The following is a 57,671-nucleotide window of genomic DNA, read 5'->3' as shown; positions in this document are numbered from 1 at the left end:
CCGACGAGCAAGCCGGCAGCGAGCCCGCACGCCCACCACAGCACAGGTATGAGCACGAATGCTGCAACACCGCAGCCGAGGGCGGTGAGCAACAAGCACAGCACCGCACGTTGCCGGAAGGTGTAACGTGCCACGCGGGCGATGGCGTCGGCTTCGGGGTCGAAGCCGCCGCGGCCCCGCCGTGACGGAACGAATTCCTCCTCCGACAGATAGGGCTCGGTGTCGTCGTCCACCGGCATATGGGCGGGCTTCGTCGAGCGTGCGGGCGGAATCCTGGCCGCGATCGGCTCGAGGGCCGGTGGCCGCGCGTCCTCATCGATGGGCGCCGCGTCGACTTCCGGGCCGGCGCCGGTGATGTCGTCTTCCGACGCGCCTCGCTCCGGTCCTCGATCAGCGATGTCGGACCCCACGTCCGGTGCGGGGGCGGGTCGCTGTTTGCCATCGCTTTCGGTGACGGGTTCGTCGGCCGGTGTTGTCATCCGGTCCTCCGCATCATCGCTGTGGGCATGCTTTCTCGGTACGCGGCGGGGCCGCCAATTCGGATCGGTGTCATGTCCGCCGGCGGGTCCCTTTCGGAGTTGTCGTTTGCCACCGCCACGATGCAAAACCCTGGTTGCCAGAGCGGCGTCGGTGATCCGGCGGATCCTCGGGTGGCGATCGGCCAGGATCGGGAACAAGACAAAGATCCAGAACACGACAAACCCGATCCAAAGGATCGAATTCGGCATCGCGCCAGCACCTCCGTCCCCGCGTGGATTCCGTCCGGCTCGACCCGCGAACGGTGCATTGTACGCTCCGTTCTGAAGCGGCCGTCGTCCGATGCGGGCGCCAGTCACCTCGCGGGCTCTCTACCGATGACGCAAGACGCACCATCGACGTCCGTAGGCTAGTTCCGAGCAGCGGCAAGATCCGGCAGGCGCGCCGTGCACATCCGCCACACCTGTCACAATTCCACCATCGTCACCGCAGGCGGTGTTGTTTCACGACAGGGTCGGATGGCGGCGTTTCACGACGGGGTCGGATGGCGGCGTTTCACGACAGGGTCGGATGGCGGCGTTTCACAACAGGGTGACACGCCCCTCCCGCACGAGCCGGCGCACGACGGTTTCTGCCACGTCCTCGGTGGTCATGCCGACCAAAAGGTGGTCCCGCCAGGCGCCGTCCACATCGAGATAGTTCCGTAGCAGCCCCTCTTCGCGGAAGCCGACATTGTACAATACCGCCCGACTCGCATGATTCTCCGGTCGCACGGTCGCCTCGACCCGGTGCAGGCCCACCGGTCCGAAACAGTGATCGAGGCCGAGCGCCAGCGCCGCGGTCGCGACCCCCTGCCCGCTGAGATCCTTCGCGACCCAATAGCCGATCCACGCCGAACGCAGCGGGCCGCGCACGATATTGCCAATGGTCAATTGCCCGGTGAAAGCACCGTCCACTTCGATCACCAAGGGGATCATCGAGCCGCGTCGTGCCTCCGTCTTCAACCGCGACCACAGCGCCGGCCAATTGGACGCGTGATTGCGCGCACCCCAGGATCCACGACCGGTCGGTTCCCACGGTTGGAGATACTCTTTGTCCCGCAACCGAATCCTGCTCCACGCTCCCGCGTCACGCAGCCGAATCGGACGAAGAACCACCCGACCTGCCGGTACCCGGACCGGACCCAGCCGTACCGGCCACCCTGGATGCGGCTCTACCCGCAAGACGCTCATTGCCTCCACGTCTCAGCCGCGCTGCGCAAGGAACGCGACCCGAACCTCATCACCGGTTCGGATGTCGGTGTCATCCGGGTCGATCACGATCAGACTATTGGCCAAGGCGAGCGTCGCGAGCAGATGAGAAGACGAACTCGCGCCGCCGAGCGGCTGAACCAGGTATTCACCGGTCGCCTCGTCCCGCATGAGCTGCGCGCGCAAATACCCTTTGCGACCGGCCATGGAACTGATCGGGGTGATCGTGCGTGCATGAACGATCCGCCGCATGGGATGCCTTCGGCCCAGGGCGATGCGGATCAGCGGACGCACCATCACCTCGAAGACCACCAGCGCACCGACCGGATTGGCTGGCAGAAGAAAAGTCGGCACTTCGTCGCGACCGAGCCTGCCGAAGCCCTGTACCGAGCCGGGATGCATGGCTACCCGACCGATTTCGAGCTCACCGAGTTCTTCGAGAGTTTCCCTGATCTGTTCGGAGGCCCAGCCGCCGACCGCGCCGGCGATGACGACGACTTCCGAACGCACCAACTGTCCTTCGACCACATCCCGCAGTTGGCGGGAATCGGAGCTCACTATTCCCACGCGGTTCACGTCCGCACCTGCGTCCCGTGCAGCCGCCGCCAGTGCGTAGGAGTTCACGTCGTAGACCTGGCCGGGTCCGGGCGTGCGATCGATATCGATCAGCTCGCCCCCCACCGAGATCACCGACAATCGGGGACGCGGGTGCACCAGAACTTTGTCCTGACCAACCGCGGCGAGCAGTCCGACTTGCGCCGCACCGATGATGGTTCCGGCACGGACTGCGACGTCGCCGGGCTGCACGTCGTCGCCGATACGTCGAACGTAGTCTCCCGAACGCACCGGCTCGTACACCTTGATCCTGGCGTGCCCGCCGTCGGTAAAATCCATCGGCAACACAGCATCGGCGAGCGTCGGCATCGGCGCGCCGGTATCCACCCGAACGGTTTGGCGCGGCTGCAACCGAATCGGCTGGCGCGACCCTGCGACCACTTCGCCGACCACAGGAAGAGTCAGATCGACGAGATCGCCGTCCTCGTCGCGGATATCGGCGCCTGCCGAGGCGACGTCCACACTACGCACCGCGTAGCCGTCGATCGCGGCTTGATCGAACCCGGGTAGCGGCCGCTCGGTGACCACGTCCTCGGCACACAGCAGGCCCTGAGCCTCGGAAATCGCGACCCGAACCGGCCGAGGCGCAACCGCCGCAGCGGTTACCTTGATCTGCTGATCCTCAACCGAGCGCATCCAATCCTTCCTGATCTCCTCGCACGTCATCGGATTTCGCCTGCGCGGCACACCGTGGCGGCGCGAGCGCGCTCACACCGCTGCGGGAAACGACCGTACATCCTCCACGGGTTCACTCCAGGTCAACCCGACCGGTCCGGTCAGTCGTCGGTCGCCAGCTGTGGGTTCCAGTCGGGACCGAGACGGTGATGTAGCCACTCACGCAGTGCTGGGCCGTATTCCTGTCGTTCCAACGCGAAATCGACCGCAGCACGAAGATAACCGCCCGGGTTGCCCAAATCGTGGCGCGACCCACGGTGTACCACCACATGCACCGGATGTCCTTCGGCGATCAACAGCGCGATGGCATCGGTGAGTTGCCACTCATCGCCGGCGCCGGGCTCGATCCGGCGTAGGGCGTCGAAGATCGCGCGGTCCAACAGATACCGGCCCGCGGCCGCGAACGTCGACGGCGCATCCGCGAGCCTGGGCTTCTCCACCATTCCGCGCACGCGCAACACGTTGGGGTTCACCGCGTCCGGCACCGGAGCCACGTCGAAGACCCCATATGCGCTGACTTGGTCCTTGGGCACATCGATAGCGCACAACACCGATCCGCCGCGCTTACGGCGCACTCGGCTCATCACGTCGAGCACACCGTAGGGCAACACGAGGTCGTCCGGTAGCAGCACCGCGATCGCGTCTTCGTCGGCATCGAGAACCGGTTCGGCCTGGGCGACGGCGTGACCGAGCCCAAGCGGCTCCTCCTGCACCACCGACGTCACATCGAGCAGCCCCGGCGCCTTGCGCACCTTCTCCAACAACTGGTATTTGCCCCGCTCGGCGAGCGTGCTCTCCAGTACGAGATCTTCGACGAAGTGCGCCACGACTCCGTCTTTTCCCGGCGACGTGACGATCACCAACCGCTCGGCGCCGGAGCCGGCCGCTTCGCTGGCCACCAACTCGATGCCCGGGGTGTCCACGACCGGCAGGAGTTCCTTGGGCACCGTCTTGGTCGCGGGCAGGAACCGGGTTCCGAGCCCAGCTGCGGGCACCACGGCGGTGCGATAGCACGACACCGGCGCGGTGTCGTCGGGTTGCCCGACCTTCGCTGTCATATGTTCACCCTATCCATCCATCACACCGCCGGATCGGCTTCGCGCCAACCCGATACGGGTGAGCTTATGGTGATTACTGTGAAGATGCCCCCCGCACGCGACAAACATGCATGGCGCATCGAACTCCTCGCCCAGCGATCTGTGATGAGCGCCACCGATCACGCGAGCGAGGCGCGCGCACTGGCCGCGGCGGCCGAGGCGCTCGGGGCGGCCGAATGGGTGTGCGCATACGTGCCGATCGACGGCGAGCCGGGGTCGACGGCGATGTTGGACGTGCTGGTGGCTGGCGGAGCACGGGTCCTACTCCCGATCACCGAGGAACCTGGGCCGCTGAGCTGGGCCGAATACACCAGCGCGCACGACTTGCGACGCGCCCGCTACGGGCTGCGAGAGCCCATCGGCCCGGTGCTGCCGCCGAACGCCGTCGGCAGGGCCGAACTGATCCTGATCCCCGCACTGGCAGTGGACCGCCGTGGCGTGCGACTCGGACGAGGAGCCGGCTACTACGACCGCACCCTGGTGGCTGCCGATCGGCAGGCACGCCTGGTCGCCGTGGTCCGCGACGAGGAACTGGTCGATCGCCTACCCGAGCAACCCCACGATATACGCATGGGCTGGGCGCTGACCCCGCACGGCGGACTACGACAACTCGGCAGGGGGCAAGTCCTGGAATGAAACACCGATTGGCGATGTTGGCACTGTCGGCTGTAAAGTGCCAGGTCGACGAATATCGCGGAGGATCCTGTGCCAACTTATTCATACGCGTGCACCCAGTGTGACAACCGCTTCGACATCGTTCAGTCCTTCAGCGACGAGACTCTGAGCGTGTGTTCGGAGTGCTCGGGCAAGCTGCGCAAGCTGTTCAACTCGGTCGGCATCGTCTTCAAGGGCAGCGGCTTCTACCGCACCGACAATCGCGGTGGTTCCTCCTCCGCAACCGAGACCGCGAAGGGCGACAGCGGCTCGAGCACCTCGTCCGAGGCGCCTTCCACGAGCGGGTCGAACTCCACAAGCGGTTCGAACTCCACAAGTGATGCCGGTAAGACCACCAGCACCGCTGTAGCCAGCTGATTCCGGGTTCCACCCGGGTTCTACACAGCCTCTTCCGTATCCACAATCTGCTGCTCGCCGCGGCCGAGTGAGGTGCGCCCGGCCATAGGATCCGGCCATGATGCGCTCATTCGCCGGCCTCGGTCCGAGTAGGTTGAATCCGTCCGGGTGGCACCGTCCCGCCTGGATCGATACCGTGCTCGCCCGGCGGGTGCTCGCGGCCGGACTCACTGTGGTGGCGGCCGTGCTCTTCATCCGGGGCGACCCCGCGACCCATCACACCGTGGTTCTCGTCGCGAGCCGGGACCTGGCGCCAGGACGATCGATCGAAGCAGACGATGTGCGTTCGGTACCTCGCCCGACAAGCACGCTGCCCGTTGGCGCCGTCACCGATTCCGCCACCCTCATCGGCGCCGCGCTCGCCGGCGCCATCCGTCAAGGCGAGATATTCACCGACCTGCGCGTCGTCGGAGCCCGTTTGGCCACGGCGGCGTCCGGCACCTCCGAGGCCAGGATCGTACCCATCCGGCTCGCTGATACCGCGGTCGCCGACATCCTGCGCGCCGGTGATCGGGTCGACGTGATCGCCGCTGACGATGTCCAGGGGCCTCGGCCTGGGCCGGCCCGCGTCTTGGCCACCGACGCCGCAGTCGTCCTCGTCTCCGGTCCGGAGGATGGACACGGCGCCACGGACCGCGTTGTGCTGGTCGCGATGGACACCGATCATGCCACCGCTGTGGCTGCGGCATCGCTGCGCAACGCGCTCACTGTGGTCTTCCATTGATGGCGCCGATGGCGCGTCGACACCGAGGGCACGTGTCGGGCACCACGAGCGGGCTCGTCGTCACGATGAGCCCGCTCAGTGCGTTGGTGGCGCTCAGCCGAGGCTGAACGGCTGACCCCACAACGTCACCCAGGTGCTGACGTTGTCGGTCTCGACCTCGACGCTGACGAAGGACCTCGCCTGCGCATAACCGGCGCACCCCGACAGGCCGATGGTCTCGTCGGCCCAGGTCACCGAACCGCTCGTACCTTCGAAAACATTACGAGGAGCGTGCCACTCGTTGCCATAGTCGTCGGCCAGTTCGAGATCGAGCACATAGAACGACTGAGTCTGCCCCGGGCCCAACGACAGAGTGCCGCCGCTGTTGGCACCCGCCTCGGGCTCCACCTGGTCGCCGCCGCTCCAGTCCACACCGCCCTCGACACCGCCGGTGGCACCACCGCCGGAGATATTGACCTGGCAACCCACGGTGTAGCCGGGGAAGATTCGGCCGCCTGCATCATTCGACAGCTCGACCTGTGCACTACCGGACACCCAAGCATTGCGATGCAACGGCGTTGCACCCATGGACGGGTTGATGTTGGCCGACTCACCGACCATGCGGACCGTCACCACGGTACCGTCCACGAGTGTCTTCGATATCTCCCCGCCCGGCAGCGGGACGAATGTGTCGGCATTCGCGGCGCCGGCGGAGAACAGGCCCATGGCGATGGTGGCAGCGGCGCCCACCCCGGCCGCGCGCGCCATTTTCTTACGGTTGATCATAATTGATGCCCCTCGAGGATTGAGTTCGCTTCAGCAGAAAGTTCGTTGAATTCGACAGACGTCAGCCGATGCTGAACGGCATCCCGTAGAGGGTGGTCTTCGAGTAATGATCACCGATGATTTCGACGACCGTGTACGCGCGCGCCTGGGCATACCCTGCACAGCCCTGCACCTGGATCTCCGCGTCCTGGTATTCGACGGCGTAGACACCTGGCTTCGGAATATCTTTGAGATCGATCATCACGAATGCGACCTCACCGGGGCCGAGATTGATGCCGATCGAGCCGCTGACACCGGCGCCACCGAGATCGATGCCACCGGACATGCCGGCCGAAATCGCATCATCGGCGATACTGACCTGGCAGCCGACGATGTAACCGGTGCTCATCTGCGATGTGCCGTGCGTGGAGGAGTTGTTGGTGCCCGGGGCGCCGGAGGGGCCATTCCACGGTCCCGCCTCGCCTTCCGGGGTAGCGGACACATCGGCGATGGCGGTGCCCGACACCCAGGCAACGCGGCCGGCGCCATTGGCGGCCAACGATGGTGAGATCACCGCGTGCTCTCCCGTGCGGGTGATCGTCACACCAGGCCCCTCCCGCTGGCCGTCCGGCAACGGCACAAAGGTGTCGGCATTGGCGGCACCGGTCGACAGCAAACCCACGGCAACGGCTGCGGCAGCGCCGATACCCGCGACACGGGCACCACGGCGCACACCATTGGTGCGGTTCTCGCTCATATTTCCCCTCATCAGGTTCAAACAGTCAACCTCGACCATCGAGGCTGCAACGTGGTCCTCTCAGGCCCAGCTCAGTTTGTCGTTTCATTGTTGCCTATATGTAACTAGTTGTTATTTCGACGCAACGTACTTTACTGACCGATGAACAGAGAGGGCATCCACGCCAACTCACCTATACCAAAACCCGTCGAGCAATCGTTGTGACTTGAAACAATTACGATGACCCAAAAGAGTCATCACATGTCCATCCGGCGCCGGTAAATCGCCTCGATCGGCGTGAAGCATTTCATAGTTTCAATCACAGCAGACGCTATGACATGTGTTTATGCCGAACAGCTATAGAATGAGAGGTATTTGTGGTTTGACACAAGAAGGTCAGCGCTGAAAAAGGCGCACGCGCTGTACAGGATTTCGCTCGGATTACGGCCGACAGCGACAAATCACAGCGGAAACACTGTTCAGGGCGCAATGACCCCCTTGCACAGACAGACTCGGCCAGACGGACCAGTCGGACGGAGCAGGGAGTGTTTCGAAGTAGTCGATGGGGTGGCACCACTGCGCGGTGCCACCCCATCAACGCGTTCGGTGAAAGCTGCTATCGGCGTTGGCCTATGGGCGAGGTCTCCGGTAGATGGTTCAGCTGTCGAAGAGAACCCTGAGTACCGGAGACCTCGTGGCCAGCGCAGTGGTGGCGGGGTGTGCCCGGCTGGAACCGTTGCTGCCCCAGAACACGAAGGCAGGACGACCGCCGCAGTGGACGAAACGGCAACTCATCGCTATTCCCACCGGATTCCCCTCTCATTACAACCTGTGCGGCTTCTCCGCCACAAAACACCAGCTCAAAGGTTAAAGCTCAAGCTAGACATGATGCGGAGGAACTTGAGCATGCAACCACTCGTCGGTCGACGAGTCGCCGTCTTCGTCACGCTCGTCGCTGGTGACCTCGGGCAGCGCGTCACCGAAAACCTCCGCCAGGCGCGCGAGGTCCCTCGCCCGCTGGGCCGCGGCGCGAGGGACCTCGGAGGGAATGTGCACGTGACTATTCGACAAGTCCGGACAGTTCGCCGACAGCTCGACTGGCCAAGGGGCCGAGCGTGGCCATACCGTCGCGGACCGCTGCCCTGGTACCGGGCAGATTGACCACCAAGGTGCTACCCGAAACGCCGGCCACGCCGCGGGACAAAACCGCATCCAGCGAACCGGCGACTCGACCGGAGGAACGCAATGCTTCGCTGATTCCCGGCAACTCACGGTCGAGTACCTGTGACGTGGCCTCCGGCGTGACATCGCGCGGAGACATCCCCGTGCCGCCGACAGAGATCACCAGATCGACCCCCCCGATCACCGCCGTATTGAGTGCATTGCGGATCTCCACCTCGTCGGCCTGTACCGACACCGACGCATCCACGAGAAAACCCGCCTCGGTGAGCAACTCGGTCACCAGTGGACCGAGCGAGTCAACACCTCCATGCGCCGTTCGATCGTCGACGACCACCACCAGAGCACGCCCCGCCACAGGAGCATCGATTTCCATGGTGCTCACCGTAGTGCCTGCGTCGAGCAAATCAGCGGCCACACCGAGAACGTCGGTGTCGAATCGACCCAGCGGAGACCACCTGCCGGACGTGGTGCGCCTCATCGGCCACCGCCCGCCGCGACGCCGGCGAGGGTTACCTCGACAGTTCTGGCATCGTTGCCGCGCGCATCGGTGTAAGTCACTTTCACCCTGTCTCCTGGCTGGCGGGAGCGCACCGCAGCGACGAGTGCGTTCGCCGAATCGATCGGCCGATCATCGAGCTTGGTCACGATCGCGCCCGGGGGAATACCAGCCCGATCGGCGGGGCCGTCGGCCACAACCTCATGGACCTCCGCGCCGGAAATTCGCTGCGCGGGGTCCGACACGGTGAGACCGATCTGCGCGTAGGTGGCCGTACCGGTCTCGATGAGCTCATCGGCGACGCGGCGAGCTTGATCCACCGGGATCGCGAACCCGAGTCCGATCGAACCCGTCTGACCGCCCACTATTTCGGTCGGTCCGAGAGTCGCGATTGCGGTGTTGATACCGACGAGGCGCCCACTTCCATCCACCAGAGCGCCACCCGAGTTACCCGGGTTGATCGCGGCGTCGGTCTGGATCGCATCGATCACCGGATTGGCCATCGGACCTGCCTCGGCCCCTTCACCAGAGGTCACCACCGGCCGGTTCAACGCCGACACGATGCCCGTCGTCACGGTACCGGCGAGCCCGAGCGGAGAACCGACCGCCACGACCGGCTCTCCGACTTGCAGCGTCGCCGAAGTTCCCAACTCGATCGGAGTCAGTCCGGATTTGCCGGACGCCTGGATGACCGCCAGATCGGACACGGGGTCGGCCCCGACCAACGTGGCGGGGGCGCTGCTGCCATCCGAAAACATGACCTGCAACCTGGCATTCGGTCCGCCACCGGCGGCCACGTGATTGTTGGTCAGAATCAGGCCATCGGAAGACAGGACGACCCCCGAACCCTCCCCCTCGGCTCTGGCACTGGCCACTTTGATCATGACGACGCTGGGCAACACTTTCTGTGCGACCGCCTGGGTGGAACCAGCCGGAGCGTTGGTCGCATTGCTGATGCTCGGCACCGGGGCGTCCAAGGCATTGACCACCGGGGCGCGGCCGTCATCGACCCGGGTGGTCAACGCTCCGACTGCACCGCCGATCCCACCGCTGACCAACGCAAGCGCGACGGCGCCGACCACTAGACCGGTGCGAAACGGACGATCCGCCCGAGCCGGCGGCGCAGAGTCGTCCATCCACCCGGCGGTCAGGGAGGGTCCACCGGTTGGTGTGTCGTGGCCGGCATAGGGTCCTACCTGACCATACGGTGCCGAGTCACCTGCTGTGCCGTATGTCCGAGTTCGAGCATCCGATGTCTCGGAGGCGGCGCTGTTCGCGGACCAACCGGACGCGTGGGCCGGCTGCTCGCCGGAGGTCGGGTCCGGCACAGGCGCGGCCGAGCGGTGCTCCGGTCCCACCCCCGGCTGGGGGTGGCTCTTCGAATCCTCGGTCATGGACTCCTCGTTTCTGCTCACGTGTCGACCAGCGTGGCAACGGCGACTGAGAGCGGACTGAGACCGCGCTATCAGTTGTCCGAGATCCGCGCGGTGACCGATAACGATCGAATCACTGGCACTTCTACGTCCTGAATCTGGGATACGGATTCCCAAATCTGGGATACGAGTGAGCGCCGCGACATTTCGCGCCGCCCAAGGCTATTCCGGACAGGTCCCACCATTGTGGTGGAGACAGCCATACCTCGACCCGATATTGCGTCAATCGGCCACAGGAGACCCGGCTTCGCCGGGGAGCACGATACGGACCACCGTGCCGCCACGTTCGGACGTGTCGATGGCAATCGTGCCCCCGTGCTTGGTCACCACTTGCTTCACGATCGCCAATCCCAGCCCCGAACCCGGCATGGACCGAGACGAGGTGATCCGATAGAAGCGCTCGAACACCCATTCACGCTCGCCAGCGGGAATACCCGGACCCGCGTCATCGATGGACAGCTCGAGCAAGCCCGGGCCGCTGTCACGCATGACGATGCGGACCTGCGCCCCGGACGGGCTCCACTTGGCCGCGTTGTCGAGCACGTTCAGCACCGCTCGCTCCAACCCCGCGTCGTGTCCGTAGACGAACCACGGACGCAGATTCGCGACGAACTCGATACCGGTGCGCCGGCGCCGCACACGCTCGAGCGCACGCTCGACCACCTCGCCGATATCCACCCGCTCATAGACGGTTTCCGGAGCGTCCTCGCGCGCAAGATCGACCAGATCGCCCACCAGAGTCGACAACTCCTCGATCTGAGCCATCACATCGGCTCGCAATCCGGCCATGTCCTCATCGGGGATCCTGGGCGCGCCCGGGAAGCTCGAAGCGATGAGTAGCTCCATGTTGGTCCGCAAGGAGGTCAGCGGCGTGCGCAATTCGTGCCCGGCGTCCGCGACCAGCCTGCGCTGTCGATCACGGGATTCGGCCAAGGCGCGAAGCATCGTGTTGAAGCTCTCTGTGAGTCGCGCCAACTCGTCGTCCCCGGTGACGGGGATCGGCGTCAGATCGTCGGTGCGGGCCACCCGTTCGGTAGCCGCGGTGAGCCTCGCAATCGGTCGTAGACCGGTACGGCCGACCGTCGTGCCCGCCGCGGCTGCCAATACCACGCCACAACCGCCGACCACGAACAACAGCCAGGCAAGCCGATCCAGCACTTCTCTCGTTCGGTCCAATCGCTGCGAGATGACCAGGGTGGTACCCGAGTTCGTGTGGACCGCCAGGACCCGCTGATTCTGGACGGTACGCAGCGAGGAGTTCCGCTCACCGCGCGCAACGTCGAGTTCTTGGGCACCGATCGGCGGATCCGTCGACTGCGGCGGCGGATACATCCGCAGATCGGGGTAGATCAGCGCGATGCCGGTATCGTCGTAGAAGGCGGTAGCGATCATCAGATTCAGGTTGTTGAATCCGTATGGATTGCTGGCGATCACGGCACCGGCTCGGCTGCGCAGCTGCGCGTCCACATCGTCGTACAGCGCGCGTGCGACGAGGGCATAGGCCGCGATCGAGGTCATGGCGACCGCCACAGCGACCACCGACGCCGCCAGCAGTGTCACCCGCCAGCGCAGGGAGACCGAGCGGGTCAGTGGCATCGGCGGGCGTATGTCCATGGCCTCCGACATATACATACCGACAGGTTGGGATGGTTGCTGATCGAGCGCAGCGACCACAGGACGTTTCGGGACTGTCCGTGCCATGATCGTCGGCCTACGGGGGAGTTTCGCGAAGTACGTACCCCACACCCCGCACCGTGTGGATGAGCCGAGGTTCCTGCTCGGCCTCGGTCTTGCGCCGCAGGTAGCCGATGTACACCTCGAGCGCGTTTCCCGAGGTCGGGAAGTCGTAGCCCCAGACCTCCTCCAGGATACGGCTGCGGGTGAGCACGCGGCGCGGGTTGGCCATCAGCATTTCCAGCAAGGAGAACTCGGTCCGGGTGAGACTGATCGGCCGAGCGCCGCGCGATACCTCACGCGTCACCGGATCCAAAGAGAGATCGGCAAAGGCCATCGCCTCCGATGCATGGGCTGTATCGCCGGCGGTGCGCCGAAGCAACGCACGCAACCGCGCCAACAATTCCTCCAGGGCAAAGGGCTTGGGCAGATAGTCGTCGGCCCCGGCATCGAGCCCGGCAACCCGTTCGGATACCGAATCACGTGCTGTGAGAACCAGAATCGGCAAATCGTCGCCCGTGCTCCGCAAGCGTCGGCACACTTCCAGGCCGTCCAACCTGGGCATCATCACATCCAGTACGAGCGCATCCGGTCGCTGGGCGGTTGCTTTCTCCAGCGCGTCCATACCGTCGACCGCGAGATCGACCGAGTAGCCATTGAAGGTGAGCGATCGACGCAGCGATTCCCGAACGGCCCGATCGTCGTCGACTACCAGAATCCGCATGCCACCAGTGTGACCGCACGGACTGAGAGGCGACTGAGAGGACAGTCCCGACACGCCGCAGCGAGTCCGTGCCGGGGCGCCTCCGGCCCACTCGGATGACCAGCGACTTTCACGAACTTCCGACTCGGAGCTGGATATTGCGCACGAAACGTGTTCTCCATGACGGTAATCGGCCATTGTCCACGAAGCCCCCCAAATTGCCGCCGCCCTCGGTGCACGGTATGTTCCGTGCGGGAAAAAATTAAAGACCTCTAGTTGGTTCTTTGCGGGTTGAATCACTATCGGACAGCCATGCGCAACCGAGGTCACTGGTGAAGCGGAGGCGACGGAAGCGGATGGAAGCTGCACCGCGGTCCTGGCAATTCGGCCTGTCGAACTGGTCGGTCACTCGCAAGGTGGGCGTGGTGCTGGTGCTTCCGGTGCTACTGGCTGCGGTATTCGCGGTGCTGCGAATCAACAGCGAGCTGCGCAGCCTGGATCAGCTCGACGGGGCCGCCGAACGCTCCGTCGTCATTCGCGAGATCGTCAAGTTCAGCTCGGCTGTGGAGCGACTCAGCGTCGCTGCGACCATATCCTGGGGCAACGCCGCCGACCCGCGGACCGACGCCGCGCTCACCGTCTTCGACCAATCGGTGGCCGACCTGGAAGCCATACTGCAGTCGACGGACATCGCCGGCGAGGTCCGCACCGAGCTCGCTACGGCCATCGCATCCGGCACGACGCTGCGCAACACCCTGCGCACCAGCTCACCCGACGATGTCGGAGACCGGACCGACGAGATCATGACCCGGGTCAGCAATGCGCTCGCGCAGTCACCCGCGGTGGACGACCTGGTCGTCCAACGACACTTCCTGCAGCTGACATCGGTGCAGAACGCCCGGCAGTTCCTCATGAAGGAAAGCATGCTGATCAGCTCGCCGGGCGCGGACAACAACCCGAACCTTCGGCCGCAAGTCGTGTTCAATGTCGGTGGCGAAATCACAATGATCGCCCAGTACGCGCAGATCTTGCCGGACGACGCCACCGACGCGACGGTGCTGATGGACCTTGCGAGCCAACGTGCGCAGATCTTCGGACAAGACACCGACGGCTCGGCAGCCAGTCCCGAGGCGCTGCAATCACTACAGGCCAGCTTCGACACCTACGAGCAGACCACCGTACGGTTGATCGACACCATCATCGACGAGCTCACCGCGCGCACCACCGATGCGCAGGTCAGCGCACTGCGTGAGACCACGATCGTGATCAGCACCCTACTCGCCGGCCTGGCACTGGCCCTCGCGGTCGCGCGTACCTTGGTCATTCCGGTTCGCCGCTTGCGCCACGACGCGCTCGAGGTCGCCCACAACAAGCTGCCCGGCGAACTCGCCGTGGTACGAGCGGGCGGAACCACGCCGGACATCACGCCTGTCGCGGTGCACAGCACCGAAGAAATCGGCCAGCTGGCGCGCGCCGTCGACGAGATCCACGAACAAGCGCTCAGACTCGCCGCCGACCAGGCCCGCCTGCGCCTGCAGATCGGAAATATGTTCGAAACCCTTTCTCGCCGTAGCCAATCACTGGTCGAGCAACAGCTGGCCCTGATCGAGGATCTCGAACACGACGAGGACGACACCGACCGGCTCCAAACCCTGTTCCGCCTCGACCACCTGGCCACCCGCATGCGACGCAATGGAGACAACCTGCTCGTATTGGCCGGGACCGCTCTACGCCGTGGCCAATTGCATCCGGTGCGACTGTCGGACATGCTGTGGAGCGCGGTTTCGCAGGTCGAGGACTACCAACGAGTCGAGATCGGTACGGTGCCAGACGGCATCGTGGCCGGCGAGCCAGCGGTCGATATCGAACACTTGCTCGCCGAGTTGATCGACAACGCCCTGCGATATTCCCCGCCGACCACTCCGGTCACGGTGATAGTCTCACGAGCAGTGGACGGCGGCTATCTGATCGAGATCACCGACCGCGGCCTGGGCATTTCTGCGGAGGATCTGCAAACGACCAACGACCGACTCGCTTCTGGTGGTGAGGTCACCGTCGAGACCGCGCGCCGGATGGGCCTGTTCGTGGTCGGTCGGTTGGCCAAGCGCCATACGATCACCGTCAGCCTGCGCCGCACGTCGACAATGGCACAGCAGCCGGGCATCACCGCCAGCGTGCATCTGCCCGGAACACTGGTCGCACCACCCATGGACACCACCGACCCGGGCGGTGCGCCATTGGATCTCCGCAACGAACGACCGCAGTTGCCCGCCCCGCAGCCCAATGGCGTTCAGCCGCGAACCCTGGTGCCCGTACCGAGCCCGTCCAACCACGACAGCCCCCCCGTCTTCGGTACCACGAGTTCCGGACTGCCACAGCGCCGTCCGGCCATGCGTGTCGCCGACGCTTCCGAGAAACCACTGGCCTCGCCCAACTTCGGCAGCCAGCCGACGGATCAGCCTTCCACTCAACCGTGGCCGGTAGTCGATCCACGAGTGGAAAGCGAACCCACCGCCGCTGGTCCCTTCGGGACCCCAACACCCGTCCAGAGCGCGGACTCTCGATACGCGGAGCAGAATTCCGCGCCCACGGATCTGTGGACCGAGGTCCAGGACGACGAGCCGATCCCCGCCCCACCCTCGACGCTGGCCGAAACCGTCCAAACCCAGGTGACCCAGCCCCAGATGCCCCCGCCTCAGGGGACCCCGCCCCAGACAACCGCACCCCCGCCGACGAACCCTCGGACCGGTCTTCCGGTCCGGAAGCCCACAACAGCGCCCGCCGATGCTCCGCACGAGGCGGGGGCGGAGGCAAGCGCAGTCAACTCGCCCCGGCTGCAACCGGTCGCGGGCGCTTCACCCACCCCCATCTACCAACGCATGGTCTCGGAGTGGCTGGTCGAGCCATCGACCTCGCAATCGTCGGACGGCGCGTGGTCCTCGCCTGGCGACGCGGGCTGGGTGGCAGCCGAAGATGCCAGCCGTCCGACGACGACCGCACGCACCGTCGGCGGACTGCCGATCCGCAGACCCGGTGCCCAACTGGTGCCCGGTGGCCTGACCCAAGAAGAGGACACCGCAGGTCGTGATCCCGAGGAAATTCGCAGCAACTTGACCAGGCATCTCAGTGGGGTCCGCAGCGGGCGGGCCAATGTGCAGTACAACGACGGAGGGCTTGAATGACCAACGCGAACAACGCCACCACAGACGAGAACCTGAATTGGCTGGTTGCCCGCTTCACTCGGGATGTCCCCGGCGTGTCTCATGCGGTGCTGGTGTCGGCGGATGGCTTGCTGCAAGCCACCAGCCCCCACTTGCCGGGCGAACGCGCCGAACAACTCTCCGCCGTCACCGCAGGACTCGCCAGTTTGTCCATGGGAGCAGCCTCCCTGTTCGACGGCGGCAAGGTGATGCAATCGATCGTGGAGATGCAACGCGGCTACTTATTGGTGATGAGTGTCGGCAACGGCTCACACCTGGCCGTCTTGGCGAACAAGTCGCACGACATCGGTCGCATCGGCTACGAGATGGCGCTATTGGTCGATCGGGTGGGCTCGGTGGTCACCGCCACCGCCCGTACCGCCGTTTGAGTGTGAGATGACCAACCCACACGCCCCTGGACCACGTCCGACAACACGTGTTCGGCCCTATGCCCTCACCTCTGGACGTACCGAGCCCGCGATCGACCTGCCACTCGAGGCGGTCATCGAAACCCTTTCGTACACTGCGCATCTCGACTGGCCAACCGGTGACATCCGAACCGAGATACTGCGGCTCGGCACACACCAACTGTCGGTCGCGGAAATCGCGGCGCATTTGGACAGGCCACTCGGTATGGTCCGGGTAGTGATCGGCGACCTCGTCGTCGACGGCACCGTGCGCGTGCATTCGACTCTGACCGAAAACACCAGCTATGACGAGCGACGTTCGCTGATGGAGAGGACATTGCGTGGACTCCGCGCCCTTTAGGAATCAGGGACCCAGTGGAAATCCGGGGCCGAGTGGGAACGCCGGGGCGGGGAGTGCCCCTGTGCCCGACGGCTCCGAAGCCCGGGTGGCCTCGACGAAGATTGTTGTCGCCGGGGGATTCGGGGCGGGCAAGACCACATTCGTGGGCGCGGTGTCGGAGATCGTTCCGCTGCGCACCGAAGCGATGGTGACCCGTTTCTCCGACGGCATCGATGATCTCGCCGACACCCCTGAAAAGGAAACAACTACGGTTGCGATGGATTTCGGCCGGATCATCCTGCCGGGCAACTTGGTGCTGTATCTGTTCGGTACCCCGGGCCAGCGGCGGTTCTGGTTCATGTGGGACGACCTGATACGCGGCGCAATCGGTGCAGTCGTACTGATCGACACCCGGCGACTGGAAGACAGCTTCGCCGCGGTCGACTTCTTCGAGGCGCGCAAGCTGCCGTTCTTGATCGCGGTGAACCGCTTCCCCGACGCGCCGCGCTTCCCGATCGCCGAACTACGTGAGGCGCTGTCGGTCCGTGAGGGGGTACCGATCGTGGATATCGATGCACGCAATGCGATCGAAGTGCGTCAAGCGCTGGCCGCAGTCACGGAATACGCGATATCCCGACTGAAGGCCAGCGAACTGGAAGGAACGGCCCGACATGCATGAGTTCGCGGTGCTGGCCGCCGGCGAGGACGCCGAGATCTCTGTCGACCAGTTCGCGCTCGGCTATTGGCTGATCCCGCTTTCCTTGGGCATCTCCGTGCTCGGTGCGACAATCGGTCTCGCGTGCATCATGCACAGCATGCGTTCGGTCCAATTCCGGCTGGTATGGCTGGCCTCGGCGGCGCTGTCGCTCGGTGGGGTGGGGGCCTGGCTGTCGACCTCGGTGGCCATGCTCGGGCTGAAGGTATCGGGCAGCTCGCTACGGTACGACTCGACCAAACTGTCCACGGCCTTGGTGGTGGCGATCGCAACGGTGTTCGTAGCAGTGCTGATCATCGGGCGCCGACCGCGACCTCCCTTGCTGGCCGCCGGTGGTCTGGTACTCGGCCTCGGAATCGGCACGATGCACTACTTGGGCGTCGGCTCGATTGCAATCCAGGGGTCGGTCGACGTCACATTCTGGCTCGTGGCCGTTTCCGCAGCCCTCGGCGTGAGTACGGCGACCGGAATACTCTGGTCGTTCCAAGCGATGCGCTTCCCGCTTGCACGCGTCGTGACCGTGGTGCTGTTCGCCGTCGGTATGGCGGCGACGTACTACACCGCACTCGCCGCACTCGACTTCGATGTCGACCCGTCCGCGAGGATGCCCAGCGGTACCAAGTTGTTCGACTTCGTGTTCCCCATGTTCGTCATCGGTCTGCTCGCACTGACCGCACCGATCTCGGCGGTACTGGTCGCTCCGGACCGCCGAGAGGTCGAACCTGTATCGGCAAACCAACCGCACCAACCGAATCTCGAACCCGCCTACTGAGCGGAACCGAATCCGCCGAACGGACCCTCCGCAGCGAATCATGCTGCGGAGGGTCCGTTCGGCCTAGGGGCATGGTGATATCGATGGGCTATTGCTAGCCGATCGCACGATCCCCACCGAATTCCACGATGCCACCACTCGGGTGGACATACAGTGGAAGTCATGCGTTTCTGCCTGATCTACACCTGACGAACAACCAACGGGCACACTATGTCTCGGCTGTAAAAGTGGACGCACTGTTCGTCGGACCCGGCGCCGGACAACGATCGGCAACGTGCGCCGCACAGTGAACCAAGGCCGAGTCGATCGATTTCGGTTAGCGGAATTTCGTCGAACGAGAGGATCCGGGTGTGACGCCGGAACAAGAGACACTGCTGCGCGACATCCAGATTCAGCTGCGTGGACCAGGCCTGTCGGGCTGGCCACAGCTGGGGACCGGCGCGGACGGTCGGCACCGAACACTGGTGGAGGGGTTGGCTGCAGCCCTGGCACGGATCGGTGAACTGGAGCAGCAATCCATGCAGCTGCGAACGCAAGTGAGTGAATTGCGTGTCGAGATCAGCGAATTGGAGGCGACAACGGCGGAACTGGCCGAGTACATCCGACGGATGGACTTCCAGCACTGGCCGTGGCCGCTGTCGCTGCTTGCTGGCCCCATCTCGCTGCTCGGTGCACAACTCTCGCGCTTGGAGGCGCTCTGGTCGGAGTTTCCTGGTTTGCCGAAACCTCCCGGAGACGGCCGATGCGCAACGATCGACAACGATCGAAAGGCGACACCGGAGGTGTTGGACCCTCGGTGACCTCGCGCGACGCACAGCATTCCACGCGAGGCACAGCATTCCAACTGCAGCCGATGCCGACAGGGGAGAAGAAATCAAGAATCGCCACACGCAATACCAGGGTGGCGATGAGCGGGTTCCCCGGGGGGACCAGGAGAACCCGCCCTCACAGCGAGAGTACCGGCATCCAGGTCTGGATGCAGCGGTTTCCGCGGACTTTTCTACCCACCACAAACGAACTCTCAGTGCAAATCTCGCCCTACAGCAATCTACTTGCAACTGAGAAATTCGCAATCATGCGACTTCCCTGCCGAAGTAGAATTAGCTGATACATAGCTATTAGTGTCACATCGACCTGGATAGCCCACTGAACGCCGCGGCGCGATCCGGTACGATTGGGTGGTCGGGGCGTCGCCGGGACAGTTGCGCCGATATCTCAGGAAGTTCGAACCCCGGGCGCATCGTCCGGTGCGTACACGTCGAGTTTTGGTAGGCAACCGTTGATCTCGTGAGAGGGAACCCTGTCACATGGCAGTCAAACGAGCACCGTCGAAGAAGGTGCGTGCCGAGCAGGCCCGCCGTCCCAAAAAGAATCCGCTCATCGCCGCGGGTATCGAGAAAGTCGACTACAAGGACGTCAATCTGCTGCGCACATTCATCTCCGATCGTGGCAAGATTCGCAGCCGCCGCGTCACCGGGCTGACTCCCCAACAACAGCGACAGGTCGCAATCGCGGTGAAGAACGCCCGCGAGATGGCGCTGTTACCGTTCACCAGCCGGTAAACCGATTCCTATGGCCGCCACCGACCATTGGGCGGTGCACTGGAGTTCGTTCGAACGCACGATGTATCAGATACCGAGCCGCCCCACTACAGTGACGATATGCATCGAATCCAGGGTGGGTGCGCCATTGCCGCCATGCTTACCTTCCTCGCTGCTACCGGCTGTAGCCACACGGACGGGAACGAGAACGAGCAGACCTTGCCTACCCCGGCCGCAGAGTCGCAGGCGCCTGTCGAGGATCCCCGCGGAGGTCGAGGGATACGGTTCACCGCCGACTCGACGATAGTCGGAGCTCACCCGATTCCATTCGAGTCCTGGACTCGGCTACCGGACAACAGGATAGCGGTGAATTTTCAAGCGGGCGCACCGGAATGCTACGGAGTGGACGCATCGGTCACCGAGACCACCGATACCGTCACGGTTGCACTGCGCGCAGGCCGACCTTCCGACGCGGTAGGGCGGATGTGCACCATGGTCGCAGTCTTCGGCACCCTGGAAGTGTCGCTGAACAGTCCGCTGGGCGAGCGCACAGTACTCCGGGCGCACTAGCGAATACCGTGCCCAACCAGTTCGGCACGGTATTGCGGGTCCAAGGGTGTATCAGTGCGCGAAGTGGCGGGCGCCGGTGAGATACAGGGTCACGCCTGCCCGACGCGCGAGATCGATCGTTTCCTGATCCCGCACCGAGCCACCGGGCTGGACGATAGCGCGGACACCAGCATGGATCAGAGTCTGTGGCCCGTCCGGGAATGGGAAGTACGCATCGGAAGCTGCTACCGAGCCCTTGGCGCGGTCACCGGCTCGCTGTACCGCAAGACCGACCGCGTCCACCCGATTGACCTGACCCATGCCGACACCGACAGCAGCACCGTCGTGCGCGAGCAGGATCGCGTTCGACTTCACCGCGCGGCAAGCGCGCCACGCAAATGCCAGGTCGGCGAGCGTCGGCGCGTCGGCGGGAGCGCCCGCGGCCAAGGTCCAGTTGTCCGGATCGTCGCCCGCGGCATCGAGCACATCCCGCTGCTGGACCAGCGCGCCACCGCTGATCATGCGCAGTTCCACACCGGTACGACGAGGCGGGCGGGCAATGAGGATGCGCACATTCTTCTTGCGCTGCAACACTTCCACCGCACCGTCGGCGTAGGACGGCGCCACGATCACCTCGGTGAAGATCTCGGCGACTTGCTCGGCCATCTCCAGGGTGACCTCACGGTTCGCGGCAATCACCCCGCCGAATGCGCTGACTGGATCACACGCATGCGCTTTACGATGCGCATCCGCGATGTCGACGCCGAGCGCGATGCCACAGGGGTTCGCGTGCTTGATGATTGCGACGGCCGGCCCCTCGTGGTCGAACGCCGCCCGCCACGCGGCGTCGGCGTCGACATAGTTGTTGTACGACATCTCTTTGCCGTGTAACTGGTGAGCCTGCGCCAGCCCGAGACTGCCGTCGCCATTGGTGTACAGCGCCGCGGTCTGATGCGGATTCTCGCCGTAGCGCAACACAGTCGACCGCTGCCATGTGCCGGCGAGCCACTCGGCGACCGGCATGGTTCGGTCGCCGAGCTCGTCCTCGGCCGCCAGTACGGTGGTCATCCATGTAGCGACCGCGACGTCGTAGCTTGCCGTGTGCTGAAAAGCCTTGGCGGCCAGCGCCACACGGTCGGCCAGCGTGAAGCCGCCGGACTTCACCGCGGCCAGCACGTCGGCATAGTCGCTGGTGTCGACGACCACCGACACCGACGAGTGGTTCTTCGCCGCGGCGCGCACCATCGACGGACCGCCGATATCGATCTGCTCCACGCACTCGTCGGGGCTCGCGCCACTGGCCACCGTCTGGCTGAACGGATAGAGGTTCACCACGACCAGCTGGAACGCCTCGACACCGAGTTCGACCAACTGGTCGACATGCTCCTGCTTGCGTGGATCGGCGAGGATACCCGCGTGCACTCGTGGATGCAGCGTCTTGACTCGACCATCGAGGGCCTCCGGGAAGCCGGTCAGATCCTCCACCTTGGTCACGGGGATGCCCGCGTCGGCGATCTTGCCAGCTGTCGATCCGGTCGAGACCAGTTCGATGCCCGCAGCGTGCAGGCCGGTCGCGAGCTCGATGAGGCCGGTCTTGTCGTAGACGCTCACCAACGCCTTGTTGATCGCTGTGCGTTCACTCACCGAAGCACTCGCTCATCTGGAATAACTGCCTTTCGTCCATCGGAGACAATCCCTCTGGTCGCGACGGCGGCGACGACGTCCACCAGTAACCGTCGCTCGACGACCTTGATCCGCTCGTGCAGGGCGGCCTCATCGTCGCCGGACTCCACCGTGACCGCCTCTTGCGCGAGAATCGGCCCGGTGTCCACGCCCGCGTCCACCATGTGCACCGTGCAGCCGGTTACCCGGACTCCATAGGACAATGCGTCCCGAACTCCGTGCGCGCCTGGAAACGCGGGCAGCAGCGCGGGGTGCGTATTGATGACCCGTCCGCCGAATCGACGCAGGAAAACCGGACCGAGCAGCCGCATGAACCCCGCGGACACCACGAGATCCGGGTGATAGCGATCGACGGCGTCGGTGAATGCGACATCCCACGCGCCGCGGTCCGAGAAGTCTTGCAGGGCCACTCGGAAGTGCGGCACACCAGCGGCGTCCGCGTGGTCGGTGGCGTCACACGCGCGGTCGACGCCGACGGCGACGACCTTTGCCGGGTGGTCCGGTGCTGCGGTCGCGTCCAAGAGCGCACGCAAGAGTGTGCCGGCACCCGACGCCAGCACGACGACAGTGGCCGGCACCCCGGCGGGTTTCCACGGAGCGGTCGGGTACGTCAGCGCTCTACTCCTGCTGCGATCGGTCGGATGGCGGCCGGGCAACGATGCCGCCGGGATAGAGCCTAACGACCGTCCTTCCACCGACCGTCCTCCAGGTCTGCCTCGACGATTTCTGCGTCGATGATGTCCTGGGCACCGTGGTTGCGTCCCCGAGTCTCGGTCTCGATCGCTGGTCGCTCATCGATGAGCTCGGCATCGAGTTCGAGATCGAACTCCGGTGCCAGGTGGTCGCGACGGCCAGAGGAGCCCGAGTCCAGGTGATACCCGTCGCCGGAGAACTCGTCGTACCGGTCCGACTCGTCGTAGGGATCACTGCTGTCGAAGGAGGTACGGTCACCCGGGGACGATCCGACAGGGTCGATGAACCGGCGGGCGAAGGCCAAACCCAGCCAGCCGAAGACCGCCAGCCAGGCGAAAGTGAACAGTGCGAATCTGGGCAGAGCCACTCCGACCTGGCCATACGCACCGAGCGCGCCTCCCGCCGCCCAGGCAATTGCTGTCGATGCGAATGTCGCCACGGCCGCCGACGTCAGCGTGGCCCAAGGCGCGGTGATCCGATCGATCGAGGTACGGGCGCAATCCAGCCCACCGACCACGCCGACCGCCGCAGGAATCACCAGCAGCGCCACCCACCACTGTGCCGCTGGCCCGGTTGGCGCCGCAACCAACAACGGAAAGGCAGGCATCGGCCCACCGACCACGGAGAACAAGCCGAACGACGCCGAGCCGACCTGGGCGCTGGAGCCGACAAGAATGCCGGCCCCGAGGACCACCAGATTCGGCAGATAGACCAGTGACAGCAATGTCAGGCTGATCACGCCGACGCCGTTACCGGCGAATTCGTAGGTTTCTCCGAGATGCGACAGGTTCGCCAGGAATGCCACGGCGGCCACCAGGGCGGCGCCGGCCAGCAACCGCAGGACCGACCGGCGCGCACCATCGATACCGGAGACCGCCCAACCGGACAGGCGCAGCCGCGCGAGGACACGCCCCCGCATACGAGTCACGATGCCACCGACAGCAGCCAGTGAGTAGAGCGCCGCAACCCATGCAAACGCGACGAGGGGGTTCGGCGGGCGCACGGTGCCGACACCCGCAGCGTCTTCGACGACCGCCAGACACACCGAGGTGACCAGGAGCGGACCGCCCACAGCGGCACCCACGATCCACCACAGATCAGCCCGGGTGCAGCGTGGCGGCACAGCGCGTGCGCATTCCCGTCCGGTCAGCCATACCAGCAATGCGGCCGGCAACAAAGGAAGTAACCCCAGCGAGGTCTCCCCGATGGTCAGCGGAACGTGGTGTGCGCTGAGCCAACTGGCGCAGACCACAGCGGCGGCGTCCGCGAGGTCGCTGCCGGCCGACAGCAACGCGATGCACACCGCGACCACGATGACGGTCAGGCCGAATGCCGCAGGCCGACCAGCAACCGCCAGGAGAACACGAGCCCTCTCGGGGGTCAACGTCGAGAACTCGGACTCGCCGGGCCTGCGACGCGGCGGTGGCACCTGCGATGCGGTTTGGCGCACCAGCGAGTTTCTCGGGAAGTTCATGGCTGTTCAGCGTGGCAGCTTCCCCAGCGCGAGCGGATCAGGCGCGCCGTCGGCAGCGACCGCTGCGCTGAGGAGCCAACCCGGCCTACCGGGTGTCGTCCGAGGGGCGGAACGGCCGAGTGGCCTCGGCGGCCGGATCGCCTGCCTGCTCACCGCCGAACGGACTTCCCGGCTGGGTCGGGGGGTTCTGCGGCCCGAAACCCGGCGCACCGTAGGGCGACTGGGAGGTGGCAGGCTGCCCGCCGAAGTTGGGGTGGGCTGCGTCATCGGGCTGTGCCTGGGCGCCGTAGGGCGCACCTTGTGGCTGCGAACCGTAGGCCGTGGTTGGGGGATTCTGTCCGTAGCTTGGCTGTTGCTGAGCGTATGGCTGGCCTTGGCCGTAACTCTGCTGGCTGTGGCCATACGGTGAGGGCTGCGCGCCGAAATGCGCCGAGGCGGGCTGGCCACCGTGCCCGGGCGGTGCATACGCTCCTGCTGGGCTGTACCCGGGCTGTCGCTGCGGGTATGCCTGCTGCCCCTGCCCGAACAGCTGCTGACCATAGCCACCACCGAACGCGCTCGCCGTCGTACTCGGGCGCGCTGGCGGGGCCGTCAGGATGCCCGCGTCGAACAGCGTCGCCACAACTGTCAGCGCGGCCTGCACGAACACGACCACGAGCAGTACGAACGCACCTACCTCCAGCTCGTCGAAGGGGAGGTTGAACGACTGGATCAGCAGCGCGAAGAAACCCGCGGTCGAGGCGGCACCCGCCATGCCGATCACGTTCTGCTTGGGCAGCAGCGCCAAACCCGCGAGCAGACCGCCGAAGAGCGGCAGTCCGAGCAGCGCACCGAAGCCCAGCTCGAACGCGCTCGCCGACAGTCCGCCGGGCCCGCCGGCATAGGGCAGGAATCCGAGTAGGAAGGCAAGCACGCCAAGCGCCGCTGCGCCCACGGTCAGCAGAAAGGGTAAGCCTTTGCCACCGACGCCACCACCGCTACCAGCAGCGGCCGATCCTGAACTGGCGCCCCCCAGGGCCGAGCCCGGGCTGGAGGGCGCTGCGGGCGAGGGTCCGTTGTACCCGGAGCCCCCGGTCGGGTATGACATGTCGTCTCCTCAATCGAGTCGTCTTCATGCGGCTGGATGTCTTCCGACGCTACTTCGCTGCCCCGCCCCAGGTCGCCCTGTGCCGCTTGCCGGCGCGAGCGCATACGCTCATTTCCCAGCAGCTCGACGCACACCGTAGCGCATACGCCTCGAACCGGCACCGCTCGCCGGTTGGTCGAATGCACAGGCGGATTCGGTTCTGATCGCTCTCTTCGGGTGATCGGTACTGCGAAAACGAGCCGTTCCTCGAGAACGAGCGGTGGTCGGGCCGCCCCGGTTCAGAGAAGGAAGCAGATTACGGAGCCGCCAATATACCCACAGTCACGGGCATGGGCACGAAGGCGCTCGGGCTGTACCCGATACACACGGCAGAGGCCGCCCCATACACACGGCAGAGGCCGCCCCGATACGGGGCGGCCTCATGTTCGAACGATTCTCAGGCGCTGACGCCGACCTTCGCCAGGATCTCCCGGGCCAGAGCGGCGGTCTCGGAGGGCGTCTTGCCGACCTTGACCCCCGCGGCCTCGAGTGCGTCCTTCTTGGCCTGGGCAGTGCCCGACGAGCCGGATACGATCGCGCCAGCATGGCCCATCGTCTTGCCCTCGGGAGCAGTGAAGCCGGCCACGTAACCGACCACCGGCTTGGTGACGTTGGCCTGGATGTAAGCCGCGGCCCGCTCTTCGGCATCCCCACCGATTTCGCCGATCATGACGATCAGCGCAGTCTCCGGGTCCTTTTCGAACGCTTCGATGGCGTCGATATGGGTGGTGCCGATAACGGGGTCGCCACCGATACCGATGGACGTCGAGAAGCCGAGGTCACGCAGCTCGTACATCATCTGGTAGGTCAGGGTGCCGGACTTCGACACCAGCCCGATCGGCCCCTTGCCGGTGATGTCCGCCGGGGTGATCCCGACCAGCGACTCTCCTGGCGTGATGATGCCGGGACAGTTCGGGCCGATGATTCGGGTCTTGGCGCCCTTCTCGACGTTGTAGGCCCATGCGTAGGCCGTGTCCTGCACCGGAATACCCTCGGTGATGACGACCAGCAGAGGAATTTCCGCGTCGATGGCCTCGATGATGGCACCCTTGGCGGCCTTCGGCGGCACGAACACGATGGACACATCGGCGTCGGTTTCCTTCATGGCCTCGGCCACGGTGCCGAACACCGGCAAGTCGATCGCGGTGCCCGTGCTGTCGACATGACCGACTGTCGTGCCCGCTTTGCGCGCATTCACACCGCCCACGACCTGGGTTCCCGCCTTCAGCATCAACGCAGTGTGCTTGGTGCCTTCACCACCTGTGATGCCCTGGACGATGACCTTGGAATCCTTGTTCAGGAAGATAGACATTCGCTTTTCGTCCTTACTCGGCCGTCGTTATCGGGCGGCTGCCAGTTCGGCTGCCTTGTCGGCGCCTTCGTCCATTGTTTGTGCCAACGTGACCAGCGGATGCGCGGCCTCGACGAGGATCTTGCGGCCCTCGCTCACCCGGTTGCCGTCGAGGCGAACGACCAGCGGCTTGTTCGCGTTCTCACCCAAGATCTCGAGGGCTTTCACGATGCCGTTGGCGACCGCGTCGCAGGCGGTGATGCCGCCGAACACGTTGACGAACACGCTCTTGACCTGTTCGTCGTTCAGAATGACATCCAGACCGGCGGCCATCACCTCGGCCGAGGCGCCACCACCGATATCCAGGAAGTTGGCGGGTTTCACGCCTCCGTGACCTTCACCCGCGTACGCGACGACGTCCAGGGTCGACATGACCAAACCCGCACCGTTGCCGATGATACCGACCGCGCCGTCGAGCTTGACGTAGTTGAGATCGTTCTCCTTGGCCTTCAGCTCGAGCGGGTCGGTCGCCTCCTTGTCGGCGAACGGCCCATGGTCGTCGTGACGGAATTCGGCGTTCTCGTCCAGGGTGACCTTGCCGTCCAAGGCGAGGATCTCGTCACCAGGGGTACGCACCAATGGGTTGACCTCGACCAGAGTGGCGTCCTCCGCGACGAAGACATCCCACAACTTTTGGATGGTCACGGCTGCGGTGTCGAGCACTTCGGCGGGCAGGTGTCCCTGCTCGGCAATCGAGCGTGCAAACGCGAGGTCGACACCAGCGACTGGATCGACCGGCACTTTGGCCAGCCGCTCCGGTTTGGTCGCGGCGACCTCTTCGATCTCCATTCCGCCTTCGACCGAACACATGGCCAGGTAGGTCCGGTTGGCTCGGTCCAACAGGAAGGAGATGTAGTACTCCTCCGCGATGTCCTTGGCTTCGGCAACGAGCAATTTCTTGACGACGTGGCCCTTGATGTCCAGACCGAGGATGTTCTGCGCATGCGTGAACGCGTCGTCCGGTGTGGCCGCGTACTTGACGCCGCCGGCCTTGCCCCGGCCACCGGTCTTCACCTGGGCTTTGACCATCACCGGTTTGCCGATTTCCTCCGCGATCGCGCGGGCATCCGCGGCCGTGTCCGTGACGCGGCCCTCCGACGAGGGCACTCCGTGCTTAACGAAGAGCTCCTTCGCCTGATATTCGAAGAGATCCATGTACTCACCGTCTCGTCTGCGTTGCGATGACAACGTCTTTGTTGGCGGCCCGATGTCGGAAGCGGGTCGGGTCGGACTTTAACCAGTCACATGGACGGCCAATCGGCCACATACATCCTAAGTGGCCCAGGTCACGCCGCCACCGTCGAGAGGGCAAAAGCGCTGGCCAACACTACCGGCGAGTAGGTTGCCGAGGCCGCAGCAGGTAGCACCGCCCGACCCGGAAGCACCCGGTCGACTACGACAATTCGTCGTCGAAAAACCTCTCCGCCCCGCCCGTTCCCCAGTGAGCAGTTTCGGTCTCGAATGTGATCAATATCACATGCCCACTGCGGACCGGGCGCTCCGCTTGTGGGCATGCAATCGTTTCGTTACCGTCAACGAGTCGATGTCACAACATGGTCACGACAGGAGGACGGCAAGTTTGACGCAGCACACCGCTCCGCGGACGCAGAGCTCCTCCATGCCCGACCGCGCGATACCGCCTACCGAGCGGCGTTCGGCATCGTCCCGCTCCAGGACACCTATCCCCGGTACGACGTGGCACTGCCGATGAACGACCACTCCTCGTCATTCCCCGATTCGCCATTCCCCGATCGCCCGCGAAGAGGGCATCGTTACCGTCCGGACGACGAACCGTTCGCGGTGGCCGGCAAGCCCGTCGTCTCCTCCGTGGGCCGATCGCACAGCGCACTGCACGGCGCCCCGCCATCCGCCGGAGACGCCGAAAGCGCAGGCGACCAGCTGCCGGACAGCATGACCGCACGAGTCCAGACGCCATTGTCGGAGCGCTACTCCGACAACGCACCCGGTGACAATTCCTGGGATGTCCGCAGCGGATGGGACCAGCCCGATTGGTCGCAACAGAACTCCTGGTCGCAGCAGAACTCCTGGCCCGATGGCAACGCCTGGGACACCGGTCAAGTCTGGAATTCCGGTGCGACGTGGAGCAGCCACGACTCCTGGACATCCGACCCCGTCGGCTGGGACGCCTGGACACAGGAGGGCGCCGAACCGGAAACCACCACCCCTGAAGACGCGAAGCCCGTCCAGCCGGCCACGGACAAGCGTCGCGGCGCGCACCGACTCCCCGCTCCGCCCGCCGCCCTCAAGGGCCGCGCTGCCGTCGCTGCCGTGGCCGCTGGCGCAGTGGTCGCCGCGGGCCAGGCCACCTTCGCCTCGCCCGAGGACTCGGCGCACACCGTCGACTACGAAGCAGGAGGGCGGATCCATGAGATCGCTGCGCAGTCGAATCAGCTCTCCGACCCCAGCGCCACCTCCGAATCGCCCCAAATCCTGAATGTTGCGGCCCCCGCCGATCTGGATCAGTTCGGCGACATGTTGGAGAAGGGCCAGAAATTCGCCGAAGATCTCGCTGCTCGGGAAGCAGCGAAGCTTCGCCCGCTGTTCAGCAAGTTCGCTTCCGGTACGTTCACGTCGGGATACGGCGCCCGTTGGGGAGTGCAGCACCTGGGTATCGATGTCGCAGGGCCGATCGGGACCCCGATCTTTGCCGTGGCCGACGGAACCGTGATCGAGGCCGGCCCTGCCGGGGGGTTCGGCATGTGGGTCCGTTTGCTGCACGATGACGGCACGGTCACTGTCTACGGCCACATCGACACTGCCACCGTGTCTCAGGGGCAGCGGGTGCTGGCCGGCGACCAGATCGCCACCATCGGCAACCGCGGGTTCTCGACCGGACCACACTGCCACTTCGAAGTGTGGTTGAACGGTACCGACAAGATCGATCCGGTTCCCTGGCTGGCCACCCGTGGCATCAGCCTCACCACGGATCGCGACTGATGTGCCCAGCTGATGGCGAACCACCCCACAGCAGCACACATGGCAACCGACCGCTAGGGCACCGCGGCGATCGCTAGCCCCAGCAATGCTACGACCTTGGTGAGCTCCAGGCCGACATACCAATAGTGGGCCCGGGAGCGGGGCAGCTCTTCCCCGGCGAGCACCCGGTTCGAGCGACGAGTCAGAGTCGGGCGCACTGCGAGGATCTGCAGCGACAACAGCGCCACTGCCGCCCCCAGCCACAACCGGACAGCGTCTCCCGGCGTCACGACGACCGCTGCGAGCACGAGCAGCACAGCGAGTACGACCTCGGCGCCGTTCAGCGCGCGAAAGACCAGTCGTCCGATACCGAGACCGAGCGGCACGGTGATCCCGGGTGCACGAAACTTCAGCGGCGCCTCCACAAACGAGATGGCCAGCACCATACCGAGCCACAATGGGGGAAGAAGCCACACGACGTGCTGCGCGAACACCTGCATAGCGCGGACGCTACCGGCGGTAGGGGTCCATCGGCAGAGCCGAACGGCCCTGCCGATGGACACGTCGATGCGTCCGGAACCCGGCCACGGTCGGGTTCAGAGTTTGACCAGTGTCCGGCTGTATTGCGGGATCAATCGGATCTTGCCCGCAGTGCCGAAGTCGATGGTCACAGTGGCCAATGGTCCGAACCCCTCGGCGGCGATCACACGACCGAGGCCGTATTTGTCGTCGCTGACGCGATCGCCCACGGCCAGCCTCAGGTCTGTGTTGTTGCGCGTCGCGCCACCGGGTGCAGGTCGACGGCCCTCACGGCCGCGTACACCGGGGCGCGGTTGTGACCAACGACCGTCATCGCGCGTCCAGTCTCGCCCTGCCTCGTCGTCTGCGCCACCCCGACGCCGTACACCTCCTGGCGTGGTCGATCCGGCCGGTTCGAGCCGCCGCCAGTCGAGGAGATGACCCGGAATTTCTTGGAGGAAGCGGGATTCCGGATTGGACACCGGCTGCCCCCACCCGGAACGCACGATCGCCCGGGTGAGGTAGAGCCGCCGCCGTGCCCGGGTGATGCCGACGTAGGCGAGACGACGTTCCTCGGCCAATTCGGTGGGATCACCCAAAGCTCGCATATGTGGGAACTGTCCATCTTCCCAGCCGGTCACGAACACCACCGGAAACTCGAGACCTTTGGCCGTATGCAAGGTCATCATCGTGACCACACCGGACCCTTCGTCGGGGATCTGGTCGGTGTCGGCGACCAAGGAGACCCGTTCGAGGAACGCGGCGAGCGATCCGGGATCGGGCTCACCCTCACCCACCTCGGGCAACAATCCCTCCTGGCGGGCCGCTTCGGCGTTGTTGAATGCCTCGGAACTGAATTCCCTCGCAACGCTGACCAACTCGTTGAGGTTGTCCAATCGGGCGCCGTCCTGCGGGTCGTCGGATGCCTCCAACTCGGCGCGGTATCCGGTGCGCTCCAGCACTGCCTCGACGACATCACCTACATCCGAATAGTCCGAGTCCACTCGGTCTCCGGATCGCCGGATCCCGTCGAGTAGGTCGAGGAAGCCCGCAATGGCCCGCTGCGCGCGCGTATTCAGCAACGCCACGGTGCCCTCGGCAGCATCGCGCAGCGCGGCGGCGAAGCCGATACCCCGCTGTTCGGCATGCACGGCGACGCACGCTTCGGCACGATCACCGATGCCACGGCGCGGCGTGTTCAGGATCCGTCGGATGCTCACCGCATCGTCCGGGTTCTCCAACACGCGCAGGTACGCGACGATGTCGCGCACCTCCTTGCGCTCGTAGAAACGCACGCCACCGACCACCTTGTAGGGCAGCCCCATCCGAATGAAGATCTCTTCCAGCGCACGGGAGTTGTTGTTGGTGCGATAGAACACCGCGACGTCGCTGAAGCCGGCCTTGCCCTGATCGACGAGCCGATCGATCTCGCGCGCCACGAACGACGCTTCGTCGTGCTCGTTGTCGGCGACGTAGCCGGTGATCAACTCTCCCTCGCCGGAATCGGTCCACAGCTTCTTCTCGCGCCGGTTCTCGTTGCGGGAGATCACCGCGTTGGCGGCCGACAAGATGTGCTGAGTGGAGCGGTAATTCTGCTCCAGCAGAATGGTTTCCGCGTCGGGGAAGTCGCGCTCGAACTCCTCGATATTGCGGATGGTGGCGCCGCGGAAGGCGTAGATGGACTGATCGGCGTCGCCGACGACACACAACTCGCTGGGCTCGACTCGGTCTGCGACGAGGTCCCGGTCGTCGTCCATGTGATGTCCGACCAGCTCACGGACCAAGACGTACTGCGCATGGTTGGTGTCCTGGTACTCGTCTACCAATACGTGCCGAAAGCGGCGGCGGTAGTACTCGGCGACCTGTGGATGGCTCCGCAACAACGTCACGGTCTCACCGATCAGGTCATCGAAGTCCATGGCGTTCGCCGAGCGCAACCTGCGCTGATATTCGGTATAGACCCGAGCCACCGTACCGGACAGTTCGGCGTCGTCTGCCTCGGCATCTGCGGTGGCACGGTCCGGATCGATCAGTTCGTTCTTGAGATTCGAGATCGCGGTCGCCAACAAGCGCGCCGAGTACTTTTTGGCATCTATGTTCAGATCGCGACCGATCATGGTGAGCAGCCGGCGCGAATCGTCCGCGTCGTAGATCGAGAAATTCGAGTTGAGACCCGGCAACAAGCCGGCCTGGCTACGCAGAATTCGCACACAGCTGGAGTGGAACGTCGACACCCACATGGTGTTGGCACGTGGTCCGACCAGTCCGGCCACTCGCTCGCGCATCTCGGCGGCCGCCTTGTTCGTGAAGGTGATGGCGAGAATCCCACCCGGGGTCACGCCTCGGGCGGCGAGCAGGTAGGCGATGCGTCGAGTGAGGACGGCCGTCTTCCCGGATCCGGCTCCCGCCACGATCAACAACGGCGATCCGGCGTGCGTCACCGCCGCGCGCTGCGGTGGGTTCAGATCGGCGAGCAGTCGTTCGACCTCCTCGGCCCGCCGTTGCTCCCGCTCGCTGCGCCGCCGGTCGTGTTCGGCGTCTGCCAGCGGCGCGGCGAAGCCGCGCCGCTGTGCGGCTTCTGCGCCGCTGATCTGCGGATTCGACGATCCAGCCGGTTCCATGGCCCGACCGGCCTTCGTGTTGGGAGCCACCGTGATGTCCATCATCGACCACGCTACCGGCGGGCACCGACACAGCAGAAGGCCCGGGTCGGGTTGGGTATCGGGTTCACCCGGCCGTACAGACGGCCGCTCCTGCGGCAGCCCCGGCAAGATGACGTGACATTTATAAATACAATCGTTTTGCATACTTTGCAACACGTGGCAGACTGGCGACATGCTCAGCGCTCGAACGACACATCCGCTCCGGGTAGCAGCCGGACACGGTATCTGTCGAGCCTGTACCTGAGCGCGGCATCGACTGGGGGATAGTATTCGGCCTCCCCAGGCCTGTTTCACGGTGAAAGAACCGGTCGGTGGCGGCCGAGCGCACGCCCCGACCGATGTTCTGACGCGAGGAGATGAATGATGAGCACCTCTGCTACGACGACCGGATCGGATGCCGCGTTGCCGCAGACCGAGACCGAGATCGACACGCTCCGCAAGGAGATCGACCGCCTCGACGCGGAGATCCTGGCCGCGATCAAGCGTCGGTCGGAGATTTCTCAGGTCATCGGTAGGACTCGAATGGCTTCGGGCGGGCCACGCCTGGTACACAGCCGCGAGATGAAGGTACTCGAACGCTTCAGCGAACTCGGGCAAGAGGGGCATACGCTCGCCATGCTGCTACTGCGCCTGGGCCGAGGTCGCCTCGGCCACTGACGGCCCGGCCGAGGTCGCCTCGGCCACTGACGGCCCGGCCGAGGTCGCCACGGCTACTGTCACCCTGGGGCCATCCCGGTCGCTCGGCGCCCGGTCACTCGGAACCCGACCACCTCTGCTGATCGGGCTCCGAGTATCACCGTGTAAGGTCCGAGTATCACCGTGTAAGGGGAGTACCGCTACGTAAGGGCGATGTACTTGGTCGACAAGTATTCCTCGATTCCTTCGATGCCACCCTCACGACCGAACCCGGACTGTTTGATACCGCCGAACGGCGCAGCGGGATCGGAAATGGCTCCTCGGTTGACGCCCACCATGCCCGATTCCATGCCCTCGGCTATTCGGAGCGCGCGATCGAGATCGCGTGTATAGACATAGCTAACCAAACCGAACTCGGTGTCGTTGGCGGCGGCGAGCCCCTCCTGTTCGGTCTCGAAGCCGATGATCGGCGCTACCGGCCCGAACACCTCCTCACGCAGAATCCTGGCATGTGGCGGGACATCACCGAGAATGGTGGCCGGATAGAACCATCCGGGTCCCTCGGGCTCCTTGCCGCCCAGCAACACCCGAGCGCCGGCCACCACGGCGTCATCGACCAGTTCACGAACGATCCGGAGTTGCTCCTCGTTGACCAGTGGGCCGAGTGTGGTGCCCGGATCCGTGCCCGGTCCCATCCGAACGCTGCCGGCCATGGCATCGACCAGCTTGGTCGTGAACTCATCGAGGACGCCGTTCTGCACGTGGAAACGGTTCGCTGCCGTGCACGCTTCACCACCGTTGCGCAGCTTCGCCAGCATGGCCCCCTGTACCGCCGCGTCCACGTCGGCGTCGTCGAACACGACGAAGGGCGCGTTTCCGCCGAGTTCCATCGAGGTACGCAGCAGCTGATCGGCAGACTTCGCCACCAGTGTCTTGCCGACTTCGGTGGAGCCGGTGAACGTCAGCTTGCGCAGACGCGGATCGTCCAGCAACGGCTGGGTCACTGCACTGGATCGGCTGGAGGTCACCACCGACAGCACGCCGTCGGGAAGACCGGCCTCGCTGCATATCGAAGCCAGCAGCAGCATGGTCAGCGGAGTCGCGGACGCCGGCTTGACGATCATGGTGCATCCCGCGGCCAATGCGGGGCCGATCTTGCGCGTGCCCATGGCCAGGGGGAAGTTCCACGGCGTGATCGCCAGGCACGGGCCGACCGGGTGTTTGTGCACCATGATCCGGCCGGTGCCCGTCGGCGCCTGCAGGTAGCGCCCCTGTATCCGAGCGGCCTCCTCGCTGAACCAGCGGAAGAACTCGGCGCCGTAACGCACTTCGTTGCGGCTCTCGGGCAATGCCTTGCCCATTTCCAGAGTCATCAGCAGCGCGAACTCCTCCGCACGGGCATCGAGCTGCTCGAACATTGCCCGCAGAATTTCCGCGCGGGTCCGCGCGGGCGTGGCCGCCCAGTCCGCCTGCGCCGCGACCGCGGCCTCCAGCGCACGCATCGCGTCGTCCGGCGTCGCATCCGCGACCTGGGTCAACACCTCACCGGTCGCCGGGTTGTGCACTGGGAACGTTCGCGCTCCGGTGGCATCGACGGGCCCGCCGATCCACAGCTGTTTCGGCACGGATTGCAGAACTTCACGTTCGGACACCATGGAGCCAGCCTATGCGGTGACCGCGCAACACCGGTGACCTGCCGTGCATGTAGCCGTGCCTGCTTGTACTCTCGGCGAACGTGAGCAGCGACATCACCGCGACGGCGGCCTGGGGGAAACTGCACGAACACCACCACACCGTCGGCGGTAGGCACCTCAGGGAGCTCTTCGCCGAGGATCCGGCCCGCGGCGTCGAATTGACCGTCCAGGTAGGAGACCTGCACATCGACTACAGCAAGCATCTGGTCACCAGGGAGACGCTGCTGCTGCTGGTGGAGCTGGCACGCGCAGCGGGTGTGAGCGAGCGCAGGGACGCGATGTATCGCGGCGAGCACATCAACACCTCCGAAGACCGTGCAGTCGGCCACGTAGCGTTGCGACTACCCGACGGGGAATCGATGACCATCGACGGCGTCGACGCCGGGGAACAGGTGCGTGCGGTGCTGAGCCGCATGGGTGAGTTCACCGATGCGCTGCGGTCGGGCCGTTGGCGCGGCGCCACCGGTAAACCGATCACGACCGTGGTCAATATCGGCATCGGCGGATCGGATCTGGGTCCGGCGATGGTGCACCGGGCGCTGCGTCACTACGCGGGAGAGGCCACCGCCGGGTCGGACACCGGTATCGGTGCGCGGTTCGTATCCAATGTCGACCCCGCGGACCTGGTCGCGAAACTGGTCGGGCTCGACCCCGCCACAACGCTGTTCGTCGTCGCCTCCAAGACCTTCTCCACGCTGGAGACGCTGACCAATGCGACAGCGGCACGGCGCTGGCTGGTCGCTGCACTCGGCGAAGACGCGGTCGCCAAGCATTTTGTCGCCGTCTCCACGAATGCACAGCGAGTCGCGGATTTCGGCATCGATACCGAGAACATGTTCGGTTTCTGGGACTGGGTCGGCGGCCGCTACTCGGTGGACTCGGCGATCGGACTGTCGGTGATGGCGACCATCGGGAGGGATCGGTTCGCGCAGCTTCTCGCCGGAATGCATTCCGTGGACAGACATTTTGCGACTTCACCACTGGAGCGGAATGCACCGGTACTGCTGGGCCTGCTCGGCGTCTGGTATTCGAACTTCTTCGATGCGCAGTCCCGCGCGGTGCTGCCGTATTCGAACGATCTGGCGCGATTCCCCGCGTACCTGCAACAGCTGACCATGGAGTCCAACGGCAAATCGGTCCGCTCGGACGGCACTGCGGTCACCACATCCACTGGCGAAATCTTCTGGGGCGAACCGGGAACCAACGGCCAGCATGCTTTCTATCAGCTGCTGCATCAGGGCACCCGGCTCGTTCCGGCCGACTTCATCGGCTTCGCCCGCCCCACCGACGACCTGCCGACCAGCGACGGCACCGGCAGCATGCACGACATCCTGATGAGCAATCTGTTCGCGCAGACCCAGGTTCTCGCCTTCGGCACGACCGCTGCGGAGATCCGCGCCGAACAGGGCGCCGCGACGAGTGCGCAGCAGGCACTGGTGCCGCACAAGGTGATGCCGGGCAACCGTCCGAGCACCACCATTCTCGCGCCGCAGCTCACCCCCTCGGTCCTCGGCCAGCTCATTGCGCTCTACGAGCATCAGGTCTTCGTCGAAGGCGCGATCTGGGGCATCGACAGTTTCGATCAATGGGGCGTCGAACTCGGCAAACAGCAGGCCCTCGCCCTGGCCCCGCTCCTGGCTGCCGCCGAAGAGCCCGAGCCGCAGAGCGATTCATCGACCGATGCGCTGATTCGCTGGTATCGCGCAAACCGATGACCGCCCTGTGGGGGCGGTCCGGCTCGCCCACAAAACGCCCGCGAGCTGCGCAACCGTCCGGGTCAGGTGAATGCGCGCTCGATGATCGCGCGGGTGTCGACGCCGGTCGGCAACGTGCCGAAGGCGATACCCCAGTCGTCACCGAGCCGGGTAGCGCAGAATGCGTCGGCAACGGCCGGGTGACCATGCCGAACCAGTTGCGCGCCCTGAAGCACCAACGCCATCAACTCGACGACTCGCCGGGCACGGTATTCGACGTCGGTGAAGTCCGACAACTCCTTGCCAACCCGCGTGATCGCGTCGTCGAGCCGGGGATCCTGGCCTTTCGCCAGCGATACTTCATCGAAGTACGCCTCGACGGTCTCGGGCTGGCGCCCCATCGCCCGTAATGCGTCCAGCGCCGCGACATTGCCCGACCCCTCCCAAATGGACATCAACGGCGCCTCCCGATACACCCGCGGCATACCGGATTCCTCGGCGTACCCGTTCCCGCCCAGGCATTCCAGCGCCTCGGCCGAATGTGCCGGCGCTCGCTTGCAGACCCAGTATTTGGTGACCGCCAGGGCAATGCGCCGCACCGCCGCTTCGGCCGGGTCCGTAGACGCTCGATCGACGGCCCCGGCCAAGCGCATCATCACCGTGGTCGCCGCGTCCGATTCGATCACCAGATCGGCCAATACATTGCGCATGGCAGGCTGATCGATCAGCTTGGCGCCGAACGCGTCACGATGTCGAGCGTGGTGCACGGCGGCTACCGTTCCGGTCCGCATGACGGTCGAGGAGCCGATCACGCAGTCCAGCCTCGTCATGTTCACCATCTCGATGACCGTCTTGATCCCGGCGCCCTCTGCACCTACCAGCCAGCCGACCGCGTTCTCGTATTCGAGTTCCGAGGATGCGTTCGAATGGTTGCCGAGCTTGTCCTTGAGCCGTTGGATGCGCAGCCGGTTGCGGGAGCCGTCCGGCAGTATCCGGGGCAGGAGGAAACAGGACAGTCCGCCGGGAGCCTGGGCCAGGGTGAGGAACAGATCCGACATGGGTGCGGAAGTGAACCACTTGTGACCGACGATGTGATACGAGCCATCCGGCCGAGGTGTTGCGGTGGTGGTGTTGGCGCGCACGTCCGAGCCGCCCTGCTTCTCGGTCATCGACATGCCCGCGATGAGTCCAGCCTTGGTCGAAGGCTCGCGCAGTCCGAATTCGTAACTCCGGGAAGCGAGCAGAGGCTCGTATTTCGCGGCCAGTTCCGGGTGGCGCCGCAGCGCGGGCACCACCGCATAGGTCATCGAGATCGGACACAGGTGGCCGGCGTCGGCAGCGCCCCAGGTGTAGAACTTCGCCGCACGCGCCACGTGTGCCCCCGGACGTTCGTCCAGCCAGGGCGCGGCGTGGAGTCCGTGTTCGACGGCGACCCGCATCAAGTCGTGGTAGTGCGGATGGAATTCCACCTCGTCGATGCGGTGTCCGAACCGGTCGTGGGTCTGCAACACCGGCGGGTATCGATTGGCCAGCCTGCCCCACTCCTGCGCCTCGGCGCCCCCGGCGAGAGCGCCGAGTGCGTGTAACTCGGATTCGGCCCAGCCCGCGCCCTCGCGGTGCAAACCTTCGATCAGCGCCGGGTTGCGCGCGACGTCGTACGGCACGATGTCGGGCACCTGATTGAAGACTTCATGCGTCTGCATCTGATCCTCCTGATTCCAGCCGAGCGCTGGCGGCGCCCGGATCTTCACGCACACCCAGCGCACGTATCGCGAAAGCGACGAGTTCGGGGACGACGAATTCTTCATGTGGAGCTTCGGCGAGCGGACCGACCAGCACTTCGGCAATCCCGCCGACCAACGCGGCCGCGCTGATACGCGGATCTTGCGCAGGGAGTTCGCTGCGCGCAACCCCCTCCGCGACCGCCGACGCCAACTTGTCGGCGAACGCTTGTCGAAAACGCAACCGTTCGGCATCGACGATGGCGTCGACTGGTTCGACGAGCAACACATACGCCAATTGGGGATTCTTCAACGCCCGACCGGCAAAGGTTTCCACCGCTGCGCTCACGCGTTCGATGCCGGTGCCATTGGCACCGGCCGCTGCTACGACGGCGACCTCCCGTGCGACGACACTGCGAAAGACCGCGCGCACCAGATCGGCCTTGCCGTCGAAGTTCTTGTAGACGGTTCCGGTGGCCAAGCTGGCTTCCGCTGCGACCGCGGCCATGGAGAGCGCCGCATATCCCCCGCGGGACAGCACCGTGACCGCAGCCTGCACGATGGCTCCCGCCTGCGCATCCAGACGGGCCTGCACGGCGGCAGTTCTTCGATACGCCACACAAGAAGTGAAGCATGAATTCATTTCTTCACGCAATGGTGCTCTCACACCGTATGGTCGAGCAGATGAGCGTATCGACCGAACGCAACGGACCCGTGACCACCGTGATCTTGCACCGGCCGGAAGCGCGCAACGCCGTCGACGGACCCACCGCCGCCGCACTCGCCTCCGCTTTCGACGAGTTCGATGCCGACCCCAACGCGGCAGTCGCCGTCTTGTGGGGCGACGGAGGCACATTCTGCGCCGGCGCCGACCTGAAGGCGCTCGGTACCGAACGCGCCAACCCGGTCACCGATGACGGCGACGGCCCGATGGGACCAACCCGGATGCGGCTGTCCAAACCGGTGATCGCCGCCATCTCCGGATACGCGGTGGCCGGCGGACTCGAACTCGCGCTGTGGTGCGATCTACGGATTGCCGAGCGCGACAGTACCTTTGGCGTATTCTGTCGCCGCTGGGGCGTTCCGCTCATCGATGGCGGCACCGTCCGACTGCCGCGCATCGTGGGCGCCGGCCGCGCAATGGATCTGATCCTCACCGGGCGTGCCGTCGACGCCGACGAAGCGCTACACATGGGATTGGTGAACCGAGTGGTGCCCCCCGGTACGTCCCGTACCGCCGCGGAAGAGCTCGCTGTCGAACTGGCCGCATTACCGCAGACCTGCCTGCGCACCGACCGATTGTCGCTGCTCGAGCAGGATGGGATGAACGAACAGGACGCACTGCGCAACGAATTGCGCCATGGCAGGGTCGCGCTGGCCAACGGCGCGCTCGAAGGCGCCGGGCGGTTCGCTGCCGGCGCAGGCAGACACGGCGTTCGCGCGTGAACTCGACCGGTCGGCTCAGCGTCCTCGATGACATGTTCCTGCGTTCCCACCGCGGACTGGGTGCGCCGATTGTCCTGCAAGGTCTGTGGCGAACAGCCGATCGGGTCGACGCCCAGGTGCTCGAGGGCCTATACGACGCCCTGCGGACCGGGCCGCTGGCACGCAGAGTCGTTCGGCCGCGAGTGCCGGGCGCTCGCCGATCCTGGCAACCGAACGTTCGCGCATACCCGATCACTCAGGCGCCAGGCGTCCTCCGGGTCACCGAACTACTCGACTGGGCCGATGCCCAAGGCGAGGGACTCGATCCGGAATACGGTCCTGGATGGCGGCTTTCGACCGCCCCGCTCGACGACGGTGGCTCGGTCGTCTGTCTGACCTGTTCCCACACGCTGGCCGATGGACGTGCCCTGGCATTCGCCGCCGACGACGCGCTGTCGGGTGGTGTGGTACCACCCTCCGATCCGCGTGCGCGAGAATCGGATTGGTCCGACGCCCGACGACAATGGTGGGCGGTCCTACGCGGAACGATCACGGCGCTGCGGCACGGGATACCGCGCATACCTGCCGCACCGACCCGAAGCCGAGAACTCGGGGCGGCCGACGACAGGTCGACACATGGCGCGATCCTGCAATGCTCGGTGGCGGAATGGAATCAGGTCGCCGACAACCACCACGGCACCACCAACAGCCTGTTCATCTACCTTGTCGCGACGGTGCTGTGGACCAGCGGATTCCCCGGCGAGACGATCGGGGCCACCTTGCCCGTCGAGACCCGCGCCACACCGAGCGTCGACAACGACATCGCGACGACACAGATCTCGATCGTGCGGACCGATACGCCCGGCACGATCCGCGCCTCGGCCCGTTCCGCCTACCAGCGTCGCATATCCGCACCGGGCGGTATGCCCGAAGAACTACTCCAGGTGGTCCCGGACCGCTGGGCTCATGCGCTGTCCAAAGGGGTGGGCGACCTGGACATCCTGTGTTCCAACATCGGAACGCTGCCCGCCTCGTTGCGAGCGTTGGGGCCACACCGCTGCACGGGTATCGCCGCTCGCGGCATCAACCCCGGCCTCACCCCCGCACAGCTGCCGCGCAAGAGACTCGCAGGCTACCTGTGCCGCATCGGGGACGACTACGTGCTGAGCCTGGTGAGCCTGGATCCGGCCCGGGTCGAGTCCGCGTCCGCCCTGCGCAAGCTGGCACTGGACACGGCAACGGCTGCAGGGTTGCATCCGCGCGCGTGGTGAATGGCAGCACGCGACCGCCCCGGAGGGGTCGCGGCACCCGGACGTGCGGGTCACGCCACTGCGGGGCAGGTCGCCATGAGATCACGCCGTGAACCGTGCGGCCCCGCTGCGCCGTATGGCACGGTAGATGGTAGACATGCCCACCCCGACACGATGCAAGTGTGATTGGAAATGCCGGCAACAGTAGATACCGCAACCGCCGACGGAGTAGTACGCGGCCGCTGTGGCCGCCACGTACTTCGCTGGCGATCCATTCCGTATGCGGCTGCTCCACTGGGGGACTTACGGTTTCGCGCTCCCCAGCCGGTCGAGCCCTGGTCTGGTATCCGGTCGGCCACGCAGTACGCCAACGCTGCGATGCAGCACCGTGCAGGGGCACGGATCGGGTTGCGCACTCACCAGCCGACCAGCGAAGATGCGCTGACATTGAATGTCACTGCTCCCGCGATACCGGTCGCGACTGCGCGGCCAGTGCTGGTGTTCATCCACGGCGGCGGGTACGTCTTCGGCACTTCGGCACTGGAACTGTATTCCGGCGCCCACTTGGCGGCGCGCGGTGATGTGGTCGTCGTGTCGCTGAACTACCGACTGGGCGCCTTCGGGTATGTCGATTTCGGTGAGTTCGGCACGACGCGCCACCCGTTCGAAACCAACCTGGGGCTGCGCGACCAGGTCGCCGCGCTGCGGTGGGTGCGCACCAATATCGCGGCCTTCGGCGGCGATCCCGACAATGTGACGATCTTCGGTGAATCCGCCGGCGCACACGCGGTGCTCAGTCTCCTGGCCACCCCGGCGGCGAAAGGCCTGTTCCACCGGGCTATCGCGCAAAGCGCGCCCGCCGACTGGGCAATGACCGGCGCCGAGGCTCGTGCCTTCGCCCGCCGATGTGTCACAGCGCTGGGGGCAACGCCGGACACCGCACACATCGCACTACGCACGCAGACCGCCAACGACATTCGCCGCGCGGTCGATCACACCATCGGTCGGGTGCTGGGCGAACATCCAGGCCTGTTCCCCGCCTGCCCGGTCGTGGACGGCGAGTTCCTCCCGAGCGCGCCGATCGATGCCATAGTTGATGGTTCCGCACATCGAGTTCCGCTGATCATCGGTACGACTCGAGATGAAGGCGCACTGTTCCCCAAGTTCACCGACAAGCTGCCCACCACACCGGATCGGCTCCGCGCGGCGCTCGCTCGTTCCACCGACGCCGAATCTCGCATCGCCGCTGTGTACCCCGACTACCCTCGGCCCAGTGCCGCGATCGCGGCTGGGGGCGATTTCACGTTCTGGCGCCCTTCGGTGAGGATCATGGAGGGGCACAGCCGGCACGCGCCGACCTACGCCTACCGTTACGACTTCGCCCCACGCGCGCTACATCTGGCAGGGCTCGGCGCCACGCACGCGACCGATCTCATCCCGGTCTTCGGCGGCGCCGACACCACCGCCGGGCGGGCGCTGACCGTAGCCGGCGGCCGCCGTGGCCTACGAGCGGTTACCGAGCAGTTCCAAGGAAACTGGCTCGCCTTCGCGCACACCGGTTCTCCACTGCCTTCCTGGCCGGCCTATACCGAAGCCCGCAGATCGACCTTGGTCATCGACTACCCCACCCGCGTGGAACACGACCCGAATCAGGAAAAGAGACTCGCCTGGCAGGGTGTGCGCGTCCCGTCGCTGGTGTGAGTCCAGCGACTACTTCAGCAACCGGGACAGCCTGCGGTCGGCGAGCACCTTGCCGCCGGTCTGACAGGTCGGACAGTATTGGAAGGACCGCTCGGAATAGGAGACCTCGCGCACGGTGGCTCCGCACACCGGGCATGGCAGTCCGGTGCGTGCGTGGACCCGCATGCCGGAGCGCTTCTCGCCTTTGAGGCGGGCCGCATCCTGGCCTACCGACCGCTGCACAGCATCGGTGAGTATGGCCCGCATAGCGGTGTACAACTCGGCCACTTTCTCGGCGTCCAAGGTGTTCGTCCTGGCGAACGGCGAGATTCGCGCCATATGCAAGATCTCGTCGGAGTAGGCGTTGCCTATCCCCGCCACCAGCGTCTGGTCGACGAGCACGGTTTTGACCCGCTGCGCGGTGCCGGCCAGGATGTCGGCGAACTGACCTTCGGTCACGGTCGATGCGTCCGGCCCGAGCCGGGCGATGCCGGGCACCTCCTCCGGCTGCGCCACGACATAGACCGCCATTCGCTTCTTCGTCCCGGCTTCGGTCAAATCGAACGCGGGTGTGGCTGCGGCGGGTGTGAACAAATGTACGCGCAGCGCGAGCGGACTCTTACCACCCGGTTTCGGCGGAGTCGGGTTGGGTTCGTCGACCCAGCGCAGCCACCCACCCCGCGACAGGTGCGTAACCAGCCAGAGCCCATCGCATCGAAGGCCCAGGAATTTGCCCCAACGGCCCGCCTCGGTCACATCGCACCCGGACAACACGCTCACCGGCGGCGCGAAGGTCTTGACCACGCTGAGCGCAGCCACGTCGATCCGCCCGACCACCGCGCCGACCGCATGCTCCCGCAGGAACTGCGCCAACGCCTCCACCTCGGGTAGCTCTGGCACCCACTCAGACTACCGAGCCACCCCGACGATCGGTTGGTTCTCCTGGCTTGGCGTGTGCTCACCCCCGACGACTCACCCCCGACGACTCACCCCCGACGACGCAGCAGGTAGATGTCCATGATCCAGCCGTTGCGGTCGCGCAGTTCGGCGCGGCGACGCACGATCTGGTCGCACACGGCTGGCAGCGGACCCTCGATCAATGTCTCATCCGGCATCCCCAAGTACGCACCCCACCAGATATGCACGTCATCGCCCGATATTGCGGTGAAGGAGCACTCGCCGTCCAGCATCACCACGGTGCTGTGGGCGCCGAGCCCCTCCGCACGCAACCGCCGACCGGTGGTGACATGCACCGGTTCACCGACACCGTGCAACACCACGCGATGTCGGGCAGCCAATGCTTGCGCACTGGTAACACCCGGAATCACCTCGTAGTCGAAGTGCATCGCACGCCGGTCGAGCACCCGCTGGATCATCCGCAGTGTGCTGTCGTACAACGCCGGATCACCCCACACCAAGATTCCGCCCACACCCGTGACGCCGGCGAAGGCGGACTCCAAGACCGCCGACCGGCGATCGTGCCAGCCTGCGACGGTGTCCACATAGTCCGCGGGTGTCCGATCGCGTGGCGGGTCGGTGATCGAGACGATGCGATACGGCCGGTCCATGTGCTGGTCCAAGATGGCCGTCCGCACAGCGACCAGCCCGTGTTTCGTCTCCCCCTTGCCGATGACGAAGAACGTCTCGACTTGCCGCATCGCCTTGATGGCCTGCACCGTGACCTGATCGGGATCGCCGGCGCCGATCCCGATCACGAAAAGCTTCCGCATGCGGCCGAGCTTGCCAGAGCAGCGCACGACTAGAGTTGCCAGGCGTGGCCCACGACGCTCTCGATTCGGCGCAATCGCCCGACACCCAGTACGAAGACCTGCTGCGGCTGGTACTGGAATCCGGGGCGAGCAAATCCGACCGCACCGGAACCGGAACCCGCAGCCTGTTCGGCCACCAACTACGCTACGACCTCGCATCGGGCTTCCCCCTGGTCACCACCAAGAAAGTCCATCTGAAGTCGATCGTCTACGAATTGCTGTGGTTCCTACGCGGAGACTCCAATGTCGGCTGGCTGCGCGACCACGGGGTCACCATCTGGGACGAATGGGCCGATCCCCATGGCGAGCTCGGCCCGGTCTACGGCGTGCAATGGCGGTCCTGGCCAACACCGAACGGCGAGCACGTCGATCAGATCTCCCAGGTGTTGCGGACCCTGCGTAGCGACCCCGACTCCCGACGCATCATCGTGTCCGCGTGGAATGTCGCCGACCTGGACAAGATGGCATTGGCGCCGTGCCACGCGTTCTTTCAATTCTATGTCGCCGACGGCACCCTGTCGTGCCAGCTCTACCAACGCAGCGCCGACCTGTTCCTCGGTGTGCCGTTCAATATCGCCAGCTACGCCTTGCTGACCCACATGATCGCGCAACAGACCGAACTGACGCCGGGCGAGTTCATCTGGACCGGCGGCGATTGCCACATCTACGACAACCATGTCGACCAAGTCACCGAGCAACTGGCCAGAACGCCGTACCCATTCCCGCAGCTGCGGCTGAACCGGGCGACCACACTGTTCGACTACCGCTACGAAGACGTGGCGGTGACCGGGTACCGACATCACCCCGCCATCAAGGCTCCGGTGGCCGTGTGAATCGTACGATTGGGCTGATCTGGGCGCAAACCGTGGACGGCGTGATCGGATCGCGCAACACCATCCCCTGGCGGCTTCCCGAAGACATGGCGCATTTCAAGGACGTCACGTGGGGGCATTCGGTGGTGATGGGCAGACGCACCTGGGATTCGCTGCCGGCGAAATTCCGGCCACTCCCCGGTCGCCGCAATATCGTGGTGAGCCGACAACCGGACTGGTCGGCGGAAGGAGCCGAACGTGTCGGTTCGGTGATCGAGGCTTTCGACCGCACCGCCCCGGATACCGTATGGGTAGTCGGCGGTAGTGAGATCTATTGCACTGCAGTAGATCTCGCGACCGATCTGTATGTCACCGAGATCGACGCGACGATCGATGGCGATACTTTCGCGCCGCCGATCCGACCGGAATGGCGGCCAGAGGACCCAGGGCCGTGGCGGACGTCCACCACCGGGCTGCGCTTCCGCATCCGGCATTATCACCGCAACCGATCCCCGTAGCAGGGTGGTCTTGTCGAGCCGGCCAGATATGCTGTTCGGCAAGTGCGGGAAAACCCGCGCCAACCGGCGAAGCCTCGCAACAGGTCGGTCCCACTCGGCCTCGAGCGTGGCGGTCGAGCGCCGGTTCCGCCTGGAGGCCTCGAGCCGTTGCCACCACTCCGGCGTCGGCTGTGGGATTAGCGAAAGGGGCGGTGTATGGACAAGAAGTCGCTGACCGCACTCGCGCGCCAACAACTGAAGCTGGCTGCCACCGCAACGAGCGGGCGCAGCTCACAGACCGTCTATGGTGGCCATACGCACGCTCTGCGGCAGACTGTGGTCGGCCTGGCCGCCGGACGAAGTTTGGCCGAGCACGACAACGCCGGCGAAGCCACCGTGCTGGTCCTCAGTGGCACACTGACGCTGACCAGTGGGGCCAACGAATGGAAGGGGTCGGCTGGCGATCTGCTCGTCGTGCCCCGAGCCCGCCACAGTGTGAAGGCCATCGACGATGTGACCTTTCTCCTGACTGTTTCGAAGTAGTCGGCCGCGGTAGACCTCGCGTCGACCGCATCACGCCGAACGGCGGCGACACATCACCCCGACCGGCCGCACGGAGCAACACAACCGGCCAGTAATGTATCGCCCATGGGTGAGCCGCAACCGATCCTCGAACCGCTCACGCCAGCAGCGATCTTCGTGGTCGTCACGATCGACGAGGGCGGCGAGGAAACGGTACGTAACCTGCTCGCCGACATCAATGGGCTGCGCCGCTCGATCGGCTTCCGTGTACCGGGCGCCGGCCTCACCTGCATCACCTCGATCGGATCGGCAGCCTGGGACCGACTCTTCGCCGGACACAAGCCCGCAGAACTCCACGATTTCCCTGGATTCACCGGCGCCCGGCACACCGCACCTGCGACCCCAGGCGACGTGCTGTTCCACCTCAAGGCCGAGTCGCACGATGCCTGCTTCGAATTGGCCATGACCATCGCCGACCGCTTGGCTGGGGCAGCGACAATCGTGGACGAGACCGTCGGATTTCGCTACTTCGAACAACGCGATCTGCTGGGGTTCGTGGACGGCACGGAGAACCCAGAGGGACGCGCAGCCACCGCGGCCGCATTGATCGGCGACGAAGACCCGAACTTCGCCGGCGGGAGCTATGTGATCGTGCAGAAGTACACCCACCGGCTGGCGGATTGGCGCGCGCTCCCGGTCGAGGAGCAGCAACAGGTGATCGGCCGCACCAAACTGGCCGATGTCGAACTCTCCGACGACGACAAGCCCGCGAACTCACACGTCGCGATCAACACACTCATCGATCCAGATGGGAGTCAACTGCAGATCCTGCGAGCCAATATGCCATTCGGCAGCGTGGCCGACGGCGAGTTCGGCACCTACTACATCGCCTACGCCGCCACACCGAGCGTGACCGAACGCATGCTCTCGCGGATGTTCCTGGGCACGGACCGCGCCGCCTACGACCGCATCCTGGATTTCTCCGTGGCGGTCACCGGTACCTCGTTCTTCACCCCGACCATCGATTTTCTCGACAATTTACCGTCGGCTCCATGGGAGCCGACGCAACTCGCACCACCCGGCGGCGAGGCCGATCCCCCGAGTCCGTCGGGCACACCCCCGAATTCGACCACGGGCGCGCTCGGTATCGGCACATTGAAAAGGAGCTCCCGGTCATGAACAACCTCCATCGCGACCTCGCACCGGTCACTCCCGCAGCGTGGACAGCCATCGAGCAGGAGGCGACGCGCACGTTCAAGCGGCATATCGCAGGCCGCCGCGTCGTGGACATGTCCGGCCCGCACGGTACGGACTACTCCGCGGTGGGCACTGGCCATACCACGGTCATCGACGCGCCCAGTGACGGAGTGTTCGCCCGGCAGCGGGTGGCCGTGCCGCTGGTCGAGATGCGAGTGCCGTTCACCCTTGCGCGCGAGGACCTCGACAACGTCGAACGGGGCGCCCAGGACATCGACCTCGACCCGGTGAAAAGCGCCGCGAAGAAGATCGCATTCGCCGAGGATCGGGCAATTTTCGAAGGATATCCGGCCGCACACATCGCCGGCATCCGAGCCAGCAGTACCAACCGACCGATCACCTTGCCCAGCGACCCCCGACTGGTCCCGGAAGTGATCGCGCAAGCATTGAGCGCCTTGCGGTTGGCCGGCATCGACGGGCCGTACTCCGTGCTGCTGAGCGCCGAACTGTACACCGCCGTCAGCGAGACTGCCGACCACGGTCACCCGATCCGCACGCATCTCGAGCGACTGATCCCCGAAGGTGAGATCATCTGGGCCCCGGCCATAACCGGAGCGATCGTGCTCACTACTCGCGGCGGCGACTTCGATCTGCACATCGGCCAGGATCTGTCCATCGGGTACCTGTCGCACGATGCATCGTCGGTCCAGCTCTACTTCCAGCAGAGCTCGACGTTTCTGGTGAACTCCGCAGAGGCTGCCGTCGCACTGACCGTGTGAGCGTGCCTGGGTCGGGAGGTAGCGATCCGTCCATGGGCTGGAGACAACGGGGATGACATCGGTGCGAGCGGGCGTGGTACCGGCGTGGCGGGCAGCGCTCTACAGCACGCTGGGCATCGTCGTGGTCACCGCGATCTGCGGCGGAGTCGTAGCTGCGTTCGGTGTGAACCGCATATTCACCGGACTACTCGTCGGTGGACTCTTCGGCATCGCCACCACAGTGGCGCTGTTCAGCAGAGACGTCGTCCTGCTCACCGAGCACGCCATCTACCTCCGGACGCCGTGGGCGGTAGACCGCATGTCCTGGGACCGAGTGGCGGCGGGTCGCTTCACGCTCGATGAACACTCGCGTTGGTCGTTGACCTTGGATCTGTCCGGTACCGAAGACCCATACGACGAACTCGTCCTGTTGTCCATACCGCCGGTGGTCGGACCCGTCTCCGGCGCCTATGATCTGCGTAAACGCAACCAAGTCACCGAAATCCGCGCGGCCCTGCGGACCAAGCGGATTCCGGTGACCGTGCTCCCTCAGATCGCGAACGCTCTGCAGGAACACTGGCAGATCGCACCTCCTACCCGGTAGAACGCTCGACACACTCTGCGAGTCCTACTCCACGATCACGATCTGGACCTCATCGGCACTCGCTGCGGTCGAGTCACCGGGGGCAACGAACCAGTGGGTTACTTCCCCTTCGCTCAGGTCTGCGGTGAGATCGCCGGTCGGCAGGACCGACAGCGCCCCGGCGGTGGCAGCGGCAAGGAATTCGAGCAGCGCCACGCGCCCGGACGCGGCGGTGGTAAACGTGGTCGACTCGTAATCGATCTCGTACTGCTCACGCACCCGTTCGGCCTGGGCGAGCGCCTCGCTCTGGGAGAGCACCACAACCTCTCCCTCCGTCACGACGACGAACGCCGGGTGCTGTGCACTGAGCGGGCGGACTCGATCGGCGTACGACACCGGGTGCGCCGGCGCCGAGGCGAGTTCTGCTTGCGTGCGCTGGTCACCCAGTTCCACCCAGCGAATCTCACTGTCGGCCAACGGCTCCAGCGCGATCCCGAACCCGGCTCCCGCAACGGAGAGCTCGTCCGCTGCGAGCCCTTCCCCGAGCAGGCACGCCGCACCGGCCTTCTGTACCGCCCACACCGCGACGATCGACTCCACCGTGTGTGGAAGCGCCACCGCGACAATGTCGCCCGGGCCTGCGCCAATCTCGATGAGTACCCTGGCCAGCTGTGAAGAACGCCGATCCAGCACCTGGTAGGCGACCTCTTCGTCCCCCTCCAGCACGGCGGGCGCCGCCGGATCCTCCTCGACCATCTCGGAGAGCACCGACGCTACGGTGCGCGCTCCCACTCGGCCGACCGGCTCGGACACCGAAGCTGCTGCCCCTGCGGAATCGGCCAGTAGTCGGTCACGTTCGGCCGCATCCAGGATATCGATCTCGCCCACCGCAACATCCGGATCGCCGTGCAGTGCTTCGAGTACCCGCACCAGTCGCTGCGCGAGGGTTTGCACCTCGTCGGCAGTGAACCGGCTGTCCAAGTACTTCAGGGTGAGCTGGATCGTCGACTCGGCGACCACGAGAAGGGTCAGCGGGTAGTGGGTGGCGTCATCGACGCCGACGCCGGTCACCGACATGCCGTCGATCGAGCTGGCCGCCGCAATAGCGTCCTTGTCCATCGGATACGACTCGAACACGACCAACGTGTCGAACATGGGCGCCGATCCCGAGATTCCGGCCTGTGCGTGCCACGCCCTCTGGATATCTGTCAGCCCCACGTAGTGATGATCGAGGAGCTCCGCCTGCTCCCGTTGCAGCCGCTGCAACAGCCTTCCGATGGTCTGACCATCGTCGATCCGTAGCCGGACCGGCAGCGTATTGATGAACAGACCCACCATGGATTCGACGTCGGGCAGATCAGCTGGGCGACCGGACACTGTCGCACCGAATATCACATCACCACGACCGGTGAGGCGGCCGAGCAAGATGCCCCAGGCCGCCTGCACCAGTGTGTTCACCGTGATTCCGAGTTCGGCTGCGTGCTTGGTGATCCGGCGCGTGTGGTCGGCATCGATCTCGGTGACCAGCTTGCCGACTTCATAGGTCTCCGCGGACCGGGGTTGCGCAGCCAACTGGGTGGGTTCGGTGACACCGTCCAACGCGTCTGCCCAGGCGCGCAACGAAGCGTCTCGGTCGCGCCCGGCCAGCCAACTCAGGAAAGTGCGGTAGGAGGGCACCCGAGGCAATGCACTCTGATCGCCACGTACCGCGTAGAGCACCAGCAGATCCCGCATGAGCAGCGGCATCGACCAGCCATCCAGCAGGATGTGGTGGATGGTGATGGCCAGATGCCATTGCGCGTCGGCGCTACGCAACAGCGTGAAGCGAAGCAATGGCGGGACGGACATGTCGAAGCGGGTCGCCCGATCGGCCGCGACCTGCTTGCGCAGTTCGACGATCCGCTGTTCCACGGCCAATTCGGTGAGATCCACTTCCCGCCACGGGAGCTCGACCCGATCGAGTGCTACCTGGACGGCGCGTCCCTCGACATCGGAAACGAATGCGGTACGCAAGTTCTGGTATCGGTCGATGATGCCCTGTACGGCCGTCCGCAACCGAGCCACGTCCAGAGCACCGCTCAAGTCCACCACGGCCTGCATGGTGTAGACGTCCGTGGTCGACTGGGTCATCAACGCATGGAACAACAGGCCCGACTGCAGCGGAGACAGCGGCCACACCTCGACGAGCCCGGGGTAGGTGCGTTCCCACAGCTCGAGGTCGTGTTGCCGTACCCGCACCAACGGCATATCCGACGGCGTGAAACCACCTACGCCTGGCCGGCGCACATGCTCGGCCAGTGCCGTGAGCGCCTCGACCCATCCGTCGGCGAACTCCTGCACCTGCTGCGTGCCGAGCAGACCGCGTGGGAACGCAAATGAAGCGCCCAACTGTGGTCCGTCGGCTGTGTCGGTCACGATTGCGTCGATGTCGATCGTCGCGTTGGCCGGCATGTCCAGGTCCAGGTCGGCATCGAGCCGACCGAGGTCGTCCACCGGCGCCCAGCCGATCTCGGCACGCTGTCCGAGGACCCCCTCAGCTGAAACCCGACCCAGGTATTTGAAACCGATCTGGACGGCATCGAAGGAATCCTCCCCGTTGCCGAGCAGTTGCGCGGTCTCCGTGTTCAACTGCCGCAGCAGTCCGTATCCGAGACCCGTGTCGGGCACCGCACGTAGCTGCTCCTTGATCGACTGGACAATCTCGCCCAGCGCAGCGCCGCCTGTGTAAGCGTCGATGAGATCGGCGTCGGTCAGGTCGAGTCGAACCGGGTACGAGGTGGAGAACCAGCCCACAGTGCGTGAAAGATCCGCACCTGGCACGACGTTCTCTTCGCGGCCGTGGCCTTCCAACTCGACCAATATGGTGTCCGAACCATCGCCACGCCAGCGGAGAACCGCCATGGCCAACGCCGAAAGCAACCCATCGTTCACGTCACCGTGGTAGAGCGTGGGAAGCGTGTCGAGCACGGCCTCGGTAACCTCGGTGGGCACCGTCACTTCGATCCGATCGACACTCGCCACTGTGTCGAGCTGCGGGTCGAACGGCCGCACACCGAGTAGTGGATCGGGCGTAGCCAAGACCTCCTGCCAAAACGGTAGTTCCGCGACCCGTTCCGGCATATGCGCTGCATCGACCAAGCTGTGCGACCAACGCCGCATCGACGTGCCGTTGACCGGCAACGTCACCGGCTGCCCAGCGGCCACCTGCGACCACGCGACAGCGAGATCAGAGATCAGAATGCCCCAGGAGACGCTGTCGACCACGAAGTGGTGCGCGACGATCAACAGCATGTCGTGGCGCTGGTCGATACCTCTGGTGGCGTCCATTCCCCCCGCCGCCGCATGGACGGCCTCGGAACTCGGTGTCTCCCCGAAAGCGAACCAAACGAACTGGACCATCACGGCGTTCGGGGGATCGAGCCTGCTCTGCGCTGCTTCCAATGCCTTGGCGCCGACCTCGGCCAGTGCGGCATCACCCAGTTCGGCAGTGAGCTGGATCCGTTGAATCAGAGCATCAGCGTCGACCGAGCCTCGTTCCAGCGTCTCCCACCGCCAATCCGGACCGATTCGCCCCAGACGCGACCGAAGCACGTCGTGATGGTCGAGCACGGTCCCGATCGTGGCAACCAGACTTCCCCGATCGACGGCCTCGGGCAGACGCAACACCATGGTCTTTGCAAGGCGTTGGCGAGAGTGACCGCTCGCAAGGAATCGATGCATGTTCGCAGTCAACGGGATCTCGCCGACGCCCCTGCCGGCCAGTTCAACGAGCGGGATGTTTCCGTCCTCGCCAACGAGCGTGGCGATCTCGGCAAGCGCAGCCACTGTCGACCGCTCGAAGACATCACGTGGAGTGAATATCACCCCGCGCAGTCTGGCCTGCGAGACCAGCTGGATGGACAGGATGCTGTCACCGCCGAGGGTGAAGAAGTGGTCGTCGACACCGACCCGAGTGACACCGAGGACGTCGGTGAATACCGCGGCGATGATTTCCTCGATCGGGGTCGAGGGAGGACGGTAGGTGTGGGTTTCGAACACCGGCTCGGGTAGGGCTTTACGGTCGAGTTTGCCGTTGACCGTCACCGGCAATTCTGGTAGCGCGATCACCAGTGTGGGCACCATATAGGACGGCAACCGACCCGACACCGCAGTCCGCAGAGTGTGGGTATCGAACCGGTCGGGGTCGGCGACCACGACATAGGCGACCAACCGGTCACCGGTGTGGGAGTCGTGGTGGGCGACGACCACCGCCGCGGTCACACCGGGCTGGGCCGCCAGCACGGTTTCGATCTCCCCCAGCTCGATCCGGAACCCACGGATCTTGACCTGGAAATCCACGCGCCCGACGTACTCCAACTCCCCACCCGCACTCCACCGCACCAGATCACCGGTGCGGTACATGCGTTCACTCGGTGCACCGAACGGATCGGCTACGAAACGCTCGGTCGTCAGGTCGGCGCGTCCATGGTAGCCACGCGCCAACTGCACACCCGCCAGATACAACTCGCCTACCACCCCAACCGGCACCGGATGCAGGCGCGCGTCCAACACCAGCGTGTGGCTACCCGCCACCGACACACCGATCGGTACCACCAGCCGATCGGTATCGCTGACCCGATGATGAGTGATCGACACCGCGGCCTCGGTCGGGCCATACAGATTGAACAACTCCGTACGCGGGCGGTTGTGACGCACCCGCTGCGCCAACCTCGCCGGTAAGGCCTCCCCGATCGCCAGGATCCGCCACACCGATTCCGGCAATCCGAGCGTGGTCAACGCCTCCAGCATCGATGGCACCAGATGCAACGTGGTCACCCATTCCCGAGTGATCAACTCCATTACATACTGCAGGTCACGATGCCCCTGCGGGGTCGCGAGCACCATCCGGCCGCCACACGCGAGCGCCGACCAGTACTCCCACACCGACAAATCGAACGTCGCGGTCGTTTTCACCAATACCGCATCCGCAGCGTCCATCCCGAACTCGGCGCGTTTCCACAGCAACTGATTCACGATCGCGCCATGAGTGATCGCGACTCCTTTCGGACGGCCGGTGGACCCGGAAGTGAAAATCACATACGCAGTATTGGCCGCCCGCACCGGCGCCACCCGCTCACCATCGGTGACCGGCGTATCGGCGAACCCCGACACCTCCACCTCATCCAGCCACACCACATCGATCACCGCACCATCCGCCGACACCGGATGGAAATCCTCACGCCGGGTCGACAACACGCAGACCGCTCCCGACGAAGCCAGAATGTAGCCCACGCGCTCAGCCGGCTGCTCGGGATCGACCGGCACATACACCCCACCTGCCTTGACCACGGCATACATGGCCACCACCAAATCGAGTGAGCGGCGCATCGCCAACACCACTCGATCCTCCGGACCCACCCCACGCCCGATCAAATACCGAGCCAACCGATTCACCCGCGCATCCAACTGCGCATAGGTCACCTCGAATCGACCCGAAACCTCATCGACAACCACCGCCACATCCCCCGCCCCTCCCACAACCGCAGCATCCATCAACGACGCCAACGTCACCGACTCCGACGCCGCCACATCCAGGTCGCTACCCGCACCATTCCACGTGTGCACAACACGTCGAGTTTCCTCAACGGTCAACAGATCGATATCCCCCACCACCACAGCAGGATCAGCGACAACCGCATCGAGGACACGCTCGAACCGGTCGACGAAACCCTGCACCGTGGACGCGTCGAACAGATCTGTGGCGTAACCGAATTCGGCGATGATTTCCGCCGGTGCACCGTCGGGGGTGTAGCGGTCGTACAGGGTGATGTGCAAGTCGGTCTTGGCCAGCTGGGAATCGAAGTCGACCGCACTCACGCTCAACCCCGGCAACTCGAAGCTGGTCTCGGCCAAGTTCTGGAACGACAGCCCGACCTGGAACAATGGGTTACGGGCAGTCGAGCGGACCGGGTTGAGGACTTCGACGAGCTGTTCGAATGGGACATCGGCGTGGGCGAAGGCTTGTAGGTCGGTTTCTCGTTGACGAGCCAGCAGGTCGGTGAACGATTCACCGGCATCGATGCGGGTGCGCAGGACCAGGGTGTTGACGAACATGCCGATCAGATCATCGAGTTCGCGTTCACCCCGACCCGCGATCGGGGTGCCGACCGCGATGTCCTCTGTCCCCGACAACCGAGCCAACAACACCGCCAGCGCCGCGTGCACCACCATGAACAACGACGCATGCTGCGCACGCGCCAACTCCTGCAACCGTGCATGCCGACGCGGGTCGATGTGGAAACGAATCGCGCTACCGCGGAACGACTGGCGTGCTGGTCGAGGCCGATCGGTGGGCAACTCCAACTGATCGGGCAGTCCCGCCAGCACCGTGCTCCAATACGCCACCTGCCGCGCGGCCACCGACTCGGGGTCGTCCTCCGCACCCAACACCTCGCGCTGCCACAACGCGTAATCGGCGTACTGCACCGCCAACGGCTGCCACTGCGGAGCCTCTCCTCGCACCCGCGCGGCATAGGCGATCATCACATCCCGCGCCAACGGACCCATCGATGCCCCGTCAGCAGCGACGTGATGCACCGTGAACGCCAACACATATTCGTCAACGGCGATCCGGAACAACGCGACCGCCAACGGCACCTGCACCGTCACATCGAACGTGGTCGCAGCGAACCCGATCACGGCATCGAGAACATCGGCCTCGGACACATCCACCACAGTCAACGCAACGCCCGAGGGCGACGCCGGAACAATAACCTGATGCGGGCCATCGACCGACCGTGGATACACGGTATGCAAGATCTCGTGGCGAGCGATGACATCGGTGATCGCGGCGTGCAACGCCGCCACATCCAGCGCACCCGTCAGCCGCACCGCCAGCGGGATATTGTCCACCGCCGAGGTCGCACTATCGAACTGATTCAAGAACCAATACCGTTGCTGAGCAGGCGACAACGGAACCCGATCCGGACGAGGCCGCGCCACCAAACCCGGCCGACCCCGACCCGAACCCACACCACGCGCGACCCGATCCGCCAGACCCACAACCGTCGATGCCTCGAACAAATCCCGCACCACGAGGGTGGTGTCGAGTGCGGCGCCGAGTCGGGCGACTACTTGGGTGGCGATCAGGGAGTTGCCGCCCAGTGCGAAGAAGTCGTCGTCGAGGCCGACACGGTCGGCGCCCAGGGCTTCGGCGAAGGCGCCGGCCACGATTTCTTGCACCGGTTCCACCGGCGCCCGGAATGTCTTGGTTTCGAACACTGGCTCGGGAAGCGCGCGTCGATCCAGCTTGCCCGAGGGGTTGAGGGGGAACTGGTCGAGCACGACGAACGCTGCGGGCGCCATGTATCCCGGTAGCCGGTGGGTCAGATCGGCGCGCACGGCCTCGATGTCCACCGTGTGGTGTGGGGCCGCGATCAGGTAGGCGACCAACTGGTCACCGAGGTGCTGGTCCGAGCGCAGCACGACCACCGCCTGCGCGATCGACTCCACCGCGGTCAGCGCCGACTCGATCTCGCCCAACTCGATGCGTAGTCCACGCACCTTCACCTGGAAATCGGTGCGACCCAGGTATTCCAGCTCACCGCGTGAGGTCCATGCCACCAGGTCACCGGTGCGATACATGCGCCCGGCATCCCCGAAGGGGTTGGCCACGAACCGCTCGGTGGTCAGATCAGGGCGACCGACATATCCGTGGGCCAACTGCGTGCCCGCCAGGTACAACTCGCCGGCAACTCCCACCGGGACCGGTTGTAGCCGGGTATCCAGGACATACACCTCGGTGTTGAACACCGGGGCGCCGATGGGTACCGATACCGTGTCCTCGTCGGTGACCTCGTGGAAGGTCACATCGACCGCTGCCTCGGTCGGGCCGTAGAGGTTGTGCAACCGTGCTCCGGTCACCGCACGCAACTGTTGCGCGGTCGCGGCGGGCAACGCCTCGCCGGAGGCGAAGACATTGCGTAGTCCGCTGCATTCGGCTGCCCGCTCCTGGGTGATGAACGCCGACAACATCGACGGCACGAAATGTACCGTGGTCACTCGTTCCTGCGCGATGACCTGCGCCAGGTAGGCCGGATCGCGATGACCATCCGGGTGTGCGAGCACCAAACGGGCGCCGACCTGCAATGGCCAGAAGAACTCCCACACCGACACATCGAACGTCGCTGGTGTCTTCTGCAACACCACATCATCAGCGGCCAAACCATACGCGGCATGCATCCACACCAAACGATTCACGATCGCTGCGTGCGAGACCGCGACGCCCTTGGGCCGGCCGGTCGACCCGGAGGTGAAGATCACATACGCGGTGTTCGCCGACCGCAACGGTTTGTGTCGATCCGCATCCGATAGCGGCGCGTCGGACAACTGCGACAGATCGAGCCGATCGATACGCACCTGCCGTGGTCCGGTGACCTCCAAATCGGTACCAGAAGTCAACACACACACCGGTGCTGCGGTATCGAGCACGTACTGGGTGCGGTCGGCGGGATGGTCCAGATCCAACGGAACATACGCCCCACCCGCCGCATGCACCGCATACATACCGACCACCAGATCGACCGAACGACGCATACCGAGCGCGAC

48 protein-coding genes (1 of these 48 running past the window's edge) are annotated in these 57,671 nt (G+C 65.1%); 23 read left to right on the top strand and 25 right to left on the bottom strand.

Going from position 1 to position 57,671, the window contains the following annotated elements; genetic code table 11:
* The 4 genes from glpR to K940_RS0111310 all read right to left on the bottom strand — a co-directional run.
* Positions 1-728, bottom strand: the 5' portion of a protein-coding gene (gene glpR, locus K940_RS0111325; RefSeq protein WP_028477647.1) for a gephyrin-like molybdotransferase receptor GlpR. The gene continues 301 nt to the left of window position 1, outside the view; 728 of the gene's 1,029 nt are visible here — the first part of the coding sequence; the start codon lies at positions 726-728; the stop codon falls past the left edge of the window.
* A gap of 330 nt (positions 729-1,058) precedes the next feature.
* The gene (locus K940_RS0111320) at positions 1,059-1,709 is read right to left on the bottom strand and encodes a GNAT family N-acetyltransferase (protein ID WP_028477646.1); all 651 of its coding nucleotides are present in this window, start codon (positions 1,707-1,709) and stop codon (positions 1,059-1,061) included.
* A 12-nt stretch (positions 1,710-1,721) separates the two neighbouring features.
* Entirely contained in the window at positions 1,722-2,978 is a 1,257-nt protein-coding gene (gene glp, locus K940_RS0111315) for a gephyrin-like molybdotransferase Glp (protein ID WP_028477645.1), read from the bottom strand.
* A 140-nt stretch (positions 2,979-3,118) separates the two neighbouring features.
* Positions 3,119-4,075: a UTP--glucose-1-phosphate uridylyltransferase gene (locus K940_RS0111310; RefSeq protein WP_036528289.1), complete on the bottom strand. Its 957-nt coding sequence runs from the start codon at positions 4,073-4,075 to the stop codon at positions 3,119-3,121.
* A gap of 84 nt (positions 4,076-4,159) precedes the next feature.
* On the opposite strand from K940_RS0111310, the gene K940_RS0111305 reads away from it, so the two are divergent.
* From K940_RS0111305 to K940_RS0111295, 3 genes are all read left to right on the top strand, one after another.
* Positions 4,160-4,750 carry a 5-formyltetrahydrofolate cyclo-ligase gene (locus tag K940_RS0111305; protein ID WP_028477643.1) on the top strand — a complete coding sequence of 197 codons (591 nt, stop codon included), beginning with the start codon at positions 4,160-4,162 and terminating at the stop codon, positions 4,748-4,750.
* Positions 4,751-4,819: 69 nt separating this feature from the next.
* Positions 4,820-5,146, top strand: a complete 327-nt coding sequence (locus tag K940_RS0111300; protein ID WP_028477642.1) for an FmdB family zinc ribbon protein — start codon at positions 4,820-4,822, stop codon at positions 5,144-5,146.
* A 97-nt stretch (positions 5,147-5,243) separates the two neighbouring features.
* Positions 5,244-5,909, top strand: coding sequence for an SAF domain-containing protein (locus tag K940_RS0111295; protein WP_028477641.1), 666 nt, complete (start codon positions 5,244-5,246; stop codon positions 5,907-5,909).
* A 93-nt stretch (positions 5,910-6,002) separates the two neighbouring features.
* Here the strand turns inward: K940_RS0111295 and K940_RS0111290 are convergent, their stop codons facing one another.
* The 7 genes from K940_RS0111290 to K940_RS0111255 all read right to left on the bottom strand — a co-directional run bounded on the left by K940_RS0111290 (position 6,003) and on the right by K940_RS0111255 (position 12,898).
* Positions 6,003-6,674, bottom strand: coding sequence for an MspA family porin (locus K940_RS0111290; protein WP_028477640.1), 672 nt, complete (start codon positions 6,672-6,674; stop codon positions 6,003-6,005).
* Between the two features lie 61 nt (positions 6,675-6,735).
* The gene (locus tag K940_RS0111285; protein WP_028477639.1) at positions 6,736-7,410 is read right to left on the bottom strand and encodes an MspA family porin; all 675 of its coding nucleotides are present in this window, start codon (positions 7,408-7,410) and stop codon (positions 6,736-6,738) included.
* An 858-nt stretch (positions 7,411-8,268) separates the two neighbouring features.
* On the bottom strand, positions 8,269-8,445 hold the full coding sequence (locus K940_RS32955; RefSeq protein WP_196812165.1) for a hypothetical protein: 177 nt from the start codon (positions 8,443-8,445) through the stop codon (positions 8,269-8,271).
* 4 nt (positions 8,446-8,449) lie between these two features.
* On the bottom strand, positions 8,450-8,944 hold the full coding sequence (locus tag K940_RS0111270; protein WP_196812174.1) for a molybdenum cofactor biosynthesis protein B: 495 nt from the start codon (positions 8,942-8,944) through the stop codon (positions 8,450-8,452).
* Positions 8,945-9,045: 101 nt separating this feature from the next.
* On the bottom strand, positions 9,046-10,461 hold the full coding sequence (locus tag K940_RS0111265) for a S1C family serine protease (protein ID WP_081706295.1): 1,416 nt from the start codon (positions 10,459-10,461) through the stop codon (positions 9,046-9,048).
* Between the two features lie 261 nt (positions 10,462-10,722).
* Complete coding sequence (locus tag K940_RS0111260; protein WP_231390340.1) at positions 10,723-12,132, bottom strand: HAMP domain-containing sensor histidine kinase; 1,410 nt, start codon at positions 12,130-12,132, stop codon at positions 10,723-10,725.
* Positions 12,133-12,211: 79 nt separating this feature from the next.
* A complete protein-coding gene (locus tag K940_RS0111255; RefSeq protein WP_028477634.1) occupies positions 12,212-12,898 on the bottom strand; it encodes a response regulator transcription factor in 687 nt (228 codons plus the stop codon).
* Between the two features lie 335 nt (positions 12,899-13,233).
* On the opposite strand from K940_RS0111255, the gene K940_RS0111250 reads away from it, so the two are divergent.
* From K940_RS0111250 to K940_RS0111215, 8 genes are all read left to right on the top strand, one after another.
* On the top strand, positions 13,234-16,059 hold the full coding sequence (locus K940_RS0111250; RefSeq protein ID WP_028477633.1) for a sensor histidine kinase: 2,826 nt from the start codon (positions 13,234-13,236) through the stop codon (positions 16,057-16,059).
* Positions 16,056-16,466 carry a roadblock/LC7 domain-containing protein gene (locus tag K940_RS0111245; RefSeq protein ID WP_028477632.1) on the top strand — a complete coding sequence of 137 codons (411 nt, stop codon included), beginning with the start codon at positions 16,056-16,058 and terminating at the stop codon, positions 16,464-16,466. Before K940_RS0111250 ends, K940_RS0111245 begins: the two co-directional genes overlap by 4 nt.
* 7 nt (positions 16,467-16,473) lie before the next feature.
* Positions 16,474-16,845 (top strand): DUF742 domain-containing protein, encoded by a 372-nt coding sequence (locus K940_RS0111240; protein ID WP_028477631.1) that lies wholly within the window; start codon positions 16,474-16,476, stop codon positions 16,843-16,845.
* A 61-nt stretch (positions 16,846-16,906) separates the two neighbouring features.
* Positions 16,907-17,503, top strand: a complete 597-nt coding sequence (locus K940_RS27870; protein ID WP_036528287.1) for an ATP/GTP-binding protein — start codon at positions 16,907-16,909, stop codon at positions 17,501-17,503.
* Positions 17,496-18,311: an MHYT domain-containing protein gene (locus tag K940_RS0111230; RefSeq protein WP_028477630.1), complete on the top strand. Its 816-nt coding sequence runs from the start codon at positions 17,496-17,498 to the stop codon at positions 18,309-18,311. Before K940_RS27870 ends, K940_RS0111230 begins: the two co-directional genes overlap by 8 nt.
* Positions 18,312-18,661: 350 nt before the next feature.
* Positions 18,662-19,111, top strand: a complete 450-nt coding sequence (locus tag K940_RS0111225) for a hypothetical protein (RefSeq protein ID WP_028477629.1) — start codon at positions 18,662-18,664, stop codon at positions 19,109-19,111.
* Positions 19,112-19,618: 507 nt separating this feature from the next.
* Complete coding sequence (gene rpsR, locus K940_RS0111220; RefSeq protein WP_028477628.1) at positions 19,619-19,873, top strand: 30S ribosomal protein S18; 255 nt, start codon at positions 19,619-19,621, stop codon at positions 19,871-19,873.
* A gap of 99 nt (positions 19,874-19,972) precedes the next feature.
* Positions 19,973-20,422 carry a hypothetical protein gene (locus K940_RS0111215; RefSeq protein ID WP_028477627.1) on the top strand — a complete coding sequence of 150 codons (450 nt, stop codon included), beginning with the start codon at positions 19,973-19,975 and terminating at the stop codon, positions 20,420-20,422.
* A gap of 51 nt (positions 20,423-20,473) precedes the next feature.
* Here K940_RS0111215 and purH read toward each other — a convergent pair whose 3' ends face one another.
* The 6 genes from purH to sucC all read right to left on the bottom strand — a co-directional run bounded on the left by purH (position 20,474) and on the right by sucC (position 27,883).
* Positions 20,474-22,045 carry a bifunctional phosphoribosylaminoimidazolecarboxamide formyltransferase/IMP cyclohydrolase gene (purH, locus tag K940_RS0111210; RefSeq protein ID WP_028477626.1) on the bottom strand — a complete coding sequence of 524 codons (1,572 nt, stop codon included), beginning with the start codon at positions 22,043-22,045 and terminating at the stop codon, positions 20,474-20,476.
* Positions 22,042-22,662: a phosphoribosylglycinamide formyltransferase gene (gene purN, locus K940_RS0111205; RefSeq protein WP_028477625.1), complete on the bottom strand. Its 621-nt coding sequence runs from the start codon at positions 22,660-22,662 to the stop codon at positions 22,042-22,044. Before purN ends, purH begins: the two co-directional genes overlap by 4 nt.
* A 98-nt stretch (positions 22,663-22,760) precedes the next feature.
* Positions 22,761-24,251, bottom strand: a complete 1,491-nt coding sequence (locus K940_RS0111200; RefSeq protein WP_028477624.1) for a DUF6350 family protein — start codon at positions 24,249-24,251, stop codon at positions 22,761-22,763.
* Between the two features lie 85 nt (positions 24,252-24,336).
* Positions 24,337-25,338: a DUF5336 domain-containing protein gene (locus K940_RS0111195; protein WP_028477623.1), complete on the bottom strand. Its 1,002-nt coding sequence runs from the start codon at positions 25,336-25,338 to the stop codon at positions 24,337-24,339.
* Positions 25,339-25,774: 436 nt separating this feature from the next.
* The gene (gene sucD, locus K940_RS0111190) at positions 25,775-26,689 is read right to left on the bottom strand and encodes a succinate--CoA ligase subunit alpha (RefSeq protein ID WP_028477622.1); all 915 of its coding nucleotides are present in this window, start codon (positions 26,687-26,689) and stop codon (positions 25,775-25,777) included.
* A gap of 27 nt (positions 26,690-26,716) precedes the next feature.
* Positions 26,717-27,883, bottom strand: a complete 1,167-nt coding sequence (sucC, locus tag K940_RS0111185) for an ADP-forming succinate--CoA ligase subunit beta (RefSeq protein WP_028477621.1) — start codon at positions 27,881-27,883, stop codon at positions 26,717-26,719.
* Between the two features lie 552 nt (positions 27,884-28,435).
* Between sucC and K940_RS27865 the strand changes: the two genes are divergently transcribed.
* The gene (locus K940_RS27865) at positions 28,436-29,686 is read left to right on the top strand and encodes a peptidoglycan DD-metalloendopeptidase family protein (protein ID WP_028477620.1); all 1,251 of its coding nucleotides are present in this window, start codon (positions 28,436-28,438) and stop codon (positions 29,684-29,686) included.
* Between the two features lie 53 nt (positions 29,687-29,739).
* On the opposite strand, the gene K940_RS0111175 is transcribed toward K940_RS27865, so the two are convergent.
* Both K940_RS0111175 and K940_RS0111170 read right to left on the bottom strand, forming a co-directional pair.
* Complete coding sequence (locus K940_RS0111175; RefSeq protein ID WP_028477619.1) at positions 29,740-30,165, bottom strand: hypothetical protein; 426 nt, start codon at positions 30,163-30,165, stop codon at positions 29,740-29,742.
* Between the two features lie 96 nt (positions 30,166-30,261).
* Complete coding sequence (locus K940_RS0111170) at positions 30,262-32,847, bottom strand: UvrD-helicase domain-containing protein (protein ID WP_028477618.1); 2,586 nt, start codon at positions 32,845-32,847, stop codon at positions 30,262-30,264.
* Between the two features lie 363 nt (positions 32,848-33,210).
* Between K940_RS0111170 and K940_RS0111165 the strand changes: the two genes are divergently transcribed.
* Positions 33,211-33,504: a chorismate mutase gene (locus K940_RS0111165; protein ID WP_081706305.1), complete on the top strand. Its 294-nt coding sequence runs from the start codon at positions 33,211-33,213 to the stop codon at positions 33,502-33,504.
* A gap of 179 nt (positions 33,505-33,683) precedes the next feature.
* Here the strand turns inward: K940_RS0111165 and K940_RS0111160 are convergent, their stop codons facing one another.
* Positions 33,684-35,138, bottom strand: coding sequence for an NAD-dependent succinate-semialdehyde dehydrogenase (locus tag K940_RS0111160; protein ID WP_028477616.1), 1,455 nt, complete (start codon positions 35,136-35,138; stop codon positions 33,684-33,686).
* An 80-nt stretch (positions 35,139-35,218) separates the two neighbouring features.
* Here K940_RS0111160 and pgi point away from each other — a divergent pair, with 80 nt between their 5' ends.
* Complete coding sequence (pgi, locus tag K940_RS0111155; RefSeq protein ID WP_028477615.1) at positions 35,219-36,892, top strand: glucose-6-phosphate isomerase; 1,674 nt, start codon at positions 35,219-35,221, stop codon at positions 36,890-36,892.
* 62 nt (positions 36,893-36,954) lie between these two features.
* On the opposite strand, the gene K940_RS0111150 is transcribed toward pgi, so the two are convergent.
* Both K940_RS0111150 and K940_RS0111145 read right to left on the bottom strand, forming a co-directional pair.
* The gene (locus K940_RS0111150) at positions 36,955-38,574 is read right to left on the bottom strand and encodes an acyl-CoA dehydrogenase family protein (RefSeq protein ID WP_028477614.1); all 1,620 of its coding nucleotides are present in this window, start codon (positions 38,572-38,574) and stop codon (positions 36,955-36,957) included.
* Positions 38,561-39,211, bottom strand: a complete 651-nt coding sequence (locus tag K940_RS0111145) for a TetR/AcrR family transcriptional regulator (RefSeq protein ID WP_028477613.1) — start codon at positions 39,209-39,211, stop codon at positions 38,561-38,563. The genes K940_RS0111150 and K940_RS0111145 overlap by 14 nt, the downstream gene beginning before the upstream one ends.
* A gap of 65 nt (positions 39,212-39,276) precedes the next feature.
* On the opposite strand from K940_RS0111145, the gene K940_RS0111140 reads away from it, so the two are divergent.
* The 3 genes from K940_RS0111140 to K940_RS0111130 all read left to right on the top strand — a co-directional run bounded on the left by K940_RS0111140 (position 39,277) and on the right by K940_RS0111130 (position 42,968).
* Positions 39,277-40,038, top strand: a complete 762-nt coding sequence (locus tag K940_RS0111140; protein WP_028477612.1) for a crotonase/enoyl-CoA hydratase family protein — start codon at positions 39,277-39,279, stop codon at positions 40,036-40,038.
* Entirely contained in the window at positions 40,035-41,288 is a 1,254-nt protein-coding gene (locus tag K940_RS0111135) for a hypothetical protein (RefSeq protein ID WP_028477611.1), read from the top strand. Before K940_RS0111140 ends, K940_RS0111135 begins: the two co-directional genes overlap by 4 nt.
* A 171-nt stretch (positions 41,289-41,459) precedes the next feature.
* The gene (locus tag K940_RS0111130; protein WP_028477610.1) at positions 41,460-42,968 is read left to right on the top strand and encodes a carboxylesterase/lipase family protein; all 1,509 of its coding nucleotides are present in this window, start codon (positions 41,460-41,462) and stop codon (positions 42,966-42,968) included.
* A 9-nt stretch (positions 42,969-42,977) separates the two neighbouring features.
* On the opposite strand, the gene K940_RS0111125 is transcribed toward K940_RS0111130, so the two are convergent.
* Both K940_RS0111125 and cobF read right to left on the bottom strand, forming a co-directional pair.
* Complete coding sequence (locus K940_RS0111125) at positions 42,978-43,847, bottom strand: Fpg/Nei family DNA glycosylase (protein WP_028477609.1); 870 nt, start codon at positions 43,845-43,847, stop codon at positions 42,978-42,980.
* 86 nt (positions 43,848-43,933) lie between these two features.
* A complete protein-coding gene (gene cobF, locus K940_RS0111120) occupies positions 43,934-44,677 on the bottom strand; it encodes a precorrin-6A synthase (deacetylating) (protein WP_028477608.1) in 744 nt (247 codons plus the stop codon).
* A 44-nt stretch (positions 44,678-44,721) separates the two neighbouring features.
* On the opposite strand from cobF, the gene K940_RS0111115 reads away from it, so the two are divergent.
* From K940_RS0111115 to K940_RS0111090, 6 genes are all read left to right on the top strand, one after another.
* Complete coding sequence (locus K940_RS0111115) at positions 44,722-45,549, top strand: thymidylate synthase (RefSeq protein ID WP_051407091.1); 828 nt, start codon at positions 44,722-44,724, stop codon at positions 45,547-45,549.
* A complete protein-coding gene (locus K940_RS0111110) occupies positions 45,546-46,046 on the top strand; it encodes a dihydrofolate reductase (protein WP_028477606.1) in 501 nt (166 codons plus the stop codon). The genes K940_RS0111115 and K940_RS0111110 overlap by 4 nt, the downstream gene beginning before the upstream one ends.
* 195 nt (positions 46,047-46,241) lie before the next feature.
* Positions 46,242-46,568, top strand: a complete 327-nt coding sequence (locus K940_RS0111105; protein ID WP_028477605.1) for a cupin domain-containing protein — start codon at positions 46,242-46,244, stop codon at positions 46,566-46,568.
* Positions 46,569-46,673: 105 nt separating this feature from the next.
* A complete protein-coding gene (locus K940_RS0111100) occupies positions 46,674-47,726 on the top strand; it encodes a Dyp-type peroxidase (protein WP_028477604.1) in 1,053 nt (350 codons plus the stop codon).
* Positions 47,723-48,523, top strand: a complete 801-nt coding sequence (locus K940_RS0111095; protein ID WP_028477603.1) for a family 1 encapsulin nanocompartment shell protein — start codon at positions 47,723-47,725, stop codon at positions 48,521-48,523. Before K940_RS0111100 ends, K940_RS0111095 begins: the two co-directional genes overlap by 4 nt.
* A gap of 52 nt (positions 48,524-48,575) precedes the next feature.
* A complete protein-coding gene (locus K940_RS0111090) occupies positions 48,576-49,106 on the top strand; it encodes a hypothetical protein (RefSeq protein ID WP_028477602.1) in 531 nt (176 codons plus the stop codon).
* Positions 49,107-49,130: 24 nt separating this feature from the next.
* Here the strand turns inward: K940_RS0111090 and K940_RS0111085 are convergent.
* The coding region (locus tag K940_RS0111085; protein WP_028477601.1) for a non-ribosomal peptide synthetase at positions 49,131-57,671 on the bottom strand (8,541 nt) is incomplete at its 5' end.

Origin of the sequence: Nocardia sp. CNY236, from assembly GCF_000482385.1 — a bacterium.
GTDB lineage: Bacteria > Actinomycetota > Actinomycetes > Mycobacteriales > Mycobacteriaceae > Nocardia.
The sequence above is the reverse complement of the archived record's forward strand: the minus strand, read 5'-3'. Positions and strand labels throughout refer to the sequence as shown.

What these genes read in the sequence shown, in the direction of transcription:
- K940_RS0111320 (WP_028477646.1), bottom strand. Translation starts at nt 1,709, where the DNA reads ATGAGCGTCTTGCGGGTAGAGCCGCATCCAGGGTGGCCGGTACGGCTG.
- K940_RS0111095 (WP_028477603.1), top strand. Translation starts at nt 47,723, where the DNA reads ATGAACAACCTCCATCGCGACCTCGCACCGGTCACTCCCGCAGCGTGG.
- K940_RS27865 (WP_028477620.1), top strand. Translation starts at nt 28,436, where the DNA reads ATGAACGACCACTCCTCGTCATTCCCCGATTCGCCATTCCCCGATCGC.
- K940_RS0111240 (WP_028477631.1), top strand. Translation starts at nt 16,474, where the DNA reads ATGACCAACCCACACGCCCCTGGACCACGTCCGACAACACGTGTTCGG.
- K940_RS0111305 (WP_028477643.1), top strand. Translation starts at nt 4,160, where the DNA reads ATGCCCCCCGCACGCGACAAACATGCATGGCGCATCGAACTCCTCGCC.
- K940_RS0111285 (WP_028477639.1), bottom strand. Translation starts at nt 7,410, where the DNA reads ATGAGCGAGAACCGCACCAATGGTGTGCGCCGTGGTGCCCGTGTCGCG.
- K940_RS0111265 (WP_081706295.1), bottom strand. Translation starts at nt 10,461, where the DNA reads ATGACCGAGGATTCGAAGAGCCACCCCCAGCCGGGGGTGGGACCGGAG.
- K940_RS0111195 (WP_028477623.1), bottom strand. Translation starts at nt 25,338, where the DNA reads ATGTCATACCCGACCGGGGGCTCCGGGTACAACGGACCCTCGCCCGCA.
- K940_RS0111245 (WP_028477632.1), top strand. Translation starts at nt 16,056, where the DNA reads ATGACCAACGCGAACAACGCCACCACAGACGAGAACCTGAATTGGCTG.
- K940_RS0111290 (WP_028477640.1), bottom strand. Translation starts at nt 6,674, where the DNA reads ATGATCAACCGTAAGAAAATGGCGCGCGCGGCCGGGGTGGGCGCCGCT.
- K940_RS0111250 (WP_028477633.1), top strand. Translation starts at nt 13,234, where the DNA reads ATGGAAGCTGCACCGCGGTCCTGGCAATTCGGCCTGTCGAACTGGTCG.
- rpsR (WP_028477628.1), top strand. Translation starts at nt 19,619, where the DNA reads ATGGCAGTCAAACGAGCACCGTCGAAGAAGGTGCGTGCCGAGCAGGCC.
- K940_RS0111200 (WP_028477624.1), bottom strand. Translation starts at nt 24,251, where the DNA reads ATGAACTTCCCGAGAAACTCGCTGGTGCGCCAAACCGCATCGCAGGTG.
- cobF (WP_028477608.1), bottom strand. Translation starts at nt 44,677, where the DNA reads ATGCGGAAGCTTTTCGTGATCGGGATCGGCGCCGGCGATCCCGATCAG.
- K940_RS0111090 (WP_028477602.1), top strand. Translation starts at nt 48,576, where the DNA reads ATGACATCGGTGCGAGCGGGCGTGGTACCGGCGTGGCGGGCAGCGCTC.
- K940_RS0111160 (WP_028477616.1), bottom strand. Translation starts at nt 35,138, where the DNA reads ATGGTGTCCGAACGTGAAGTTCTGCAATCCGTGCCGAAACAGCTGTGG.
- K940_RS0111140 (WP_028477612.1), top strand. Translation starts at nt 39,277, where the DNA reads ATGAGCGTATCGACCGAACGCAACGGACCCGTGACCACCGTGATCTTG.
- K940_RS0111255 (WP_028477634.1), bottom strand. Translation starts at nt 12,898, where the DNA reads ATGCGGATTCTGGTAGTCGACGACGATCGGGCCGTTCGGGAATCGCTG.
- K940_RS0111170 (WP_028477618.1), bottom strand. Translation starts at nt 32,847, where the DNA reads ATGGACATCACGGTGGCTCCCAACACGAAGGCCGGTCGGGCCATGGAA.
- K940_RS0111230 (WP_028477630.1), top strand. Translation starts at nt 17,496, where the DNA reads ATGCATGAGTTCGCGGTGCTGGCCGCCGGCGAGGACGCCGAGATCTCT.
- K940_RS0111100 (WP_028477604.1), top strand. Translation starts at nt 46,674, where the DNA reads ATGGGTGAGCCGCAACCGATCCTCGAACCGCTCACGCCAGCAGCGATC.
- K940_RS0111130 (WP_028477610.1), top strand. Translation starts at nt 41,460, where the DNA reads ATGCCGGCAACAGTAGATACCGCAACCGCCGACGGAGTAGTACGCGGC.
- K940_RS0111295 (WP_028477641.1), top strand. Translation starts at nt 5,244, where the DNA reads ATGATGCGCTCATTCGCCGGCCTCGGTCCGAGTAGGTTGAATCCGTCC.
- K940_RS0111175 (WP_028477619.1), bottom strand. Translation starts at nt 30,165, where the DNA reads ATGCAGGTGTTCGCGCAGCACGTCGTGTGGCTTCTTCCCCCATTGTGG.
- K940_RS0111260 (WP_231390340.1), bottom strand. Translation starts at nt 12,132, where the DNA reads ATGTATATGTCGGAGGCCATGGACATACGCCCGCCGATGCCACTGACC.
- sucD (WP_028477622.1), bottom strand. Translation starts at nt 26,689, where the DNA reads ATGTCTATCTTCCTGAACAAGGATTCCAAGGTCATCGTCCAGGGCATC.
- K940_RS0111270 (WP_196812174.1), bottom strand. Translation starts at nt 8,944, where the DNA reads ATGGAAATCGATGCTCCTGTGGCGGGGCGTGCTCTGGTGGTGGTCGTC.
- glp (WP_028477645.1), bottom strand. Translation starts at nt 2,978, where the DNA reads ATGCGCTCGGTTGAGGATCAGCAGATCAAGGTAACCGCTGCGGCGGTT.
- K940_RS0111150 (WP_028477614.1), bottom strand. Translation starts at nt 38,574, where the DNA reads ATGCAGACGCATGAAGTCTTCAATCAGGTGCCCGACATCGTGCCGTAC.
- K940_RS0111105 (WP_028477605.1), top strand. Translation starts at nt 46,242, where the DNA reads ATGGACAAGAAGTCGCTGACCGCACTCGCGCGCCAACAACTGAAGCTG.
- K940_RS0111310 (WP_036528289.1), bottom strand. Translation starts at nt 4,075, where the DNA reads ATGACAGCGAAGGTCGGGCAACCCGACGACACCGCGCCGGTGTCGTGC.
- K940_RS0111165 (WP_081706305.1), top strand. Translation starts at nt 33,211, where the DNA reads ATGAGCACCTCTGCTACGACGACCGGATCGGATGCCGCGTTGCCGCAG.
- K940_RS0111215 (WP_028477627.1), top strand. Translation starts at nt 19,973, where the DNA reads ATGCATCGAATCCAGGGTGGGTGCGCCATTGCCGCCATGCTTACCTTC.
- sucC (WP_028477621.1), bottom strand. Translation starts at nt 27,883, where the DNA reads ATGGATCTCTTCGAATATCAGGCGAAGGAGCTCTTCGTTAAGCACGGA.